The 45588-nt window shown below is 64.8% G+C and carries 46 protein-coding genes, 2 tRNA genes and 1 pseudogene; 27 read left to right on the top strand and 22 right to left on the bottom strand.

Features of this window, described 5'->3' with window-relative positions:
• Window positions 1-502: 502 nt before the first annotated feature.
• The gene (locus tag XH84_RS38130; RefSeq protein WP_164936264.1) at window positions 503-2965 is read left to right on the top strand and encodes a putative bifunctional diguanylate cyclase/phosphodiesterase; all 2463 of its coding nucleotides are present in this window, start codon (window positions 503-505) and stop codon (window positions 2963-2965) included.
• Here XH84_RS38130 and XH84_RS38125 read toward each other — a convergent pair.
• The 3 genes from XH84_RS38125 to thrS all read right to left on the bottom strand — a co-directional run bounded on the left by XH84_RS38125 (window position 2951) and on the right by thrS (window position 6982).
• On the bottom strand, window positions 2951-4219 hold the full coding sequence (locus XH84_RS38125; RefSeq protein WP_128919506.1) for a serine hydrolase domain-containing protein: 1269 nt from the start codon (window positions 4217-4219) through the stop codon (window positions 2951-2953). The two genes, XH84_RS38130 and XH84_RS38125, sit on opposite strands and share 15 nt — an antisense overlap.
• Window positions 4220-4282: 63 nt before the next feature.
• Complete coding sequence (locus XH84_RS38120) at window positions 4283-4846, bottom strand: nitroreductase family protein (protein ID WP_164936265.1); 564 nt, start codon at window positions 4844-4846, stop codon at window positions 4283-4285.
• A gap of 93 nt (window positions 4847-4939) precedes the next feature.
• Complete coding sequence (gene thrS / locus XH84_RS38115) at window positions 4940-6982, bottom strand: threonine--tRNA ligase (protein WP_164936266.1); 2043 nt, start codon at window positions 6980-6982, stop codon at window positions 4940-4942.
• A 185-nt stretch (window positions 6983-7167) separates the two neighbouring features.
• Here thrS and XH84_RS38110 point away from each other — a divergent pair, with 185 nt between their 5' ends.
• Both XH84_RS38110 and XH84_RS38105 read left to right on the top strand, forming a co-directional pair.
• Window positions 7168-8340 (top strand): MFS transporter, encoded by a 1173-nt coding sequence (locus XH84_RS38110; protein WP_128919508.1) that lies wholly within the window; start codon window positions 7168-7170, stop codon window positions 8338-8340.
• Window positions 8341-8430: 90 nt separating this feature from the next.
• Complete coding sequence (locus XH84_RS38105) at window positions 8431-8808, top strand: hypothetical protein (RefSeq protein ID WP_128919509.1); 378 nt, start codon at window positions 8431-8433, stop codon at window positions 8806-8808.
• Window positions 8809-8859: 51 nt separating this feature from the next.
• Here the strand turns inward: XH84_RS38105 and XH84_RS38100 are convergent, their stop codons facing one another.
• Window positions 8860-10176, bottom strand: a complete 1317-nt coding sequence (locus XH84_RS38100; protein ID WP_128919510.1) for an alpha/beta hydrolase — start codon at window positions 10174-10176, stop codon at window positions 8860-8862.
• 321 nt (window positions 10177-10497) lie between these two features.
• Here XH84_RS38100 and XH84_RS38095 point away from each other — a divergent pair, with 321 nt between their 5' ends.
• Window positions 10498-11859 carry an APC family permease gene (locus XH84_RS38095; protein WP_128919511.1) on the top strand — a complete coding sequence of 454 codons (1362 nt, stop codon included), beginning with the start codon at window positions 10498-10500 and terminating at the stop codon, window positions 11857-11859.
• Between the two features lie 2 nt (window positions 11860-11861).
• Window positions 11862-13076 (top strand): hypothetical protein, encoded by a 1215-nt coding sequence (locus XH84_RS38090; RefSeq protein ID WP_128919512.1) that lies wholly within the window; start codon window positions 11862-11864, stop codon window positions 13074-13076.
• On the opposite strand, the gene XH84_RS38085 is transcribed toward XH84_RS38090, so the two are convergent.
• Window positions 13077-13283, bottom strand: coding sequence for a hypothetical protein (locus XH84_RS38085; protein ID WP_128919513.1), 207 nt, complete (start codon window positions 13281-13283; stop codon window positions 13077-13079).
• Between the two features lie 90 nt (window positions 13284-13373).
• Window positions 13374-13712 carry a membrane protein insertion efficiency factor YidD gene (yidD, locus tag XH84_RS38080; protein WP_128919514.1) on the bottom strand — a complete coding sequence of 113 codons (339 nt, stop codon included), beginning with the start codon at window positions 13710-13712 and terminating at the stop codon, window positions 13374-13376.
• 246 nt (window positions 13713-13958) lie between these two features.
• Here yidD and XH84_RS38075 point away from each other — a divergent pair, with 246 nt between their 5' ends.
• A complete protein-coding gene (locus XH84_RS38075) occupies window positions 13959-14852 on the top strand; it encodes a COG3904 family protein (protein WP_164936267.1) in 894 nt (297 codons plus the stop codon).
• Window positions 14853-14989: 137 nt separating this feature from the next.
• Here the strand turns inward: XH84_RS38075 and XH84_RS38070 are convergent, their stop codons facing one another.
• Window positions 14990-15445 (bottom strand): iron-sulfur cluster assembly scaffold protein, encoded by a 456-nt coding sequence (locus XH84_RS38070; RefSeq protein WP_128919515.1) that lies wholly within the window; start codon window positions 15443-15445, stop codon window positions 14990-14992.
• Between the two features lie 244 nt (window positions 15446-15689).
• Here XH84_RS38070 and folE point away from each other — a divergent pair, with 244 nt between their 5' ends.
• The 4 genes from folE (at window position 15690) to XH84_RS38050 (ending at window position 19535) form a co-directional block, all read left to right on the top strand.
• Complete coding sequence (gene folE / locus XH84_RS38065; protein ID WP_128919516.1) at window positions 15690-16379, top strand: GTP cyclohydrolase I FolE; 690 nt, start codon at window positions 15690-15692, stop codon at window positions 16377-16379.
• Between the two features lie 28 nt (window positions 16380-16407).
• A complete protein-coding gene (gene hisI, locus XH84_RS38060) occupies window positions 16408-16830 on the top strand; it encodes a phosphoribosyl-AMP cyclohydrolase (RefSeq protein WP_128919517.1) in 423 nt (140 codons plus the stop codon).
• Window positions 16831-17002: 172 nt separating this feature from the next.
• A complete protein-coding gene (locus tag XH84_RS38055) occupies window positions 17003-18064 on the top strand; it encodes a lytic transglycosylase domain-containing protein (protein ID WP_128919518.1) in 1062 nt (353 codons plus the stop codon).
• Between the two features lie 295 nt (window positions 18065-18359).
• A complete protein-coding gene (locus tag XH84_RS38050) occupies window positions 18360-19535 on the top strand; it encodes a DUF2336 domain-containing protein (RefSeq protein ID WP_128919519.1) in 1176 nt (391 codons plus the stop codon).
• A 260-nt stretch (window positions 19536-19795) separates the two neighbouring features.
• Here XH84_RS38050 and XH84_RS38045 read toward each other — a convergent pair whose 3' ends face one another.
• From XH84_RS38045 to XH84_RS38035, 3 genes are all read right to left on the bottom strand, one after another.
• Window positions 19796-20374, bottom strand: coding sequence for an Hpt domain-containing protein (locus XH84_RS38045; protein ID WP_128919520.1), 579 nt, complete (start codon window positions 20372-20374; stop codon window positions 19796-19798).
• Window positions 20375-20403: 29 nt separating this feature from the next.
• Entirely contained in the window at window positions 20404-20949 is a 546-nt protein-coding gene (locus XH84_RS38040) for a response regulator (RefSeq protein ID WP_008549760.1), read from the bottom strand.
• A gap of 98 nt (window positions 20950-21047) precedes the next feature.
• Window positions 21048-21827: an NAD kinase gene (locus tag XH84_RS38035; RefSeq protein WP_128919521.1), complete on the bottom strand. Its 780-nt coding sequence runs from the start codon at window positions 21825-21827 to the stop codon at window positions 21048-21050.
• 240 nt (window positions 21828-22067) lie between these two features.
• Between XH84_RS38035 and XH84_RS38030 the strand changes: the two genes are divergently transcribed.
• Window positions 22068-23636, top strand: a complete 1569-nt coding sequence (locus tag XH84_RS38030; protein ID WP_128919522.1) for a S10 family peptidase — start codon at window positions 22068-22070, stop codon at window positions 23634-23636.
• Here the strand turns inward: XH84_RS38030 and XH84_RS38025 are convergent.
• Together XH84_RS38025 and XH84_RS38020 are read right to left on the bottom strand one after the other, a co-directional pair.
• Window positions 23626-25011: a serine hydrolase domain-containing protein gene (locus XH84_RS38025; RefSeq protein WP_128919523.1), complete on the bottom strand. Its 1386-nt coding sequence runs from the start codon at window positions 25009-25011 to the stop codon at window positions 23626-23628. The two genes, XH84_RS38030 and XH84_RS38025, sit on opposite strands and share 11 nt — an antisense overlap.
• 107 nt (window positions 25012-25118) lie before the next feature.
• Window positions 25119-25661 (bottom strand): tetratricopeptide repeat protein, encoded by a 543-nt coding sequence (locus XH84_RS38020; RefSeq protein WP_128919524.1) that lies wholly within the window; start codon window positions 25659-25661, stop codon window positions 25119-25121.
• Between the two features lie 250 nt (window positions 25662-25911).
• Between XH84_RS38020 and XH84_RS38015 the strand changes: the two genes are divergently transcribed.
• The 4 genes from XH84_RS38015 (at window position 25912) to XH84_RS41740 (ending at window position 28409) form a co-directional block, all read left to right on the top strand.
• Window positions 25912-26268: a His-rich protein BRANT gene (locus tag XH84_RS38015; protein ID WP_128919525.1), complete on the top strand. Its 357-nt coding sequence runs from the start codon at window positions 25912-25914 to the stop codon at window positions 26266-26268.
• 212 nt (window positions 26269-26480) lie between these two features.
• Window positions 26481-26915: a hypothetical protein gene (locus XH84_RS38010; RefSeq protein WP_181769321.1), complete on the top strand. Its 435-nt coding sequence runs from the start codon at window positions 26481-26483 to the stop codon at window positions 26913-26915.
• Between the two features lie 287 nt (window positions 26916-27202).
• Window positions 27203-27910 carry an outer membrane protein gene (locus XH84_RS38005; protein ID WP_164936268.1) on the top strand — a complete coding sequence of 236 codons (708 nt, stop codon included), beginning with the start codon at window positions 27203-27205 and terminating at the stop codon, window positions 27908-27910.
• A 256-nt stretch (window positions 27911-28166) separates the two neighbouring features.
• Window positions 28167-28409, top strand: a complete 243-nt coding sequence (locus tag XH84_RS41740; protein ID WP_128919527.1) for a DUF6719 family protein — start codon at window positions 28167-28169, stop codon at window positions 28407-28409.
• 28 nt (window positions 28410-28437) lie between these two features.
• Here the strand turns inward: XH84_RS41740 and XH84_RS37995 are convergent, their stop codons facing one another.
• Both XH84_RS37995 and XH84_RS41735 read right to left on the bottom strand, forming a co-directional pair.
• A complete protein-coding gene (locus XH84_RS37995; protein WP_128919528.1) occupies window positions 28438-28692 on the bottom strand; it encodes a hypothetical protein in 255 nt (84 codons plus the stop codon).
• Between the two features lie 330 nt (window positions 28693-29022).
• Window positions 29023-29247 (bottom strand): hypothetical protein, encoded by a 225-nt coding sequence (locus XH84_RS41735; protein ID WP_347338751.1) that lies wholly within the window; start codon window positions 29245-29247, stop codon window positions 29023-29025.
• Window positions 29248-29490: 243 nt separating this feature from the next.
• Between XH84_RS41735 and XH84_RS40270 the strand changes: the two genes are divergently transcribed.
• Window positions 29491-29655 carry a hypothetical protein gene (locus tag XH84_RS40270; protein ID WP_164936269.1) on the top strand — a complete coding sequence of 55 codons (165 nt, stop codon included), beginning with the start codon at window positions 29491-29493 and terminating at the stop codon, window positions 29653-29655.
• Between the two features lie 3 nt (window positions 29656-29658).
• Here XH84_RS40270 and XH84_RS37985 read toward each other — a convergent pair whose 3' ends face one another.
• The gene (locus tag XH84_RS37985; protein ID WP_181769323.1) at window positions 29659-29859 is read right to left on the bottom strand and encodes a hypothetical protein; all 201 of its coding nucleotides are present in this window, start codon (window positions 29857-29859) and stop codon (window positions 29659-29661) included.
• Between the two features lie 220 nt (window positions 29860-30079).
• Between XH84_RS37985 and XH84_RS37980 the strand changes: the two genes are divergently transcribed.
• The 3 genes from XH84_RS37980 (at window position 30080) to XH84_RS37970 (ending at window position 33350) form a co-directional block, all read left to right on the top strand.
• Window positions 30080-30793, top strand: coding sequence for a class I SAM-dependent methyltransferase (locus tag XH84_RS37980; protein ID WP_128919531.1), 714 nt, complete (start codon window positions 30080-30082; stop codon window positions 30791-30793).
• A gap of 100 nt (window positions 30794-30893) precedes the next feature.
• A complete protein-coding gene (locus XH84_RS37975; protein WP_128919532.1) occupies window positions 30894-32726 on the top strand; it encodes an outer membrane protein assembly factor BamB family protein in 1833 nt (610 codons plus the stop codon).
• 210 nt (window positions 32727-32936) lie between these two features.
• Window positions 32937-33350, top strand: a complete 414-nt coding sequence (locus XH84_RS37970; RefSeq protein WP_128919677.1) for a GFA family protein — start codon at window positions 32937-32939, stop codon at window positions 33348-33350.
• A gap of 13 nt (window positions 33351-33363) precedes the next feature.
• On the opposite strand, the gene XH84_RS37965 is transcribed toward XH84_RS37970, so the two are convergent.
• Both XH84_RS37965 and XH84_RS37960 read right to left on the bottom strand, forming a co-directional pair.
• A tRNA-Thr gene (locus XH84_RS37965) sits at window positions 33364-33438 on the bottom strand.
• 167 nt (window positions 33439-33605) lie between these two features.
• Entirely contained in the window at window positions 33606-34070 is a 465-nt protein-coding gene (locus XH84_RS37960) for a hypothetical protein (protein WP_128919533.1), read from the bottom strand.
• A gap of 283 nt (window positions 34071-34353) precedes the next feature.
• On the opposite strand from XH84_RS37960, the gene XH84_RS37955 reads away from it, so the two are divergent.
• Together XH84_RS37955 and XH84_RS37950 are read left to right on the top strand one after the other, a co-directional pair.
• Window positions 34354-34836, top strand: coding sequence for a hypothetical protein (locus XH84_RS37955; protein ID WP_128919534.1), 483 nt, complete (start codon window positions 34354-34356; stop codon window positions 34834-34836).
• A 43-nt stretch (window positions 34837-34879) separates the two neighbouring features.
• The gene (locus tag XH84_RS37950) at window positions 34880-35362 is read left to right on the top strand and encodes a hypothetical protein (protein WP_128919535.1); all 483 of its coding nucleotides are present in this window, start codon (window positions 34880-34882) and stop codon (window positions 35360-35362) included.
• Window positions 35363-35440: 78 nt separating this feature from the next.
• On the opposite strand, the gene rlmB is transcribed toward XH84_RS37950, so the two are convergent.
• Window positions 35441-36271, bottom strand: coding sequence for a 23S rRNA (guanosine(2251)-2'-O)-methyltransferase RlmB (gene rlmB / locus XH84_RS37945; protein WP_164936270.1), 831 nt, complete (start codon window positions 36269-36271; stop codon window positions 35441-35443).
• Window positions 36272-36478: 207 nt separating this feature from the next.
• On the opposite strand from rlmB, the gene XH84_RS37940 reads away from it, so the two are divergent.
• Both XH84_RS37940 and XH84_RS41285 read left to right on the top strand, forming a co-directional pair.
• A tRNA-Tyr gene (locus XH84_RS37940) sits at window positions 36479-36564 on the top strand.
• Between the two features lie 71 nt (window positions 36565-36635).
• Window positions 36636-36832 (top strand): annotated as a pseudogene (locus XH84_RS41285) (GIY-YIG nuclease family protein); the annotation flags it as partial.
• A 14-nt stretch (window positions 36833-36846) separates the two neighbouring features.
• Here XH84_RS41285 and XH84_RS42010 read toward each other — a convergent pair.
• Both XH84_RS42010 and XH84_RS37925 read right to left on the bottom strand, forming a co-directional pair.
• A complete protein-coding gene (locus XH84_RS42010; RefSeq protein WP_430642022.1) occupies window positions 36847-37278 on the bottom strand; it encodes a T6SS effector amidase Tae4 family protein in 432 nt (143 codons plus the stop codon).
• 576 nt (window positions 37279-37854) lie between these two features.
• Window positions 37855-38784: a LysR family transcriptional regulator gene (locus tag XH84_RS37925; RefSeq protein ID WP_283811998.1), complete on the bottom strand. Its 930-nt coding sequence runs from the start codon at window positions 38782-38784 to the stop codon at window positions 37855-37857.
• Between the two features lie 100 nt (window positions 38785-38884).
• Between XH84_RS37925 and XH84_RS37920 the strand changes: the two genes are divergently transcribed.
• Genes XH84_RS37920 through XH84_RS37910 form a run of 3 tightly spaced genes read left to right on the top strand, consistent with a single transcriptional unit; the run spans window position 38885 to window position 42002 of the window.
• Window positions 38885-40243 carry an MFS transporter gene (locus tag XH84_RS37920; RefSeq protein WP_128919538.1) on the top strand — a complete coding sequence of 453 codons (1359 nt, stop codon included), beginning with the start codon at window positions 38885-38887 and terminating at the stop codon, window positions 40241-40243.
• Window positions 40240-40737 carry a GAF domain-containing protein gene (locus XH84_RS37915; RefSeq protein ID WP_128919539.1) on the top strand — a complete coding sequence of 166 codons (498 nt, stop codon included), beginning with the start codon at window positions 40240-40242 and terminating at the stop codon, window positions 40735-40737. The genes XH84_RS37920 and XH84_RS37915 overlap by 4 nt, the downstream gene beginning before the upstream one ends.
• Before the next feature lie 17 nt (window positions 40738-40754).
• The gene (locus XH84_RS37910; RefSeq protein ID WP_128919540.1) at window positions 40755-42002 is read left to right on the top strand and encodes a metal-dependent hydrolase family protein; all 1248 of its coding nucleotides are present in this window, start codon (window positions 40755-40757) and stop codon (window positions 42000-42002) included.
• 245 nt (window positions 42003-42247) lie between these two features.
• Here the strand turns inward: XH84_RS37910 and XH84_RS37905 are convergent, their stop codons facing one another.
• Window positions 42248-44305, bottom strand: a complete 2058-nt coding sequence (locus tag XH84_RS37905; RefSeq protein ID WP_128919541.1) for an ATP-dependent helicase — start codon at window positions 44303-44305, stop codon at window positions 42248-42250.
• Between the two features lie 120 nt (window positions 44306-44425).
• Here XH84_RS37905 and XH84_RS37900 point away from each other — a divergent pair, with 120 nt between their 5' ends.
• On the top strand, window positions 44426-45016 hold the full coding sequence (locus tag XH84_RS37900) for a TMEM175 family protein (protein ID WP_128919542.1): 591 nt from the start codon (window positions 44426-44428) through the stop codon (window positions 45014-45016).
• A gap of 9 nt (window positions 45017-45025) precedes the next feature.
• On the opposite strand, the gene XH84_RS37895 is transcribed toward XH84_RS37900, so the two are convergent.
• Complete coding sequence (locus tag XH84_RS37895) at window positions 45026-45406, bottom strand: YciI family protein (protein WP_128919543.1); 381 nt, start codon at window positions 45404-45406, stop codon at window positions 45026-45028.
• Between the last annotated feature and the right edge of the window lie 182 nt (window positions 45407-45588).

The raw sequence follows: 45588 nt of genomic DNA, 5'->3' as shown, positions 1-45588 counted from the left end.
CACCGCAGACACTCGGCTATCGGCTATATCAGCCCGGTCGAGATGGAGCTAAAATCGGCTTGAACCCTGTCCACTTTTTTGGGGGAAGATCAAAGGTGTGCCTGCAATCGAGATGTCAGCCGTAGTGCGAATTCGATTCCGCTTGCTCCGTCATTGCGAGCGCAGCGAAGCAATCCAGAGTCTTTCCGAGGAGGGATTCTGGATTGCTTCGCTGCGCTCGCAATGACGATGTTGAGGCAGCTGCGCGTCCAACTCCGCTCTCGTGCCCTGGACGCGGAGCAGCGCCCGCTTCGACTCTGCGGAGCAACGCGAAGGGCGTTGCAGCGCGTCCGGGACACGCGCGCATCGCCTTCGCACCACCGTCATAGTCTCTAACACGCACTAACCAACGCCTGACTTAAAACTGTCATAATCGCCGAACGGAACCCGCGCCTGCGCGCTCTTTACATGTCGTTAAGTGCGCCTGCATTGGATGCGCCCTGAAAGTGCGTTGGGGACTGCCATGAATGCTGCCAAGAAAGTGTCGGGAAAACCGGCCGCCGAAATGTTCGACGACATCCCGGTGCTCCAGCGCAAATGGCGTGCCGCGTTGAAGCCGGGCGAGCGGCTGCCGCGCTACGAGGACGTCATGCTCGGCAGTCTTGGACGGCTCGCCGATCACATCGCGCTGCTGAAGAACGACGGAGTGCTCGAACTGTCGCGCAGCGGACGTTACGTGCAGAAATGGCTCGGCGAGGAGCGCTGGGACATTCCCGTCGCCGAATTGTCGCCGGATTGCGCCACTGCGCTGTCGGAAGCGGCGACGAGCGCGCTGGCCAACGGAAGGCCGCATCAGGCCAGCGCGCATTGCGTGCGCGACGGCATGGTGCGGACCTACGACGTGCTGGCCCTGCCGACGGCCTCGCGCTGGGGCGCCACGCTGGTCGGCGCTTATATCAACGAGCGCGGCGCGCAGTACAATCTGCTGGACGCGATCTTCGCCTCGACCGACGATGCGGTGATCTCGCTGGCCACCTTGCGCGACGCCGGCGGCAACCCGTTCGATCTCCAGATCGTGCATCACAACAATAGCGCGGGGGTGCTCCTGAAGGTCGCGACCGGAAGCCTGCTGTGGCGCCGAATTGGCGAGGGGACCACGCTGCTGGCCTTGCGCGAGATCATGGACTTTCTGCTCAGGGCCGTCGCGGGCGGCCGCGGCGAGCAGCTCGAGATCGAGAGCGAGGGCCGGCACCTCCGTCTCAGTGCCACGGCGTTCGCCGACGTGGTTTCGCTGACGATCTCCGATGTCACCGCGCTGAAGCGGCGCGACGCCTCTTTCCGCCTGCTGTTCGACAACAACCCGATGCCGATGTGGGTGTTCGACGCGCAGACCAAGCAATTCCTTGGCGTCAACGATGCCGCCGTCCAGCATTACGGCTACAGCCGCGCCACCTTCCTGCGCATGAAGCTGCACGAGATCTGGCCGGAGGACGAGTGGGACAGCCACGCCGAGGCGCTGGAGCGGGTCGGCGACGCCTACCATTCCTCGCGCAACTGGCGGCACCTGCGCGCCGACGGCAGCGAGATCGAAGTGCTCACCTTCGGCCGCCGCGTCGCCTTCGACGACCGCGACGGTTATCTGGTCGCGGTGGTCGACATCACCGAGCGGCGCAAGGCCGAGGCGCGCATCGCGCACATGGCTCACCATGACGGGCTCACCGACCTGCCGAACCGCGCATATTTCCGGGAGCGCCTGAAGCAGGCCCTGGATCAGGCCGGGGACAGGCGCGTCGGCGTGCTCTACATCGATCTCGACCTGTTCAAGAACATCAACGATTCCTTCGGTCATCCCGTGGGCGACCGCCTGCTCAAGGAAGTCGCCGAACGCCTGACCAATGCGGTTCGCGGCACCAACCTGGCGGCCCGGCTCGGCGGCGACGAATTCGCGGTAATCCTCGGCGCCGACGTCTCGCCGAACGAGGCCAGCGCTTGCGCAGGCCTGCTGATCGACATGCTGAAGGCGCCTTATGATCTCGACGGTCAGGAGATGGTGATCGGCGCCAGCATCGGCATCGCGCTGTCGCCCGGCGACGGCACGACTCCGGAGGAACTGATGCGCAATGCCGACATGGCGCTGTACCGGGCGAAGTCCGACGGCGGCGGCGTGCACCATTTCTTCGAGCGTGAGATGGACCTGCAGGCGCAGAAGCGCCGCGACATGGAGCTCGATCTGCGCCGGGCGTTCGCCAATGGCGAGTTCGAGCTGCACTACCAGCCGCTGGTGACGATCGCATCCGACCGCATCTCCGGCTTCGAGTCGCTGCTGCGCTGGCGCCATCCGGACAAGGGCATGATCTCGCCGGCGGAGTTCATTCCCGTCGCCGAGGACATCGGCCTCATCACCCAGTTAGGGGAGTGGGTGCTGCGCGAAGCCTGCGCCGAGGCCGTCAAATGGCCTGCCGACGTCAAGGTCGCGGTCAATCTGTCGCCGGCGCAATTCCGCAGCCGTAACCTGGTGCAGGTTGTGATCTCGGCTCTGGCGCAGTCCGGTTTGTCGCCGAGGCGGCTCGAGCTCGAAATCACCGAATCGATCTTCCTGGCCGAGACCGATGCCAATCTCGCCATCCTGCATCAGTTGCGCGAGCTCGGCGTCGGCATCTCCATGGACGATTTCGGCACCGGCTATTCCAGCCTCAGCTATTTGCGGAGCTTCCCGTTCGACAAGATCAAGATCGACCGCTCGTTCGTGAAGGATCTGGCAGAGCGTCCCGATTGTGGCGCGATCGTGCGTGCGATCTCCGGTCTTGGCCGCAGCCTCAACATCACCACGACTGCGGAGGGCGTCGAGACTGAGGACCAGCTCGACTGGCTGCGCGCCGAAGGCTGCAACGAGGTGCAGGGCTTTCTGTTCAGCGCCGCGCGGCCCGCGGCGGAGATCGCAAAGTTGCTCGCGGATTTCGGCCAGCGCGCCTCACGGGCGGCGTAGCTCCTCAGGGTAGCAATCATAGACCAGCGCCTTGAAGGCGGGCGTGATGCGGCCGCGCTCGGTCTGGGTCTGCTGCATCATGAGGTAGGCCATGTCGAGCTTGGGATCGACACCGAAATAGGTGCCGCTCCCTGAGTCCCATTTCAATTCGCCGAGCGAGCCCGGCGGCGGCGGTTTTGCGTTGCCGGGATCGGTCCGTACCGCAAGGCCGTAGCCATATCCGAAGCCGTCACCGGGAAAATAGAAGTAGTCGCGTCCAACGCCAGAGCCGGGCCCGATATGATCCGTCGTCATCGCTTTGAAAGCCGCGGGGCTCAGATAGCGCCGGCCCGCGAACGAGCCGCCATTGAGCAGCATCTGCGAGAAGCGCTGATAGTCGGTGATGGTCGAGAGCAGGCCGCCGCCGCCGGATTGCCATTCGGGATGGTCGAGACGCTCGCGCTCGCCGGCGAGCAGGATGAAGTCGTTCGGCAGCGGCCGCGCCATCCGCGCCAGTTCATCCTCGGTCGCGAGCGCGAACTTGGTGCTGTTCATGCCGAGCGGATCGAAGATGCGTGCTTTCAGGAACTGGTACAGCGTCTGGCCCGAGATGATCTCGATGACGCTGCCGAGCACGTCGGTGGAATGGCCGTAACGCCACAGGGTTCCCGGCTGCCGCGCCAGAGGCAGCTTGGCAATGCGATCGGCGAATTCCCTGTTGTTGAATTGCCCTTCGAAGATGTCGGCGGCCTGATAGGCCTGCTCGACCCATTTGCCGCCGATATAGTCATAGCTGATGCCCGAAGTGTGCCGCAGCAGGTCCTCGATGTTGACGGGACGGACCGGCGGCACGAGGTCGAGTTCCAGCTTGCCGTCCGGCTCGGTGACCTCGAGGCCGACCTTGGTGCGGGCAAAGAGCGGTATGTATTTCGACACGGGGTCGGTGAGGGCGAGCTTGCCCTCGTCGATCAGCATCATCGCGCCAAGGCACGTGATCGGCTTGGTCATGGAATGGATGGCGAAGATCGTGTCGGGCGTCATCGCAAGCCCGGTCCGGGTGTCGCGCACGCCGAAGGTCTTGAGGTAGACCGGCTTGCCGTGCTGCTGCACCAAAATCACGGCGCCCGGCAGCCGGCCGCTTCCCACCTCGTTGTCGAAGAAAGCAGTGATGCGGTCGAGCCCGTCCGGCGACGGGGCAGGGATGTCGGCGGCCCGGCTTCGTGCCATCGAGCTGGCGAGCAGCGCGGCCCCGACCAGAAAATCACGACGCTTCATCCGACCTTCCTCCCTCGGCGGGATCAAAGCCGCAAGACGTCAGAGGCGTCAACACGACATCGATCAAAAACGCGTCACGATTTCCGAAAGGAACGGTCGCGGACGGTCTTCGCTCGGCTTGGTCGGCGTGCCCACGTGAATGAAGCCGGCGAGTTTCTCATCCGGCTTGAGGCCGAGGCCATCGAGCACGTCGCGATCGAACGAGAACCAGCCGGTCAGCCAGCAGGCGCCGTAGCCGAGCGCGGTCGCGGCGGTGACGGTGTTCATGGCGCTGGCGCCCGCCGACAATTCCTGCTCGAACGCCGGCACCTTCGGATGGGGCCGCGTGAAGCTGACGATGCCGATCACCAGCGGCGCATCCATCAGGCGCTTGCGCTCGGTCTCGACGTCGGCGGCCGGCGCGCCGGGATTCTTCCGCGCAAAGACTTTTGCGATCACCTCGCCGGCGCGCAGGCGCGCGTCGCCCTCGAAGATGATGAAGCGCCAGGGGGCCAGCTTGCCGTGATCGGGTACGCGCGCGCCGATGGTGAGAATGGTCTCGAGTTCGGCCGCCGAAGGGCCGGGCCCGGTCATCTCGCGCGGCTTGACCGAGCGGCGGGTTTTCAGGAGTTCAATGGCGTCGGGCACTGCGATATCCTCTTCAACTGGTCGTCGGGCGTGCCATACCGAGTTAAGCATGCACGCCCGCAACCGGAAGCGAATTTAGATCGATTTCAGGGATCAGACCGCTTCCCGCGCCCGCCGGACATCCGGCGGGGTGGCCTCGTCGACCAGCGCGGCGATCGCCTCGGCGGTCGTCATCACCTTCTGGCCGTCGCTGCCGAGCCGGCGGACCGAGACCGAATGCGTCTCGGCCTCCTTCTTGCCGACCACGAGCAGCGCCGGGATCTTGGCCAGCGAGTGCTCGCGGACCTTGTAGTTGATCTTTTCGTTGCGCAGGTCGATCTCGACCCGAAGCCCTGCGCGCCGTGCCTGTTCCAGCACTTGCTTGGCGTACTCGTCGCCTTCCGAGGTGATGGTGGTGACCACCGCCTGCACCGGAGCCAGCCAGAGCGGGAAGTTGCCGGCATAGTGCTCGATCAGGATGCCGATATAGCGCTCCATCGAGCCGCAGATCGCACGGTGCACCATCACCGGCGGCTTCTTGCCGCCGTCATGGTCGATGTAGAACGCGCCGAACCGCTCCGGCAGGTTGAAGTCGACCTGCGTGGTGCCGCATTGCCAGTCGCGGCCGATGGCGTCGCGCAGTACGTATTCGAACTTCGGCCCGTAGAAGGCGCCTTCGCCAGGGTTGATCTCGGTCTTGATGTGGTTGCTCTGCGACTGGATCTCGCGCAGCACCGTCGCCATCACGCGTTCGGCGTGATCCCACATCTCGTCCGTGCCGACGCGTTTCTCCGGCCGGGTCGACAGCTTCACGGTGAGATCGCCGGTGAAGCCGAAATCGGCATAGGTCGACAGGATCAGATCGTTGATCTTCAGGCATTCCTCGGCGAGCTGATCCTCGGTGCAGAAGATGTGCGCATCGTCCTGGGTGAAGCCGCGCACCCGCATCAGCCCGTGCATGGCGCCGGACGGCTCGTAGCGATGCACCACGCCGAACTCGGCGAGGCGCAGCGGCAGGTCGCGGTAGCTCTTCAGGCCGTGCTTGAAGATCTGAACGTGACCCGGGCAGTTCATCGGCTTCAGCGCAAACCAGCGCTTGTCCTCGGCCTCGTCGCCGGCCGACTGCGCCGCGAACATGTTCTCGCGATACCAGCCCCAATGGCCCGAGGTCTCCCACAAGACCTTGTCGAGGATCTGCGGTGCATTGACCTCACTGTAATCGCCGGTCAGGCGGCGGCGCATATAGGCGATCAGCTGCTGGAAGATGGTCCAGCCCTTCGGGTGCCAGAACACGACGCCCGGACCTTCCTCCTGGAAGTGGAAGAGGTCGAGCTCGCGGCCAAGCTTGCGGTGATCGCGCTTTTCCGCTTCCTCGATCTGCTTGAGATAAGCGTCGAGGTCCTCCTGCTTGGCGAAGGCCGTGCCGTAGATGCGGGTCAGCATCGGATTGTTGCTGTCGCCCCGCCAATAGGCGCCGGCCACCTTCATCAATTTGAAGGCATTTCCGACCTTGCCGGTCGAGGTCATATGCGGGCCGCGGCACAGGTCGAACCAGTCGCCCTGATAGTAGATCTTGATAGGCTCGGTGCCGGGAATGGCATCGACCAGCTCGACCTTGAACGCCTCGCCCTTGTCGCGGAACACCTGTTTTGTCTTCTCGCGGTCCCAGACTTCCTTGGTGAAAGGCTTGTCGCGCGCGATGAGCTCACGCATCTTTTTCTCGATGGCGGCAAAGTCTTCCGGCGTGAACGGCTCGTTGCGGAAGAAGTCGTAATAGAAGCCGTTCTCGATCACGGGCCCGATGGTGACCTGGGTGCCCGGCCACAGCGTCTGCACGGCTTCGGCGAGCACGTGCGCGCAATCGTGGCGGATCAATTCGAGCGCTTCCGGCTCGTCGCGGGTGATCAGCTTGATCTTGGCGTCGGCGTCAATGGGATCGTTGAGGTCGGTGAGCACGCCGTCGAGCGCCATCGCGACCGTGCGCTTGGCCAGCGACGGCGAGATGCCCTTGGCGATATCGAGGCCGGTGATGCCCTGGTCGAACTGGCGCTGGGCGCCGTCGGGGAAGGTGAGGGTGACTTTGGCGGCGGGGGTCAGGGGCTTGAGATTGGAGAGGCTGTACTGGAAGCCGGACTCGGATTTGGGCTGGTCGGTCATTGCTTTTCTCCTGAGGCTCACTCCTGCGAACGAGCGCAGGTAAGCGGGAACGAGCGATATATCAGGCGATTCGGCCTGCGCAATCCGGCAATTCCAAGAAATCGGCGCGCAAAGCCGGGACCTTGCACCAACTATTTCGCGCAACGGTCTTTAACGGCTGGCGGGCGCACGCTACATGCATTTGCATGGAAAGCTCCCCCGCCGCCGGCCGTTTCGCGCCAACCGCCCTGATGCTTGGCAATCTCGTCACCGGCTGCTCCGTGCTGGCACCCGCAGGCATGCTGCCCGAGCTGGCGAGGGGCCTCGACATCAGCATTCATGCCGCCGGACTGCTGATTACCTTCGGCGCAGTGATGCTGTGCATCGGCTCGCCGCTGACGGCCTGGCTCACCAGCCGCATCGAACGGCGGACGTTGCTCACCACGACGCTCGCTGTGCTCGCTCTCGGCAATCTCGCCTCGGCCTTTGCGCCCGACTACACCAGCCTCCTCGTCATCCGTCTCGTCATGCTCGCGGTCGGTGCGCTCTATACACCGCAGGCCGCGGGCACGGCGGCGTTGATCGTGCCGGCCGAGCGGCGCGGCAGCACCATTGCGTATATCTTTCTCGGCTGGTCGCTGGCTGCCGCCGTCGGTCTTCCGCTGATCACCTTCATCGCCAGCCGCTATGGCTGGCGGGCAGCCTATGGCGAGATCGGCGCGCTCGGTTGTCTCAGCTTCCTGCTGTTGCTGCTGCGGCTACCGGCAGGACTGAAGGGCGTGCCGGTGGACCTGAAGACCTGGGCCGAGGTTGGCCGCGCCAAGACAATTCTGCTGCTGCTTGCGATCACCATGCTGCAAATGTCGGGGCAGTTCGTGGTGTTCACCTTCATGGGCCCGCTGCTCAACAAGCTGACCGGCGCCGGACCCGACGCGATCGGCATGGTGTTCGCGCTCTACGGTGTCTGCGGCTTCCTCGGCGTCGTCATCGCCACCCGCATCGTCGACACCTCCGGTCCCTATCGGACCTCGCTGCTGTTCACCTGCCTGCTGCTGGCAGGGATCACGGGCTGGGCGCTCGGTGCCGGTACGCTTGCTGTCATGACGTGCGGGGTCGCGATCTGGGGGCTCGGCTTTGCCTCGACCAATTCGATGCAGCAGGTACGGCTTGTCGCCGCCGCGCCGTCGCTGGCATCGGCGACCGTCGCGCTCAACACCTCCGTCCTCTATATCGGCCAGGCGGTCGGCTCCGCCATCGGCGGAGTATTGTTCGCCCGCGAGCTCCTGCATGCGCTCGGCTTCGTCGCGGTCGGTTTCGTCGTGCTGGCGCTGATCCTGGTGGTCCTGACCCGGCCCCATCCGGCCGCCGTCACGGCCTGACTCCCGCGTTTGGTGTGCGCAAGGTGCTTGGCAAACAGCGCGCGGGAGCGCTAGAAGGCCGGTCATGGGGACCAAAGAGAGTTGACTGAAATGAGGATGATTCTGGCGGTTGCCGCGGTGCTCTATTCAGCCTCCGCGTTCGCGCAAGCCGACAAGCCACCGATGGTCGGGGACAAGCCCTTGGTGCAGGTCAAGCCCAAAGGGACCAAGGAGGCGGCGGCGAAGCCGGCCGCGGCGCCGAAGGGCAAGCCGCAGTCGATCGCCGTGCGGCTCCAGGCCTGTCTCGAGATCGACGATGGCACAAAGGACCGCCTCAACTGCTACGACGCCGTGATACCGCCGGCCCCGAAGCCGAAGCCGGCGAAGGCCAAGGGCTACGCCGATTGCCGATTCTTCAAGGAAGAGGACGAGCGGCTGACCTGCTTCAACGGTTTTGCCGAGAGCATTCCGAAGCTGCCCAAGAGCTGATGCTGTGCCGGCATAGGCTCAGCTGCTGATCCGGCTGAGCAGCCTGCAAGCCTAGCGGCTCGAGGCAACGCGCGTCAGCGCGAGTGCGGGCGTCGCCGCCATTTTCACCAGCACGTCCTTGAGCGGATCCCGCGTCCAGGCGCGGGTGACATAGTCGCGATGGGTGATGCCGTCGGCGGTCTCGACGAACGCCACGCTGCCCGGACGGAGTGGCCCATCCATGTCCTCGGCGACGCTGATGCCCTTCTGGCGGAGCACGCTCATCAGCTCGCGGTCGCGCCGCGCGGTGTGGCGGGTGTAGGCGCTGACGAAGAAGCCGGAGCGGTGGCTTTCGATCCAGGACGCGAACTTGTCCAGTTCGCCATAGACGGCGTCGAGCAGCACGACGCCGCGGACGCGGTCGCTGATGCCGCCGACCTCCAGGCTCCAGGCCGTCGGCAGGAAGCCGCCGCTATAGCCGACGATCACGATCGGCATGTTGGCAAAGGCGCGCGCGCTGTTGGGATCGCCGGTGACGCGGGCGAGGTGGTCGGCTGATTCCGCCATGAAGCGCTTGAAGCCGCCCGGCTGCCAGAACTTGCCGGCACTGGAATCGGCGGCATCGACTGCCATTTGCGGTGCAAGCAGCACGGCATTGGCGCCGGAATCGGTGATCTGCCTCGGCACCAGCTGGCGATCGCGCACGTCGCGTTCGAGCGTTGCGCCGTTGCCGTGGAAGAACACCACGATCACGCCGGGCTTGCGCACGTCGAAATGCTCGGGCACGTGCACCAGCACGCGGCTGTCATTGTAGGTCTCGTCCTGCCAGAACACGCGACCGGAATAGCTGCGATGACCGCGGCGGTCACCCTTGGTAATGTTGAGGAACGGCGCGTCGGAGGCGGGGTTGTTGCCGAAATAGGGGAAGGCCGACGACTTCATGCTGACGAGGGTGGTCAGATCCTCGCGGGCGGGGCGCTTGTAGGGGACCTGCGGCTCGAGCGAGGCGACCTTATAGGGCGCTTGCTCCGGCGGCTGTTGCTGCACCGCGCGCTTGGGCGAGAAGTCCGACATCTGCCGTTGCAGAAGACTCTCGCTCGCCGACGGGAAGCGCTCCTTAAACTGCGGGGCCGGGAAGCGATCCTCGAACGTGTCGCCGCTCGCAACTTGCTGGTTTGTCTTCGCAACGACCTGATTGACACCCTGGACATTGGCCTGCGAGTTCGCCGCAAGCGCGGTCGGGTTCGGCGCCTTGCCGCATTGAACCAGCGTCAGCGACAGCGGCACCAAGGCTGAGATCAGGCCGGCCCGGAGCACACGACCGCGCCGACCGGACGGTGTCCGATCGGCACGACCATCAGCTCTCAGTTTCGGAACGGCCCCGACCATCCACCCATGACCCCAAAGTCACGTCCATCGGCAATCTCTAGACAATTGAGCCGACCGGCGTTTAGGCGACGTTAAGCGTCCGGAGAAACTTCCCCACATCCGGAACGCTCAAAAGGACCACGCAATCGTGTCCTGATTGTGGGGAAGGGGGACGGGACTTTCCGGGGCGTACGCAGGTTTTTCTATCGGTAACGGCAATAGCGGTGCTCAAGTACCCCGTTTCCGCTGCCTCATTTAACCCTTGTTAACCCTGCTTGAATTGACTGGGCCAAACTGCACGATGCGCCCGCGAGGCAGGACGCCTTGAGGTTAAGGACCCCGATGACGGCATCAGATGCAGGAACTGCCCCCTGGACTGGCCGGCTGGCCGGAAGCGGGGTCTCGGTCCTGGTCGCAACCGCCATCGTCGTGGCCGACATGATCGGGGTCGGCGTCTTCACCAGCCTCGGCTTCCAGGTCAAGGACATCCCGTCCGGCTTCTCGATCCTGCTGTTGTGGACCGTCGGCGGCATCGTCGCGCTGTGCGGGGTGTTCGCCTATAGCGAGCTCGGGGCGATGTTTCCGCGCTCGAGCGGCGAGTACAATTTCCTCGGCCGTGCCTATCATCCGGCTTTCGGCTTTCTCGCCGGCTGGGTGTCGGCGACGGTGGGCTTCGCAGCGCCGGTCGCGCTCGCCGCGATGGCGTTCGGCGAATACGCCAAATCGGTCGTGCCCGATCTGCCGCCGATCCCGCTCGCCATCGCCGTGGTGTGGCTGGTCTCGCTCGTACAACTGACCGGCGTCAGGCACTCCTCGACCTTCCAACTGATCTCGACCATCATCAAGGTCGCGCTGATCGTCGCCTTCCTGGTCGCCGGCTTCGTCATCGGCGTGCCGCAACCGATCGCCTTCACGCCGCAGCCGGGCGATCTCGCCCACATCGTCAGCGGGCCGTTCGCGATCGGGCTCGTCTTCGTGATGTATTCGTTCTCGGGCTGGAATGCCGCGACCTACATCATCGGCGAGATGAACACGCCGCAGCAGAGCCTGCCGCGCGCACTGCTGACGGGCACGCTGATCGTGCTCGTGCTGTATGTCGCGCTGAACGCGGTATTCCTCTATTCCACGCCGGTCGGTGCGCTCGCCGGCCAGCTCGATGTTGCGAGTGTCGCCGGCAGCGCGATCTTCGGCAGTCTCGGCGGCCGCATCGTCGGTGCGATGATCTGCGTCGGCCTGATCTCCTCGATCTCTGCGATGATGTGGATCGGCCCGCGCGTGATGATGACGATGGGGGAGGACATTCCGGCCTTGCGCGTGTTTTCGAAGCGATCGGCGAGCGGCGCGCCGGCCTATGCCGTCCTGTTCCAGCTCGCCGTCGCCAACCTGCTGCTGTTCACGCGCAGCTTCGAGGCGGTGCTCGACTTCATCCAGTTCGCGCTGCTGTTCTGCTCGTTCTTCACGGTCGCCGGCGTCATTAAGCTGCGCATCACCGCCCCCGATTTGCCGAGACCCTATCGCGCCTGGGGATACCCTTTCACGCCGCTGGTTTTCCTGCTCGTGACCGCGTTCATGATGTACTACCTGTTGACCGAGCGGCCGGTGCAGTCGCTCTCGGGGATGCTCGTCATGCTCTCGGGCCTGTTGATTTACGCCGTTTTCCGCAAGCGGCCGGTCGCCGCCGGCAATTCACACCATCGCGAATAGATATGTTTCGACCTCTCCGAATTGCCGCCGTCGCTGTTGCCCTGCTGGCTGCGGCCGTCTCGTCCGCCCGCGCCGCCGACGTCACTTTCGATGACACCGCGCGCTTCCTTGCGGGCATGCAGCCTTCGGCGGACTCGCCGCTGCTGCCGCTCACGAAGGAGCCGGGCTGGCAGCGCCATGCCCAATTCTTCGACGGCGCCTTCACCCAGCTCGAACAGCGCCAGCTCTCGAAGATCCGCGATTGGGCCGACGTCAATCTCGCCGCGCCGCGGCCGACCATGTTCTACATGTTCAGCGGCCCCGATTTCCTCTATGCCAACGCCTTCTATTCCAAAGCCAGCACCTACGTGCTCGGTGCGCTGGAGCCGGTCGGCGCTGTGCCCGATCTGACGCGGCTGCCGCACGGTTCGGTCGGGGCCGCGCTCTACAATGTCGAGCGTTCGCTCGGCTCGATCCTGAGCTTTTCCTTCTTCATCACCAAGCAGATGAAGGTCGACCTGCATGCCAACCAGGTCAACGGCACCTTGCCGATCCTCTATGTGTTCCTGGCGCGCTCGGGCAAGACCATCCGCAACGTCGAGATGGTCGCGCTCGATGACAAGGGAGGGCTGCATCTCGGCGAGGACAATCCGGGACGTAACGCGACGCGCGGCGTTCGCATTACCTTCGCCGGCAGCGATGGCGAAGCGCGCACGCTGTATTACTTCTCGACCGACCTCTCCAACGCCGGCGCGCGCAACACCGGATTCCTGAAATTCTGCGAGACGCTGGGGCCCGGCAACAGCCTGCTCAAGAGCGCATCCTATCTGCTGCACAAGAGCGACTTCGCGGTGGTCCGCGACTGGCTGCTCGCCAACAGCGCCACCATCATCCAGGACGATTCCGGCATTCCGCTTGCGAACTACGGCGCACGGCAGTGGCGGTTCTTCCCGTTCGGCCGCTATCTCGGGCCGATCGACGAATTCCCCGGCCGCTACCAGGAGCGCTACGCCGAGTTGTTCACACGGGCCCAGCCGATCGATTTTGGCGTCGGCTACCGCTGGCGGATGCACGAGTCGAATTTGCTGCTGGCGGTGAGGGTGCCGGGCACTGAAACGCCGCCGGGCGGGGAGGCGACCTCGTCGGCCGATCCGATGCCAAAGCCGCCGCGTCCGAAACGACTGCGACCGCCGGAGCCGATCCCGCCGCCGCCCGGGCGCTTCTACTGGTTCCGGTAATTACCAGTGCACGTTCTGGCCCGGCACGATGAACGCCGTCGTGCTCGTCGGCGTCGCCAGACTCGTTGCCAGATACCAACCGGAGCCGAGCACGAGCGCCAGCAAGGCGACGATCGCGAGCAGGTCCATGGTTCGGGGGTCGTGGTGCCGCCTGGAGCCGGGGGCGGGCCCAAGCTTGTGAAAATGAGGGCTGATTTTCCAGCGCATTGTTGTTTCCTCCCGGGGGGAGCATCAAAACAACGCGCAAGTAAAGTCCAAGGTTCCACTCAGGCTCCCGCCGCGCAAAGCATCGCAAGCTCAGGGTGCATTGACGCCGCGCCAGCGGCCATAGCGCCATGGCAGATACCAGCGCGCGCCTTGCGGCGTGGTGAGCGGCACGTTGTCGATGCCTGACGTGCCGAAGGGATTGCAGCGCAGCAGTCTTGCTAGCGTCATCCAGCCGCCGGCCCACAGCCCGAACCGTTCAATTGCCTCGTCGCCATAGACGGAGCAAGTCGGCAGATGCCGGCAATTGTAACCAACCAGCGGCGACAGCGTGTGGCGGTAGAGCCAGATCAGCACCCGGCCGAAGCGGCGAGGGAGCCGCAGCGCCGCCTCAACCGGACCGGAACAATGCCCGCAGGCTGAATGCTTCATGTGCACAATGATGTCATGGTGAGCGAGGTATTGCATGGTTCCGGCGCATGGAACTGTAAGCTGTTGTTTATGCGCCATATTTTGTATGCTTTTTGGGAGCAGTGCAGCAAGTACCTGTGGACGATCTGTATTCCCACGGATACCATTTTTGTGACGTCCACGTGTAGAACATACGCCTGTATGATGGACTCAGAGGGCGCTACCAAGGATTGTTAGGGACCTTAGGGGCTTGGGGAAGGAACCAGATTGAGACTTCTGAACTCCCTTAATCTTCGCGGCTGGTTGCTGGTGGGAACCGCCGTCTGTGGAGTCGTGCTGGCTGGCGCCGTCGCGACGTTCGGATCATCTGCCCGTGCCGGCGCTGCGCTGGAAGAGCGCAAGCTGCCGATGAAATTCAACTGGATCGCCTGCGAGCCGAATTGCCGCGGCTGGGTCAGCGCGGTCGGCATCATCACCGCCGATACCCCGAAGGATTTCGAGGAGTTTTCTCGCGGACGCCAGCTCGGCGGCGCCACAGTAGTACTCGATTCCAGCGGCGGTTCCGTCAATGACGCAATCACCCTTGGCCGACGCTTCCGCAATCTCGGACTCCTGACCACCGTCGGCGTAAGCCTGCGCGGCGGGCAGTCGGCCCGCCCGGCGGTCGCGCCCGAGGCCTATTGCGAATCCATGTGCGTGTTCCTGCTGCTGGCCGGCAAGAAGCGCTACGTGCCAGAAGCTGCCCATGTCCGCGTCCACCAGATCTGGATGGGCGACCGCGCCGATGATGCCAAGGCGGCGAGCTACAACGCGCAGGATCTGATGATCGTGGAGCGGGACATCGGCCGTCTCGCCAAATACACGTTCGACATGGGCGGAGCGGGCGATCTGCTGTCGCTCGCGCTCAGTGTTCCGCCCTGGGAAGATCTGCATGAGCTGGACGCCGGCGAGCTCAAGCTCACCAATCTCGTGACGACTGATCTCGTTGCCGACGTGCTGCCGCATGTGGACATTTCCGCGCCGGCGATGGCGGAGCTTGCCCCGAAGACGCAGGCAAGGTTCGGCGTGGAACCCGAGCAGCCGGCCAAGTCGACCAAGACAGCGGAAGCCGTGGTGCGGACGGGCGGCGCGGCTGCGCCAGTTGCGGCGCCTTCGAAGTAAGCTCTTACGTCCTGGTTGTCATTCCGGGGCGCGGTAGCGCGAACCAGGGTGCGCAATTGCGCACCTGAGAATCTCGACCGGCGATCTCTGGATTCCAGGTTCGATGCTGCGCATCGCCCCGGAATGACGAGGAGGGCTCAGCCCTGCGCCGCAGCCGGCTGCTTGGCTTTGGCCTCGATCTGGCCGATGGCGTCAACCACGGCATCGAAGGTCAGCAGCGTCGAGGCATGGCGCGCCTTGTAGTCGCGGACAGGCTCGAGGAATTTGATCTCCTCCCATTTGCCTTGAGGAGGCGCGCCGTTCTCCTTCAGCATCTTGCGAACGGTTTCGCGTAACTCACGGAGTTCGCTCGCAGTCGAGCCGACAACCCGACTTGCCATGATGGATGAAGAGGCTTGTCCGAGCGCGCACGCCTTCACGTCATGGGCGAAGTCGGTGACGGTGTCCCCGGTCATCTTGAGATCGACCTTGACGGTCGAGCCGCACAGCTTGGAGTGGGCGGTGGCGGACGCGTCGGGGTCCGGCAGCCGTCCGAGGCGCGGAATATTTCCGGCCAGTTCGATGATCCGCTTGTTGTAGATGTCGTTCAGCATGTGATGGAGTCCAGCACTTCCGCGCCCGATCGGCCTTGGCGGGCGGCGTCCACGGTCCTATATAGGGGCGGAACTGGTGGAAAAACAGTCCAGCAGCACGCCGGCGGCGATTTCGAACTGCGCGGCCGGCATTGCAGCCTGCAGACTTTTTGCGCCCAAAACTGTTCTCTTCAGGCGTCCGGCGGCTTGCCCGTCCCGTCTGCCGGTGACACTCCGGCCGTCAAGGCCGTCGAACGGAGTCGATATGGACGCTACAATCAAATCCATCCGCCCGGGCAAGCCCTCGGACCGGCAGCTCGAGAGCCGTCCGGCCGAGCTTGATCCCGCTGAATTCCTCGCGGCCGCCGTCCGCGCCGACCAGCCACGCCCGGCGCGCGCTGAAGCAGAAGCGGCGGTGAAGACGCTGCTCGCCTATATCGGCGAGAACACCGGGCGTGAGGGCTTGCTCGACACGCCGCGCCGGGTCGTCGAGGCCTTCGACGAGCTGTATCAGGGCTATCACCAATGTCCGGCCGAGGTGCTCGACCGCACTTTCGGCGAGACCGCCGGCTATGACGATTTCGTCCTGGTGCGCGACATCGAGTTCACCTCGCAATGCGAGCATCACATGATGCCGTTCTACGGCAAGGCGCACATCGCCTATACTCCGGTGGAGCGCGTCGTCGGCCTGTCGAAGCTCGCCCGCCTCACCGACATCTTCGCCCGCCGACTCCAGACCCAGGAGCACCTGACGGCGCAGATTGCAGCGGCCATCGACGAGGTCCTCAAGCCCCGCGGCGTTGCGGTGCTGATCGAGGCCGAGCATACCTGCATGTCGGTGCGGGGTGTCGCCAAGCACGGCGCCTCCACCTTCACCAGCCGCTTCACCGGAATGTTCCGCGACAATCCGGCGGAGCAGGCCCGTTTCCTGTCCCTGGTGCGAGGCACGCGCTGACCTCGCGAATAGATCGGCGAGGTCGCCCGTGTCCGCTCACTCCCATGAGATCGAGGAAGGCCTGTCCTTCCAGCCGCGGTTCGACGCGGCAGGGCTCGTGACCTGCGTCGCGACCGACGTCGCCACCGGCGAGGTGCTCATGGTCGCGCACATGAACGACGAGGCGCTGCGCAAGACGATCGCGACCGGCGAGGCCTGGTACTTCAGCCGCTCGCGCAATGCCTTATGGCGAAAAGGTGAGACCTCCGGTCAAACCCAGCGCGTGATCGAGATGCGCACCGATTGCGACCAGGATGCCGTCTGGATCCGTGTCGAGCAAATCGGGGCGGCCTGCCACACCGGGCGAAGGTCGTGCTTCTATCGCAAGGTCGAGGCTGAGGGCGGCGGGGCGAGATTGGTCTTCACCGATGCCGAGCGGCTGTTCGATCCCAGCGACGTCTATAAGAAATAGCTCGCTGTCATTCCGGGGCGGCTCGAAGAGCCGAACTATGGTGCGCAATTGCGCACCTGAGAATCTCGAGATTCCGGGCTCATCGCTTCGCGATGCCCCGCAATGACCGAGAGGGCGGAATTAACCCCGCATTAACCATACCTGTCCCACGGTGAGACGATAGGCGTCCGAATTGCCGGCGCTGCTCAACGCCGCGTGGGGCGGGCACTTCATCATGTCGGTCGACAATTCCAGTGCCACGCAGACGGCCGGTCTCGATCCGTCGCGGGCGCGCGTCGCCGGTGCGATCAAGCAGGCCTCGAATATCACCGGCGTCAGCTTCCAATACATGCTGACGACCGCCAAGATGGAATCGGATTTCGATCCCACGGCAGGGGCCACCACCTCGTCCGCGCATGGGCTCTACCAGTTCATCGACCAGACCTGGCTCGGCACCGTGAAGGAGGCCGGCACCCAGCTCGGCTACGGCAACTATTCCGACGCCATCACCAGGACGTCGTCGGGCGGCTACACCGTCGATGATCCCGCGATGAAGCGGTCGATCATGAAGCTGCGCGACGATCCGGAAGCCGCTTCCAGCATGGCGGCGGCGCTGACGCAGTCGAACAGCTTCAAGCTCACCGGCCTGCTCGGACGCAGGCCGAGCGACAGCGAACTCTACATGGCGCATTTCATGGGCGTTGGCGGAGCCGCAAAACTGATCGCCAATGCCGAGGACAATCCGCAAGCGGTCGGTGCGCGGCTGTTTCCCAACGCGGCGTCCGCCAATCGTTCGATCTTCTACGCCAAGGATGGCCGCGCCCGCAGCGTCTCCGAAGTCTATTCGGTGCTGGACGCGCGCTATGCCAGCGCAGCCAATTCGAAAGTGACCCGCAGCGCGATGGCGATGTATGGCGGCACGCCGTCGACCACCGAGGTCGCGAGCGCAAACGGCGTGCAGCCCAGCGCGCCTGTCATCGACAACGCCGCCTATCTCCAGACCTTCCCGAATACACGCGCGGTGACGCCCGTCAGTGCGACATCGCCAACTTCGGTCGCGGACAATGCGCCGACCGCGCCGGCATTCCGCTCGATCTATCAGCCCGGCGATGCCACGCAGCCGGTCTCGACCACCGTGCAGAAATTATGGGGCAACAATGCCTCGCTCACATCGGTCGCGTCAGCGGCGCCGGACGTGCGTCCGCCGCAGCCGCTCGATCTCTTCAGCGATCGCAGCGGCACGTTCTCGAGCTAGAAACTCACTCTCGTGTCCCGGACCGGGCGGCAGCGCGTCAGCGATGCGCCGCAGAGCCGGGACCCAGGCCGCACCCACTGCTGTCGAAGATTCTAGGCCCCGGCTCTGCAGCGCATCGCTGAAGGAGCGCTGCGCTGCGTCCGGGGCACGCGAGCGCAGTGGCCTCCCGGCCCTTAATAAATCATCAATAAAACCAGCCAGTTATGGTGAACGCTTTGTTAAGCGTCGTGGTTTATTTTGTGTTGCAGGTGACGAGCCGTCACCATTTTCGTTTGTTGTGTAAGCCGGAAGCAGCATGATTGTTCGGCAGTTCATTAATTGGATCAGGACGGCACCCGCCGGCGAGCGGGCCGAGGCAACACGGGCGTTGGCCCGGGCCTGGCTGATCTCAGACCTTTCGACAGACGACCGCATTGCCGCCGAAGGCGCGCTGTTGATGCAGCTCGACGATCCCTCGCCCTTGGTGCGGCAGGCGATGGCCGAGGCCTTTGCGCGCAGTCTTGACGCGCCGGCATCGATCGTGCGGGCGCTGTCGGCGGACCAGCCGACCGTCGCACTGCCGGTGCTCGAACATTCTCCGCTCTTGATCGACGCCGATCTCGTCGACATCGTGGCCACCGGCAATGACGAGGTGCAATGCGCAATTGCCCGCCGCATCGCGCTGCCGGTCTCGGTGTGCGCCGCCATCGCCGAAGTCGGCTGCGCGGCGGCCGCGCTCGAGCTGATCGAAAATCCCCATGCCGAGCTTGCACCGTTCTCGTGGAATCGCATCGTCGAGCGCCACGGCCATCTCGCCGCGATCCGCGAGGCGATGCTGGTGCTGGATGACCTGCCGTCCGCAACCCGCGCCGCGCTGGTGGCGAAACTCTCCGAGACGCTGGCGCAATTCGTCGTGGCGCGGAACTGGCTGAGCGCCGATCGTGCCGACCGCATCACGATCGAGGCGCGCGACCGTTCCACCATCAACATCGCGGCGCGCTCGCGCGGCGAGGACATGCAGGGCCTGGTGCATCATTTGCGCGTCACGGGCCAGCTGACCGCCGGCCTGATCCTGCGCGCGCTGCTGTCGAGCAATCTCGATCTGTTCGACGCGGCGCTGGCCGAGCTTGCCGATCTGCCGCTGGCGCGCGTCTCCGGGCTGCTGCATGACCGCGGCGGCAACAGCCTGTACGCGCTGCTCCGGCGCGCCGGGCTTCCCGAAGCGACGTTTGCGGCGTTCCAGGTCGCGCTCGATGCCTGCCACGAGCAGGGCTTCGTCGACAGCGACGACGGCGCGGCACGGCTGCGCCGCCGCATGGTCGAGCGCGTGCTCACCCATTGCGAGACCGACCGCGGCGCCACCGAGCCGCTGATGGTCCTGCTGCGCCGCTTCGCCACGGAATCGGCACGGGAAGAGGCGCGGCTTTTCTGCGACGAGTTGGTCGTGGATGATGCAGTCGATCCCGTGTATGACGATCTGATTGCGGCGTAGCGAGATGCCGTAGGGTGGGTTAGCCGAACGGCTGCGCAAAGCGCAATCCGTCGGCGTAACCCACCAATTCTGTCTCTGCGGACATTGAAGAGGTGGATTACGCTACGCTAATCCACCCTACGAGACCGATCGTGGGGATAGAGCAGCCCTCACATTCCGTCATTGCGAGCGCAGCGAAGCAATCCAGAATCTCTCCGCGGAAAGATTCTGGATTGCTTCGTCGCAAGTGCTCCTCGCAATGACGAGGAGAGAGCTGAACCTTACTCCGCCGGCGCGATGCTCGGCGCCAGGATCACCTCGAGATGTTCGGGGCGGTCGCGGTTGACGTGCGCGAGATAGTCGTCCGCGATCTTGCGCAGGCGGCGGCTGAGCTCGGCGGAGACGCTGATGCTGTCGAGCCTGGTATTCTCATGCACGATGGCGAGAATGGCGTTGATGTGGTGCGTGAACAGTTCGGCCGGGACCTTTTCCAGATCAGGCGCGTGCTCGATGACGCGGCACAGGCTCTCGGCTACTCCCGCCGCGGCCGGAAAGCCGAACGTGGCAGCGTCGCCCTTGATGTCGTGGGTGGCGTGAAACAGCTCGTCGCGCCTTTCCTTGGTGAAGCCGTCATTGCGGATGGCGACGTAGGCGGCCGACAGACGGTTGACCTCGGTCGTCATCCAGTTCTTGAACTCGCTGGAGAGGCCCGCGAGCGCCTGCTCGGCGCGGGCGACCGGATCGTCCAGGTCCTTTTCCTCGACGCGGCGCAGCACCTTGCGCAGCGGGTTGGGCTGCGTGATGATTTGATGCGTGGCGAAGGCCTTGACCTCGATGTCCTTTGCGCTGTTCTTCGCCATGATGCCTGCCTCGGTCTGAAGACGTTGCGCTAGATGGAGGAGCGGGCCTTGTCGAGCAGCGAGGGCTGTTGCAGCACCTCGTGCTTTTCGCCGACGCGGCGCTCGGGACCCATATAGGCGGAGTTGGTGTTGCGGCGCCGGTCGGGCCCGAAATAGGTCTTGGTCTTGATGAAGGGGCGGGGATTGGCGACCACGTTGAGGATGCGCTGATAGAGCCCCTTGGCCGAGATCGGCTTGGCCAGGAATTCGGTGACGCCGGCATCGCGCGCGACGGTGACACGGCGCTTCTCGGAATGGCCGGTCAGCATGATGATCGGCGCGTAGGGGTTGCCCTTGGATTCCGGCTGCCGGATCATTTGCGCGAGTTCGAGTCCGTCGAAGATCGGCATCGCCCAATCGGTGATGACGATGTCGGGCACGTAATGGCTGTACATTTCGAGCGCCGTGGCGCCGTCCTCGGCTTCATAGACTTCGCGCGCGCCGAAGGAATGCAACAGCGTGCGCAGGATGCGGCGCATGTGCGGGTTGTCGTCGCAGACGAGGAAGCGCAGCTTGTTGAAGTCGATACGGAACATGACGCCCGGGCCAATACGGTCAACCTTCGTTAACCATATCGTGGCGGGGGTTAACGAAGGGTTGCGACCGAAGCCGCGGCGGCGGGCCGGGGGCGGTTCTAGTAGCCGAACTGCTCGCGCAGGATGCGCTCTTCCAGGCTGTGACCGGGGTCGAACAGCATGCGCATCGAGATGGTCTTGTCGGACAAGACCTCGACACGGCGAACGTCGCGCACTTCGTCGTGGTCGGCGACCGCTGCCACCGGTCGCTTGTCGCCCTCCAGCACCTCGATGACGACATAGGCCGTGTTGGGCAGCAGGGCGCCGCGCCAGCGCCGCGGGCGGAAGGCGCTGATCGGGGTGAGCGCCAGCAGCGCCGCGTTGATCGGCAGGATCGGTCCCTGCGCGGACAGATTGTAGGCGGTGGAGCCGGCCGGCGTTGCCACCATGATGCCGTCGGCGATCAGCTCGGGCATGCGCTCACGCTCGTCGATCATGATCCGCAGGCGCGCCGCCTGGTAGGTCTGCCGGAACAGGGCGACCTCGTTGATGGCGTGGTGCAGGTGGACGCGGTCGTTGACGTCGGTCGCGCGCATCAGAAGCGGATTGATCTCGGATTCATGTGCCGCCTCGAGCCGCGCGCGCAGATCGTGCGTCGAGTATTCGTTCATCAGGAAGCCGACGGTGCCGCGATGCATGCCGTAGATCGGCTTTCCGGAGTGCATGTTCTGGTGCAGCGTCTGCAGCATCAGTCCGTCGCCGCCGAGGGCGACCACGATATCGGCCTCCTTGGGGTCGCAATTGCCATAGTCCCTGGTGAGCTGGCCGAAGGCGGCCTGCGCCTCACTGCTCGGGCTGGCGACGAAGGCGATCCGGTCGTATCGCTTGGGCTTGGTCATGGCTTGTCGGGCACGGCCTGGCTGGAGGAAGTTCCGCCGGGCTCGTCTATACGAGGTAGACCTCCATTGTCGAGGATGACCGCCTCCCAAGGCAAACGGGTGATGGTCGATCCGGAGAACAAAACGGGTTGATTTGAGCTCGGCGGGGATTGCGCCATCGCCGGTGGTCCCGCAAACCGTCGCAATTCCGCGCTAGCTTCGGTGCGTTTCGGCTATGACAGCCGGGCAGGGAGAACGATCATGGTCATGATCTTGCCGACGCTGCGACGAACCGGGCTCGTGCTGGCCGTGTCTGCGGTCGCGCTGGCGAGCGTTGCGCGCGCGGACGATCCGCCGCAGCCGCGCTCCGAGGCGGCAGCGCCGGCGGGACAGAAGGGCGGACGCGCCGGCAATGCGCAAGGTGCGACGCCGGCTTCTCCGTCGGCGTCCGAGCCGCACCGTCTCCCGCCGGATACGACCACGAAGCAGACGCTGGAGTTGCCCGGCCGCACCCTCAACTTCGCTGCGACGGCCGGCTCCATTCGCGTCTTCGACGGCAAGGGCGAGCCGCTGGCCGACATCGCCTATACGTCCTATCAGCTCGACGGCGCCGACCGCGCCACGCGCCCGGTCACGTTCCTATTCAACGGCGGACCCGGCGCGTCCTCGGCGTGGCTCCAGTTCGGCGCGGCCGGTCCATGGCGACTGCCGCTCGATGGGGATGCGCTGTCGCCGTCGGCCCCGCCCGAGGTGAAGCCGAACGCCGAGACCTGGCTCGACTTCACCGATCTCGTCTTCATCGATCCCGTCAGCACCGGCTACAGCCGCTTCGTCGCGAGCGGCGAAGACGCGCGCAAGTCGTTCTATTCCGTCGACGGCGACGTCAACGCGATCGCGCTCGTGATCCGCCGCTGGCTGGAAAAGCACGACCGGCTGACCTCGCCGAAATACGTTGCGGGCGAGAGCTATGGCGGCATCCGCGGGCCGAAGGTGGTGCGGCAGTTGCAGATCCAGCACGGCGTCGGCGTCAGGGGCTTGATCCTGGTGTCGCCGCTCTTGGACTTCCGCGAGTTCGCCGGCACCAGCCTCCTGCAATATGTCGCGACGCTGCCGAGCTATGTGGCGGTGGCGCGCGAAGCCAAAGGGCCGGTCAAGCGCGCCGATCTCGCCGACGTCGAGGCCTATGCGCGCGGCGAATTTCTGGCCGACCTCGTCAAGGGCGAGGCGGACAAGGAGGCGACCAATCGTCTTGCCGACAAGGTCGCCGCGCTCACCGGCATCGACCAGGCGGTGAGCCGCCGCCTCGCTGGGCGCTTCGACGTCGGTGAGTTCCGCCGCGAGCTCGACCGCAAGAACGGCAAGGTGACGGGACGCTACGACGGCTCCGTGCGCGGCTTCGATCCCTACCCGGATTCGAGCAGCTCGCGGTTCGGCGACCCCTCGGGCGATGCGCTCCAGGCGCCGCTGACGAGCGCCGCGGTCGACGTGCTCTCGCGCAAGCTCAACTGGAAGCCCGACGGCTCCTACGAGGTCCTGAACGGCACTGTGGAAGGTCACTGGGATTTCGGCCATGGCATCAACCCGCCGCAATCGGTCTCCGAGCTGCGCCAGATCCTTGCCACCGACGCCAAGCTGAACGTGCTGGTCGCGCACGGCCTGTTCGACCTTGCCACGCCCTATTTCGGATCGAAGCGGGTGCTCGACCAGATGCCGGCCTTCGCGACGCAGCGAGTCAAGTTCGTCGTCTATCCCGGCGGCCACATGTTCTATTCGCAAGGTAGTTCGCGGCAGGCGTTTCGCAGCGAGGTCGAGGCGCTGATCAGGGAGTAGGCCTCCGTTTGCGCGGCGGATAGCGACGTGCGATCTCCTTGGCCACCACGCTCGCAGGCTTGACGTTGGCGCCGGCGATCCAGATGTCACCGACCTTGCCGCGCTTGTCGCGGATCCGGCGCACCGGCTCGCCATGGCTGGAATAGCCGGCCGCCCAGACGAGCTTGCCGGTGTCGCGGCCGGTAACCTCGATCTCGGCGGCATCCATGAACGGATTGTTGAACTGCGGATTGGCGACCAGCACGCGGTTGCCCGCTGGGACGAGGTCGGTCGCGCCCCAGATCGTCCACCAGCGGCCGGCCCAGTCGCGCAGGCGATGGTCGGGTGCGCCGCGGGTCTTGAAGACGCGCAGGATCTGCATCGCGCCGTCCATCCAGAACGGTGCCCCACCGTCGATCGAGTTGCTGAGGATGCTGATCGAAAGCTCGCAGTCCGGGATCGCGCAGGTTCGCGAGATATAGCCCTGGAAGCCGCCACCATGGCCGAACCAGTCCCAGCCGTCGGTCCTGCCGGCGTTGACGCCGAGGCCGTAATAGCCCTCGAAGCTCTGCGGGATGCGCCAATGGTGGCGCGTCATCTCGCGGCGACTTGCGGCCGACAGCAGGCTCTTCTTCGCATTGGGCGCGAGCTGCGCGAAAAAGCGGGCGGTGTCGGCGGCAGTGGCGGCGAAGCCCGTCGCGGACGCCATCGCGTTGGTGGGATTGTCGCCGGGGATCACGCAGCGCTCGCCCAGCGGCACTTTGCGCGTGTGGCCGCGCGCGAACGGCGCGCCTTTCGGAAGCGGCGCGTCCGGCTCGGTCTCGCGAAGCCCTGCGGGCTCGATGATTTCGTGCTTGATCCAGACGGAGTAGGGCTCCTTCGCAATCGCCTCGATCACGAGGCCGAGCAGGCCAAAGCCGTGATTGGAATATTTGAAGCGGGTGCCGGGCTCGATCGCGGTCGGCAGCTTCAATTCCGCGAGCAGTTCCTTCGCGGCGAGATAGGGGCGGCGGTCGATGAACTGGCCGGAATCGACGCCGTCGCGCGTCAGCCCCGCGCTGTGCGACAGCGCTTGTGCGATCGTGGTCTCGGCGACGCGCGGATGCAGGCCGCTGACATATTGGCCGACCGTGTCGTCGAGCCGGAGCTTGCGCTGCTCGCGCAGCTTCATGATGCCGGTCGAGGTGAAGCTCTTGGAATGGGAGGCGATCCGGCAGCGGTGGCGCGGGGTGAGCTTCTCGCCGGTGTCGAGATTGGCGAGGCCGAACGCATGCTCGGCGACGATCTCGCCGCGATGGGCGAACGCAACGACGACGCCTGGCTGCTGGATTGTCGTCAGTTGGAATTCAATCCAGGGTCCGATGTAGTCGATCGCGGATCGCAGCCATTTATCCATTGCACACCGATTTGCGGGGAAGGTTGGTGCGAGAGGCTAGCCGAGAAAGCGGAACGGGCACAACCCGAAGGTTATGCCCGTTGACTCTGTTCGAAGTTGCGATGGCTTCAGTAGACCAGCGTCGCGCCGGTCGGCTTGTCGAGCGCGGCCGCAAGCGAGCGATATTCGGAGCTGTCGGTGCCGGCGAGCGAGGCGATCTTGTTCAGATGATACTGCGCCTGTTCGCGGTTGCCCTGCTCGAGCTGCCAGAAGCCGTAATACTGCCAAGTGCGAACGTGGTTCGGATCGTCCTTCAGCGCCAGCTCGTAATAGACCTTCGACGATTGGTAGTCGCCGAGCTTGCGATAGGAGTAGCCGATCAGATTGGCGACGTCGGCGACGTCGTCGCGCGCCAGCGACTTCAACTGACCGATCGCGCCGGCATAGTCGTGGTTGTCGTAGATCGCAGTGTAAGCGGTGCGATAGGCGGCGAGGAATTTGGGATCGCTGACGGAAGAGCTCTTCTTCTTGCCCTTCTTGGTCGAGGAGTCCGACTTCGGCGGCGACGAGGGCTCGTCACCGCCGGCGGCATAGGCGCTGGACAGCACCGGTGCGGCCGCCAGCGACATGGCAACCAGTCCCGGCATGACAAGCATTGCGAGTTTGCGCATCTAAATTCTCCCGTATGGAACGTGGCGATCCTACACGATTGCCCGAAGACCGGAACACCCGTCTCGCCAAAACATTCCCGCATCGCACGATCCATTCGCCCTGGCGCAGATGACAAACTTGTCATCGAGATGAACGGAAGCCTGCAAGGGGCTTCAGATTGGGTTCAGTGCGCCGCCGCTAGGCTCCGACCTACGATCGAAGGGTAGGCGAGAGGGCGCCGCCTCGAGATCCTTCCAAGAGGAGACCACCATGCTGAAGACCATTTCCGCAGCCTTGCTCGCAGCTTCCGTGATCGCAGCCCCGGCCTTCGCCGCCGAGGCCGGCAAGACCACCACGACCGCCCCTGTCATCAAGGCGGACCAGAGCCAGACCAAGGCGTCCACCACCGCCGCAAAACCGGACGCCGCCGTCAAGCCGGCCGACGTCAAGGCCAACGCCAAGGTGGATACCAAGTCGAAGGCGATGAATGCGAACGCGGCGGTCACGCCGGACGAGCACAAGGCCGTGCGCACGCATCGCCATCACCACAAGCATCTGTCGTCGAAGAAGTCGCTGAAGGCGCAGCCGGACCTGACCAAGCCGGCGACCACCGAGAAGCGCAGCTAACGACTGATCCTGCGCGCGGCGGCATCCCAAGCATTGCCCCGCCGCCGCGCCAGGACTTCAGGGCCATCCCGCCGTCTCGGCGCCTTGCGCGAAAGCGCTAGACGCCGGCGGCGGGACGGTGCGTTCTTCGCAAGGCCCCGCGGACGGAATTCCCTTTGCACAACCTAGCGGCTAGAACGTCTCCGAGTCTGATCGAGCGGAGAGCGTGACCTGTGGGGCGATTGGCGAAACATACTGTGCGTCCGGCATTGATCCTGGCCTTGCCGCTGGCGCTTGCGGCCTGTTTCGGCAGCGATGGTGACCGTCCAACCTTCATCGGCGGGACCCAGGCTGGAGGGCCGCAACCGTTTCCCGACAATTTCCGCAGCGACACGCTGGCCCTGATGCGCACCTATCTGAACAATCCGGTCGGCGTGCGCGAGGCCAGCATGGCCGAGCCGGTCCAGCGCGAAGTCGGCGGTCGGCAAATGTATGTGAGCTGTCTGCACTTCACCCCGCGCGAGACCGATGGCAGCTACAAGGCCATGCGGGAACGCGCTGTGATCTTCGTCAACGGACGAGCGGACCGCGTCGTCGACCGGACCAGCGAGCTCTGTGCCGGCGCGGTTTACGTATCCTTTCCGGAACTCGAAAAGATGACGCGATAGCGCAAAGCCCGCCTTCATGGCGTGGTGCTAGAACGATGATCGCCGGAGCGGTTGGATCACATTTCGGCGAGCTTTGAACGGGGCGGTTTTGTCTTGCGACCAATTGCTACGGCAGGCCCTGCGCAGGCGACAAAAACAGTCAGGCGCGGGGCGGCGGATGGAACAAAATCGCGATGTTGCCACCCCGTCACAGTAACGAACGATCAGCGTTCCGGCATCGCCGCGAAGCAACCCAATTCACGCCACGTTGTTTCCTGAGTGTCGTTAATGAAAGAACGGGGATGATCATGAAATCGATTTTGCTGGCTGCAGCCGCTTTGCTTGCGCTGGCCGCGCCGGCTGCAGCCGCGGACATGCAGCCGCGCACCTACACCAAGGCGCCGGCCTATACGCCGCCGCAGGTGATCTATAACTGGACCGGTTTCTACATCGGCGGTCATGTCGGCGGCGCGTTTGCCGGCGACAGCAGCTTCCAGTCCAGCGACGCCCGCTTCATGGGCGGCGTGCAGGGCGGCTTCGACTATCAGTTCGCCCCCAATTGGGTGGTGGGTATCGAGGCCCAGTATTCCTGGCTGCCGACCAACAACAACGGTGTCACGTTCCCGCTGGGCACGCAGGTGACCTCCAACACCGATCAGATCGGATCGGTGACCGGCCGGATCGGCTACACCTGGGGACCGACGCTGCTTTACGCCAAGGGCGGTTACGCCTGGCGTAACAACAATCTCGGCGTCAACATCGCCGGCGTGCCGCAGGCCTTCACCGCGACCGGTAACAGCAAGGACGGCTACACCGTCGGCGCCGGCCTCGAATACATGTTCGCGCCGAACTGGTCCGCCAAGGCCGAGTACCAGTATTATAATTTCGGCAGCACCACCTTCACCTCCGGTCCCGCCGACGTCGTCGGCGTTCGCGGCCGGGAGGACGAGCATACCGTCAAGGTCGGTGTGAACTACCGCTTCGGCTGGGGCGGTCCGGCGGCCTCGCGCTACTGACCCTTCCATCGCGATCACGCTTCTAGCAAAGGCCGGCTCCGCCGGCCTTTCGTTTGTCCCCCGGCGCCCGGTCGGGCAGCCCGGCATTTGCAATGCGTGAACCATCTGGCGCGTCATTTGCAAACGAACATTCCGGCGCGCGCCTTCTCACGCGCGTCATGGGTCTCGGGTAAAGCAAAAATAATTTTTGCCGCTTACGGAACTCGCGCTCCGGAACGCGTTATATGAGAATTACCGGGCTGGTGGGACGACGGACATGCGTATCTTGGTGTCGGCAGTGGTGCTCTCGTGCTTTTTCTGCCTGCCGTGCTCTGCACAGACAATCCTCAAAACCGAGCCTCTGATGCTGGCACCTTACGAGGTGGCTTTCGTCAAGGACGCGTCCTGTCCGTCGGGCAAGGTGCTGAAGGTCACCGGCGCGATCCGCGGGCTGCATCGCCGCAAAGCCTGCGTGGCACTGGCTGGTGAGCAGGCCTCGCTGGCAACCGCAACGCCCTGATCACTCTGCGGCTTCCACCGGCAGCCCCTCAGGAATTCAGCTCGAGCTCAATCCTGGACTGGCGCTCGGCCTCGGCCTTGTTCTTGGCAGGGTCCTCGCCCTGGGCGGCCCGGCAGGGCTTGATCTCGTAATCATTGTCGAGCACCCGGCGCGGCCCTGGACGGTCCTCGTCGGCGCTGACGTCCACGACCAGGCCGCTCCGCTGCGCGAGCTGCCAGATGTCGGATTCGCTCGGGTATGCCTTGCTGATCTGGGCATCGTTGCAAAACAAGGCGTAGGGCATCTCTTCCCGCTCCCGGAAAGCCCGTTAACGACCTTATATGCCGACGGGTTCCAGGTGAGTGGCGATCACGGGACCGTGATCGAGGCTGCCGGGGCCTGAGTCCTTAACGAGTCCTGAATCGCGAAAAAAAGAATCCCTGGGACTCATTCGGCGGAATCAGCGGATGTTTTCCGCCATGACGAGCGACCTGAAGACCTCCTGCGGGCACATGCTCCTGCCGCTGACGCTGGCGCTATTCGGCGCCTGCGCGGCTAATCTTTGGCTGGTTTGGTCTTGGCTGTAGGTCTTGGCTGTAGGTCTTGGCTGTAGGCCCTCTGACGGGAGGCGGTCTTACTTTTTGGCCAGTGGGCCGGGGGCGTCGCGGAGGGCGGCGCGCAATTTGGTCAGGGTTTCGGCACAATATTCCTCGCGCTCGCGCTCGAACCGCTCTTGATGCTTGCGGAAATTGGCGATGCGGGCTTGCATCTCGGTGCGGAAGTCACCGATCGCCCGCTGCGGCGAAAGCTGGATGAGCTGAGGCTGCGGAGGGGGCTGTGGCGGCTTGATCTCGACCATGACGGCCTCGACCGCGACGGTTGCCGCCGAAGAATCCGACGGCGCGTCCGGCCCAAGGAGGTCATCCTTCCTGCCGGTCACCGATTGAACGAAGGCCATCGTCTGCGCGATTAGTGCGTCGCGCTCCCTGATCCACTTCATGGTCCACCTCAGCGGTGCCCCATTCCAGCAAAGCGGCTGCGCCGAATCAAGGTCGTCAGCAAGGGGATTGCATATTTTTCCCGGTCGCCCGACATTAGGCGCATGGATTCCAGAAAAGAACGGTCGGACGAAGTGGCGGGCCTGAGGCTCATCCGTGCGTTCCTGTCGCTACCGCCCGACAAGCGGGCGGAGGTGATCGCGTTCGCGGAGGAATTGGCGCGTGCCCATGGCCGGCCCGAGGAGGGCACGGAGGCATCGCCGCGCTAAGCGCTATCGCTGGCGCGGGTTGACGTTGGGCTCGAACGGCGCGCCCACCACCCGGACCGGTGTCTGATCCGATATCCGGGTCACGTCGATCACCGCCCGCTCGGCGACCAGCCGGTCGGAGGCCGGCTGAAATACCGGCTCGAGCAGCGTCAATGTGCCGGCCACGGCGCCGCAGCACAGCGTCACCGTCGCCAGCAGAAACATGTTTCGGTTTTCTTCCCGGATCCGCATGGATCGAGAACGAACGACGCACGCCCTTGGTTCCGATGCGGTCCTGTATTCGGGTCGCTCATGCCGTCTATAGCGCCAGCAGAAATGCCGATGCGATGACGGACGACAGGGCCGTCATCACGATGGCCGTAACGGCACCGGCGGAGTTCGCTGTATAATGTCCCGCGTCGGAATTTGGACTCGCGCCCATCACATGATCGCCAATCGTCCCCCCGTGCTGGCCCACGAACGCTTCGTCGCCGATCGCGACAATTTCGCGGGCCTCGATCTCACTGCGCGGTTCGAGCGGATCGAGCGGACCAATCTCTGGGGCGCCGCCGGCTCGGTGTCGGGCCTCGGCTCGGAGGATCCGGCCACCGCCGCGATCCGGGACGCGCTGCCGCCGCTGTCGCAACGGCTCGGCGCGCGCTCGCTGCTCGATGCGCCCTGCGGCGATGCCGGCTGGATCGGCCGCATCAAGCTCGATCTCGACTATATCGGCATCGACATCGTGCCGTCGCTGATCGCGGCCAACAACCGGCGTGTGGCGAGGGGCGAACTGGCCGGCCGATTCCTGGCTGCCGATATCACGCGCGATGCCCTGCCGCGCGCCGATCTGATCCTGTGCCGGGACTGTCTGGTGCATCTGAGTTTTCAGAACATCGCCCGCGTCACCGCCCGTTTTCGCGAAAGCGGCGCGCAATTCCTGCTCGCCACGACGTTTCCGGAAGTCGAGAACAATTACGATTGCGAGGACGGCGACTGGCGCGCGCTCAACATGACGAAGGCGCCGTTCGACTGGCCCGCGCCGCGGGAGTTGATCAACGAGCGGTGCGAGGAGGGTGACGGCGGCTGGCGCGACAAGAGCCTCGGACTGTGGCGGCTGGACGAGTTGCCGGATCGCGACCGCATGGCCACGGATGAGTGACAGAAGCGGGGTGCAACGCCCATTGCCTCCGCAATCTCCCCGGCGATAGACTTTGGGTTGTGTCGCGATCTCGTATCGCGGTGACCTGCCGGAGCCCACCATGAGCGTACGTGCTGTCCTGGCCGCGCTGTTGATCTGGTGCAGCGCGCCGGCGCTGGCGCAGCAGGACGGGGCCGCGCTGTATGCAACGCATTGCGCGCAATGCCACGACGGCGATGCGCAGGCCCGCGTGCCGGGTCGCGTCGCACTGCAGGCGATGTCGTTCGACCATGTGCTGGGGGCGTTGACCTCCGGCAGCATGGCGGCGATGGCAAAGGACCGCAGCGACGCCGAACGCCGCGCGATAGCGTCTTTCGTCACCGGCAAGATCGCGGCTGACGGTGTTGCAGCCGACGCGGACGGCCGCTGCGCGCAGCAGGTGAGCGGCTTTCCGCAAGCCCTCGACGGTCCGCGCTGGAACGGATGGGGCGTCGATGCCGGCAACAGCCGCTTCCAGCCGGCCGACATGGCCGGGCTGACCGCGGCGCAGGTGCCGCATTTGCGGTTGAAATGGGCTTATGCGTTTCCGGGGAGCTCGGTGTCCTTTGCGCCGCCGACCATTGTCGGCGGCTTGCTGTTCATCGGCGGTCCCGATCGCACGGTGCACGCGCTCGACGCGCGAAGCGGCTGCACGCTGTGGACGTTGGCGCTTGACGCGGCGGTGCGTGCCGCGGTCAGCTTTGCACCGCTTCCGGGCTCCGATCAGTTCGCGATCTTCTTCGGAGATTTGCGTGCCAACGCCTATGCCGTGAACGCGCTGACCGGCGCGTTGATCTGGAAGACGAAGGTGGAGGAACATGCGGCCGCGCGCATCACCGGCGCGCCGACGCTGCATGCCGGCGTGCTCTACGTGCCGGTGTCCTCGATCGAGGAGGCCGCGGGCTCGCAAGCCAGTTACGAATGCTGCACCTTCCGCGGCAGCGTGGTGGCGCTGGACGCCGCGACCGGCAAGACGATCTGGCAGGCCTATACGATTCCGGAAGTGCCGCATCCGACCGGCAAGAATGCCAGGGGCACGCAGCTGTTCGGTCCGTCCGGCGCCGCGATCTGGTCGGCGCCGACGATCGATGCCAAGCGCAACGCGGTCTATGTCGCGACGAGCAATTCCTATTCGAATCCGCCGGCCGCGACCGCCGATGCAATCCTGGCGTTCGAGCTCGCGACCGGCAAGCTGCTCTGGAAACAGCAGGCCACGCCCAAGGACGCCTTCGTCGTCGCCTGCTTCACTGCCGACAAGACCAATTGTCCCGAGGAGCACGGGCCCGATCACGATTTCGGCCAGTCGCCGATCCTAGCAACCTTGCGCGACGGCAGGCGCGTGCTCGCCATCGCGCAGAAGTCCGGCGTCGTGCACGCGCTCGATCCGGACGACGGCGGCAAGATCCTGTGGCAGACCCGGATCGGCAAGGGCGGTTCGCTCGGCGGCAGCGAATGGGGCTCGGCCGCGGACGGGGAGCGCATCTATGTCGCCAACTCCGACGTGCGCTTCAAGCGCGACGGCACGCGGCAACTCGATTCCACACAAGGCGGCGGCCTGTTCGGCCTCGATCTCGCCAGCGGGAAAGTCGTGATGGAGGTGCCGCCGGTCGCCTGCGGCGACCGCCCGCAATGTAGCCCAGCGCTCTCGGCGGCGGTGAGCCTGATCCCGGGCGTCGTATTCTCCGGTGGCGTCAGCGGCTTCCTGCGCGCCTACGCCACCGACGGCAAGCTCTTGTGGGAGTTCGACACCGCACAGGATTTCAAGGCGGTGAACAGCGTCCCCGCCCATGGCGGTGCGATCGACGGCCCCGGGCCCGTCATCGCCGGCGGCATGCTCTACACCAATTCCGGCTACGGCCAATGGAGCGGCGTCGCCGGCAACGTGCTGCTGGCGTTCGAGGCCGGGACGGAGTGAGCCGTCGTGTCCCGGACGCGCAGCGACGCGTTTGGAGATGAGACGAGGCCGCCTCCTCAAGCGCGTCATTGCGAGCGCAGCGAAGCAATCCAGAGTCTTTCCGCGGAGGCAGTCTGGATTGCTTCGTCGCAAGCGCTCCTCGCAATGACGGAGGGTGAGCGATGGCGCCGCCTTTTCAATTCGCATCCGTCCAGAGGGGAGAGCAAATCGATGATCGATGCCAGATGCAGCTGCGGTGCGCTTTCGTTGTCGCTTCCGGGACCATCGCAGCTGGTCGTCGCCTGTCATTGCCTCGACTGCCAGCGACGGACCGGCGCGCCGTTCGGTGTCGGTGTTTTCTACGCCGCAGAGACCGTCACGATTTCTGGAGCGTCAAAGCTTTACGTTCGGACCGCCGCAAGCGGCGGCAAGGTCCGCAGCTATTTCTGTCCTGACTGCGGCTCAACGGTCTATTGGCAAGCCGATCATCTGCCTGGGATGATCGCTGTTGCCGTTGGCGCGATCGCGGATCCGGACTTCCCGGCGCCGGTCAGATCGGTATTCGAGCAGTCGAAACATGGCTGGGTGGAGATCACAGGTGCCGAGCACTTCCAGCAAGGCAGCGCTGCGAAGCGCTCGAGCTGATGGCGTCAGAAGGTGGTGCCGGCTGAGGGGATTGAACCCCCGACCTTCGGTTTACAAAACCGCTGCTCTACCGCTGAGCTAAGCCGGCGACGCCTGAAAGACGCGGGCAGGGCCGGCATGGGCCGGGGCTGTCCACCCGTGCGCGCCGCAATACCAGACTTGATCGGAAAGTGCCAGAACCCGAAGGTCGTCGCCGCCGACATGAATCAGGCGGCCCTCGGGGCCGCCTGATCTCTCGCATCGATTTAGATTGCCTTACTGGCAGATGTGCCGGCGTCCATCTTCGCCCTTGAACCAGGTGCCGGGCGTACAGACGAAGCCGTTACGCTGGGCGTAGGTGCGGGTGTCCCAGCCACGGCTGTCCCACGAATTGTCGTAGGCATAGGAATTGTCCCAGGCGCGGAACGGCGCTGAGGCAATCGCGCCAGCGGTGCCGATTGCGGCGCCGGCTACGCCGGCCGCGACGTCAGTCGGCCAGAAACCGGTGCGGCTCCTGTTCCAGTCGTTATTCCAATCGCCATTGGTCTGGCGGTAAGACACGCGGCGATGGTGGCGATAGCCGCGATCGGTGTACGGGTTTCCAGGGCCGAGATTCTGGCAGTTGGCGTTGGGGAATTGCGCCGAGCAGCGGCCGGGATTGGTGACGACGGCCTGCGCCATGGCAGAGCCTGCCAGCATGGTCGCCGCAATCGCCGTCGCTCCAAGAAGTTTGATGTTCATGGTTGTTGGCTCCCATTTTGTTGACGGGGGCTAAACGCTTGCGGCGCCGGACGTTCCGATGAAACCGGTGGATTTTCGCAAGGTGAAGGTCAAACGGATGTGAGCGCACGGCGCGGTTCCGTGCGGCGGCGCGATGCGCCGTTAACACTTCGCTAGCCGGCTTTGCAGCATTTGAGCGGCGCGCGATCCTTACGCATTAGGCTTACCGGAAGTTGGTGAGCGGACCTTAACCCTCTCTGCGCCGCGATCGGATAGGTTGCGGCCGCATAACCGGGGTCTCCTCATGCGTGCTGTGGCGCTCGCCGCTTTTCTGATCGGACTGCCTGCGACGGCTTCTGCCGGCGGCTTCGATGTCGTCGTTCCCGGCCGGCCCGGCGTGCCGATCATCATCAACAATATCGACGCGTCCTATGCCGTCGTCGAGGGCGTCTGGGGCCTGGGCAAGAACCAGCAGGTACAGCCCACGATCTATGGCGGACGCTATATCGCCGAGCGGCAGCCCGACGATGTCGGCCATTATTATCCGACACTGGGCCTGCGGCCTGGCTATGGCCGGCTCGAGGTCGAGCCGCCCGCGAACCGCAAATTGCCCAAGCCCGCCGAGAGCTACCACCAGAGCTGGGGCGCGCAATCGGCGCCGCTGCCGCCGCAGATGGATGTGCCCGTCGATCCGCCGCCGGTGATCCTCGCGCCCGAGATCAACGATCGTCCGCGGCCTCCGCGACCGCGGCCGCATGTCCAAGTCCCCGGCAAGCCGCCGGGTTAAGAAACGTCAAAATCCAACAAACAGAAATTAACAGGAGAGAGTAATGCGTCAGATGATTTCGGGACTGGTCGCGGCGGCTGCCGTGATGTTCGTCGGAGCAGCGCCGGCCGCGGCCTGCGGCTTCGATCCGTGCCAGCCGGTCGCGCCGGTCTATTCCGGCTGCAACACCGGCTGCGGCGGCTATGGCTACGGCTATGGCGCCGCCTATGAGCGTCTCGCTGAGCCGACCACGCAGTATTACTACGTCAACCAGGGCCCGACCTACACCGGCCCGGGTGCCTTCGCGCCGTATCCGACCTACCGTGAAGACGCGGTCGTCGCGCCCGCCAATTACGGTTACGGCTATCGCGCCGCCGTGGCTCCCTATCACCGCCCGTACTATCGTCCGTACCGCTACGGCTACGGCCCGCGCTACGGCTATCTGCCGCGCGTGCACTATGGCCACGCTCCGCGCTACGGCTACGCCCACCGTTACGCGCCGGCGCCGTACTACGGCGGTCGCCGCGTGCTGCGCCGCTATTACTGATCTCTGATCGGTTGAGCTACGAAACGCCCGTCCGCGCGATGCGGCCGGGCGTTTTGCTTTCCGATGTAACGCGACGCACTACCGCTTCATCAGCCCCAGCCGGCTTGCGCCGACATAGAGCGAGAGCACGGCGGCATTCGACACGTTGAGGCTCTTGATCTCGCCGGGCATGTCGAGCCGCGCCACGACGCTGCAGGTCTCGCGGGTTAATTGCCGCAAACCTTTTCCTTCGGCCCCTAACACGAGCGCGAGCGGCTCGCGCAACGCGACGTCCGAGAGGTCCTCGCTGCCTTCGCTGTCGAGGCCGACGGTCTGGAAGCCGCGCTCGTTCAGCGCGGTGAGCGCGCGGGCGAGGTTTTGCACGGTGACCATTGGCACCAATTCGAGCGCGCCGGAGGCGGCCTTCGCCAGCACGCCGGTCGCTTCCGGACTGTGGCGCGCGGTGGTGACGATCGCCTTGACCGCGAACGCTGCGGCCGAGCGCAGGATGGCGCCGACATTGTGGGGGTCGGTGATCTGGTCGAGCACCAGCACCATGCCCTCCTGCTTCAGGGTCTCGATATCGGGCGAGGGCAGGGGATCGGCCTCGGCGAGCAGGCCCTGGTGCACGGCGTCGGGTGACAGCAGACGGTCGATCTCCTGAGGCCGAACGATCTCGGGCGTGACTGGGGTCGCGATGTTCTCGTCCGCAAGCCGCTTCGCTGCGTTCTCGGTCAGTGTCAGCTTGCGGATCCGGCGCTGAGGATTGGCCAGCGCCATGGTGACGGTGTGCCAGCCATAGAGGATGACGGGCCCGTCGGAGTGCGAATCGCGGTCCCGCCAAGCCGGCCGGCCGGCCGATTTCCCGGGCCTGTTGAAGGGCTTAGCCCCGCCGCGGGGACCCCTAGGTGCGAATTTTCGATCCTTCATGGGCTCGCTTGTGTCACGGGTCCCGGAATATGGCAATTTGAGTGCCCGCGAGGGCGATTTTAGCTGTTCGCCTCGGTTGACTTTGCCCCACCGCATCGCCCATAAACGCGCCCGGTCGCGCCCCCATCCGGGCTGTCGCGGCCTTCACGTTCCATGGCCGTCTTCGGTCCGCCGGCAAGGTCCGGCCCGATTGTGCTGCCGTCGAGCGGGGGAGTGTCCCGAGTGGCAAAGGGAGCTGACTGTAAATCAGCCGCCTCATGGCTTCGCAGGTTCGAGTCCTGCCTCCCCCACCAGCCTTCGCTCGCTTCGCGAGCTACGGCCAGGCAAGCCAGCATCAGTGCAGGTGACGTGAAGTGAGCGAAGGCTGTCACGCTATCACGTCGGCCTGACGTCCGATCTTCGTGCTCGCCTCAAAAAGCACAATGCTGGTGACGTTGCTCCACGTCAAAATTCACTCGGTGGGAGCTCAAGACTTATGTTGCGTTCTCGGATGAGCAGCAGGCCGTTGCCTTTGAGAAATATTTGAAGTCAGCCTCCGGCCGGGCATTCGCCAAGAAGCGTCAGTCGTCACTGCGTTACGAATTGAGGTCCCAAAAAAAGACCCTGTCGTTTGTCACTGCCGAATACCAACTGCCAAAGTACAAGTCAGCATCGTGTATCTGCCCGTCTACCCAGATGTCAGTATGACCGATGGTGCTGGTGTCTGTCGGTTCAAAGATGATCACCCCCTTTCGGCTCCCTATTTTGGATGTGTTCGAAAACATCTGTCCGGAACCATACCTGTTATTGAGGTACTGCCGAAGATCGAGCGTCGAAAAAATATACTCCCAACCGTCGTTGTCCATAAGACACCGAACTTTTTTGACGAGCACGCCACCTTTTCCATAGTCGCCATCGCAATTGATATAGTGACCGTCGACATGGTTGAATGCCCAGCTGATTTTCGAAGCGCACGTATTCTTGTGCCCTGGTTCGTCGTGGAATTTCTTTATGGAGCCGTTGATCATTGTCTTGAAATCGTCGGTCATGCTTGGATGGTTAGCCAGCAAGGTGCTGTAGCCTATGTTGATAAAGCCCATGATCTCCCCTTGCCGTTGAACCCTTAGCGCGGTGTTCGATGAGAAGGTTATGCGTGCGCACACTGTGGGTTTGGTTATCTTGCCTTAGCCATTGGACGGGTCAATAGCTTTTGCCGAAGTAGCGTGACACATCGTATCGCGCGAACCAAACCGGCCGCTGTCGCGTTCGCAAGCATCTGGAGCACCGGGATGCAGACACGGCCTGACTTCGGCTTCCAGCACCTAGGTCTGCGCTCCTCTGAGGCGCAGACACCATCCGGCTTACACGATGTCCGAACCCGCCATCCTGTTTCGCTGTCTTCCAAGAGTGGCGGGAATGGCAGAGCCGATCCAGGTTGCTCGCATCGTCGGCACGCCTGCGGTCTCTGTGGGCGCAGCTTGCGCCTGTCCACTGTGGGAGGGGATCGTTTGCGGTGGAGCTAGGCCGCGGTGGCTGGTGCAACAATGCGGCTTCGAGAAACCCACCGCTTCCTTTTTGGATCGTGTCGGGCTCGGGGCCGCGTTTCAGTCGGATTTGGCGAACAGCCCCACCAAGGTCTCGCGCAGCCAGCGCTGCGCCGGCACGGTGTCGTTGCGCTGGTGCCAGAACAGGCTGACGATGCGCGGCGGCGCGCGAAGCGGAAGCGGCATGGCGTGCAAGAACGGCGCGTGGCGCGATTGCGAGCGCAGGTCGCTCGGCAGCACGGCGATCAGGTCGGACTGGCGCACGACCTCGTAGGCGGCGCTGTAGTGATTGACGGTCGCGACCAAGTTGCGCGACAGGCCGCGCGAGGCGAGGAAGAGGTCGTAGGACGGCAAGGTCTTGCCGGCGAGGCTGACATCGACATGTCCTGCGCCGAGGAAGCTGCGCGTGCTCAGCCGCTTTTGTGCCGCGAGCGGATGGCCGCGCCGCATGAAACAGGCGTAGTCGACCGTCCACAGCGAGCGCGAGCGGATGGCGGCCGGCTGTTGCGCCTCGTTGACGTACACGCTGAGCACGCAATCGACGCGATTGTCTTCGAGCTGATCTGCGATCTCCAAAATGGTGTTGGGAACGGTGTGGACGCGCGCCTTGGGCGCGACCTTGCCGAAATGATTGAGGAGATTTGGCATCACCAGCGAGGCGACGTAGTCCGACATCGACAGGCTGAATTCGGTCTGCGCGCGGCGCGGATCGAACACCTGCTCGTCGAGCGCGCCGCGGACGCTTTCGAGCGCCTCGCCGATCGGCTCCCATAGCACCACGGCGCGCTGGGTCGGACGGATGCCTGTGCCGGACCTGACGAACAGGGGATCGCCGAGCGCGGCGCGCAGGCGCGCGAGCGCGTTGCTGACGGCGGGCTGCGTCATCGTCAGCGCGCTCGCGGCGCGCGTGACGCTGCCCTCGGTCATCAGCGCCTCGAAGACTTTCAGCAGGTTGAGGTCGAGCGATCGGAACGACAGGACATTCACCACAGTGATGTAACAGATCAAAATTATAAATTATGACGATAATATCTCATTGTCTATGGTTCCCCACCGCGGAGTGCCGGGCCGCCAGCAGAGGGGGACTTTCATGTCGATGATCTCGGCGCGCATCGAGCGCCTGCCATACGCGCGCTTCCACACGCATCTGTTGTTGATGGGCGGGCTCGGCTACATGTTCGACGCGATGGACGCGGCCGTGCTGGCGTTCATCCTGCCGGTGCTGCGCACCGCCTGGAATCTGACGAGCGTGCAGATCGGTGTGCTCGGCAGCAGCACCTATATCGGCTTCCTGTTTGGCGCGCTGCTGGCGGGCACGCTCGGCGACCTGATCGGCCGCCGCGCGGTCATGATGTCGGCGCTGGCGCTCTATTGTGTCGCATCGATCGTCAGCGCGGCGGTGGACAGCTGGCCGTCCTTCTTTGCCGCCCGTGTCGTTGCCGGCATGGGCACCGGCGCGGAGAGCGCGATCATCGCGCCCTATCTCGCCGAGTTCGTGGCGCGGCGCTTCCGTGGCAGCTTTACCGGTGCACTGGCCGGCTTCTTCTCCTTCGGCTTCGTCGCCGCCGCCTTGCTCGGCTACTTCATCGTTCCCGCCTATGAGAACGGCTGGCGCATCGTGCTGGTGATCACGGCCGTGCCGGTCGTGATGCTGCTGTGGTGGCGCAGGGCGCTGCCGGAATCGCCGCGCTGGCTCGAAAGCCGGGGCAGGGCGAAAGAAGCCGAAGCGGTGCTCGACAGGATCGAATCCGGCTTCGCACGCGAGGGGCGCGTGCTGCCGCAGCCGGTCGTCGATGCGGTCAGTCCTCCCGCAGCCGGAGGAACGCTGCTTGCTAATTTCGCCGCGCTGCTCGCCGGCCGCCAGGCGCGCATCACCATCATGACCTGGATCATGTGGCTCGCGATCACCTTCAGCTATTATTCCTTCTTCGTCTGGATCCCCGGCCTGCTGGTTCAGAACGGCATGAGCATCACCAAGAGCTTCGCCTATTCGATCGCGATCTATTGCGCGCAGATTCCGGGCTATTTCAGCGCCGCCTGGTTCAACGAGCGGATCGGCCGGCAGGCGACCATTGCGTGCTACATGGTGCTCGGCGGCGCCAGCGCGCTCGGGCTCGCCTTTGCGCAGAGCGACCAGCACATCATGGTGGCGGGTATCTTGCTGTCCTTCTTCATGAACGGCACCTATGCGGGCGTCTATGCCTATACGGCGGAGGTGTTTCCGACGCCGGTGCGAACCACCGGCGCCGGCCTTGCCTCGGCGATCGGCCGCATCGGCGCGATCATTTCGCCGATCCTGGTCGGCTACCTCTATCCCAATTTCGGCTTTGCCGGCGTGTTCGGCATTACCACCAGCGTCCTGCTGATCGGCGCGCTGACCGTCGTGGTGATGGGCGTGCCGACGCGCGGCCGTTCACTGGAAGACATTGCCGCGGGCGAAGTGGCATGAGGGAGACGACACGCCGAGCCGATCCGCTGCTCTGCGCTGTAGCGGCGGCGCAGGGCAGGGTGGATCAGCCGAATGCCCTGTTCGCGGCGCTGGATGACGCCTTGAAATCGGCGATCGGGCACAAGTTGTTCACGATCCTGACCTATGACGACGACACCGGGGAAGCGGCGCGGATCTATTCCAATCTTCCCGGACCTTACCCGACGGGCGGGCGCAAGCGCCTCGCGCCGGGTCCGTGGACCGAGGCGGTGCTCGACCGCGGCGAGGCCTATATCGGCCGCACCCGGGATGATCTGCGCAACGTGTTCGCTGATCATGAGTTGATCGCGTCGCTCGGCTGCGAGAGCGTGCTCAACATGCCCGTGCGCTGGCGCGGGCGCACGCTCGGCTCGCTCAACCTGCTGCATGGGGCGGGCTGGTACGGCGCGGACGATGTCGCTGCGTGTCTCCCATTCGCCCAATTCGCTTTGCCCGCGCTGCTCACACAGTCCTGACCGGACAGGAAACCGCCATGCCCAGCATCCTCTTCACGAATGCCGCTCTGCTCGATCCGCTTCAGCCGGATTTGCTCGAAGGACATCACGTGCTGGTCGAGGACAATGTGATCAAGGAGGTCTCCGACCGGCCGCTTCAGGTCACCGCCGATCGCACCATCGATCTGAACGGCAAGACGCTGATGCCCGGTCTGATCGACCTGCATGTGCATGCGGTGGCGGTCGAGCTCAACCTGTCGCAGCAGGTGCACATGCCGAACGTGCTGGTAACGCTGCGCTCGACGCTGCTGCTGCGCGGCATGCTGCGGCGTGGCTTCACCACCGTCCGCGACGCCGGCGGCGCCGGCCATGCGATGAAGCAGGCGATCGAGACCGGCCTCACCGACGGTCCGCGGCTGTTCGTCTCCGGCCGCGCACTGAGCCAGACCGGCGGGCATGGCGACATGCGGGCGCGTTCGGATTATCTCGCCAGCGACGCGCCGTGTCCCTGCTGCGTGCGTGTCGGCGCGCTGGCGCGCGTTGCCGACGGTGTCGATGGCGTGCGCCGGGCGGCGCGCGAAGAACTGCAGATGGGCGCCGACCAGATCAAGATCATGGCGTCCGGCGGCGTTGCGTCACCGACCGACCCGGTCGGTGCCTTCGGCTACTCCGAGGACGAGATCCGCGCCATCGTCGAGGAGGCGCGCGGGCGCCAGACCTATGTGCTCGCCCATGCCTACACCGCCGCCGCCATCGAGCGCGCGGTGCGCTGCGGCGTGCGCACCATCGAGCACGGCAATCTGGTCGATGCCAAGACCGCGCGCCTGATGGCCGAGAAGGGCGCCTATGTGGTGCCGACGCTCGTCACCTACGAGGCGCTCGCCAATGAGGGCGCCCAATACGGCCTGCCGCCCGAGAGCGTTGCCAAGATCGCCGATGTCCACGACGCGGGCCTTCGTTCGCTCGCGATCTATCGCGACGCCGGCGTCAAGATGGGATTTGGCAGCGACCTGCTCGGTCCGTCCCAGCGTCTCCAGAGCGACGAATTCCGGATCCGCGCCGAGATTCTCGGTCCGCGCGCCGTCATCGCCAGCGCGACGGTGATCGGCGCCGAGGTGCTCGGCATGGAGGGCAAGCTCGGCCGGATCGCGCCCGAAGCGATCGCCGACTTGCTGGTGGTCGACGGCAATCCGCTGCGCGACGTCGCCTGCCTGCTGGGCCAGGGCGAGCACATCCCGCTGGTGATGAAGGCGGGGAAGGTCCAATTCGACCGGTTGGATGCCTAAATCGGAATCGTTTTGGGTTGAATCGAGCGGTCGCGGAGAGGTTCACCTCTCCCGCAAGCTTGCGGGAGAGGTCGGCGCGTCCCGGGCGATGCGGAGCATCGTCCCGCGCGCCGGGTGAGGGTTGTCTCCTCTGGGGGGTGTCCCGTTGCGGAGACACCCTCTCCCCAACCCTCCCCCGCAAGCGGGGGAGGGAGCGCACCTCCGTCGTTGCTGCAATCGAGGCTGATCTCATCTCGCTCCAGCCACTACCGCCACATCCCGCGCATCCGTGCCCCGATGTCGATCTTCGGGCCCTGCGCCGCGGATCGCGCCGCCCCCGCCGAGGCCTTCGGCCAGGCGGTGCGCTCGAACAGATGGACCAGCTGCTCCGGGATGAAGCGGGTGCGCGAGGCGTAGACGTGGCGGTCGCCCTTGGCGGCCTGGCCGTGGGTGAAGAAGCGCTGGGGAACGACGAGGTGCAGATCGTCCTTGGCGCGCGTCATCGCGACATAGAGCAGCCGGCGCTCCTCTTCCAGTTCGGCGCTGGTGCCAGCGCCGAGATCGGACGGCATGCAGCCGTCGACGACGTTGAGCACGAACACCGACTTCCACTCCTGGCCCTTGGCGGAGTGGATGGTGGAGAGGATCAGATAATCCTCGTCGCGCAAGGGCGGCCCGGATTTGTCGCTGGTCGCATCCGGCGGATCGAGCGTGAGCTCGGTCAGGAATTTTTCGCGGCTGGCATAGCCGCTCGCGATCTGCTCGAGCTGCATCAGGTCGGCGCGGCGCGTCTCCGAATCCTCGTGGATGCGGTCGAGATGCGGTTCGTACCAGAGCCGCACGCGTTCGAGATCGACCGGCCATTCCGAATAGCGCAGGTTCTCCACGGTGCGGACGAAGTCGGTCCAGTCCGCGCCGGTGCGTGCGGGCACCGGGAGCTGGCCGAGCGTGTGAAGCGGATCGGTGCTCTCCGCCATCTGGTCGAGCACGCGCTGCGCGGTGGCAGGCCCGATGCCTGGCAAGAGATGCATGATGCGGAAACCGGCGACGCGGTCGCGCGGATTCTCGGCAAAGCGCAGCAGCGCCAGCACGTCCTTGACGTGAGCTGCGTCGAGGAATTTCAGCCCGCCGAACTTGACGAAAGGAATGTTGCGGCGAGTGAGTTCGATCTCCAGCGGGCCGGAATGCGAGGACGTCCGGAACAGCACCGCCTGGTGCTTGAGCAGCGCGCCTTGCTCGCGGTTCGCCAGCACCTCCTCGACGATATAGCGCGCCTGGTCGGCCTCGTCGTGGACGGTGACGAGCTGCGGCTTGTGCGAGGCGGTGCGGTCGGTCCAGAGGTTTTTGGTGAACCGCTCGCGCGCAAGCCCGATGACGCCGTTGGCCGCCGCCAGCACGGTTTGCGTCGAGCGGTAGTTGCGGTCGAGCGTGATGAGCTCGGCGCGCGGCGAGAAGCTTTGCGGGAAGTCCAGGATGTTGCGCACGGTGGCGGCGCGGAACGAATAGATCGACTGCGCGTCGTCGCCGACCACGGTGAGTCCGCGTCCGTCGGGCTTCAGCGCCAAGAGGATCGAGGATTGCAGGCGGTTGGTGTCCTGGTATTCGTCGACCAGCACGTGATCGAAGCGGCCGCCGATTTCTTCCGAGATCGGCGCATCGCTCATCATCTGCGACCAGTACAGCAGGAGGTCGTCGTAATCGAGCACGTGCTGGGCCTGCTTGGCCTCGACGTAGGCCGCGAACAGGCCCTTCAACTCCGCGGCCCAGCCCGCGCACCAGGGATAGTGTTGGCCGAGCACCTTCTCGATCTCCATCTCGGCATTGACGCAGCGCGAGTAGATTGACAGGCAGGTGCCCTTGGCCGGAAAGCGGCTCTCCGTCTTCGACAGACCGCGCTCGTGCCGGACCAGATTCATCAGGTCGGCGGAATCCTCGCGGTCGTGGATGGTGAACGAAGGATCGACGCCGATCCGTTCGGCATATTCGCGCAACAGACGCGCGCCAATGCCGTGGAAGGTGCCGGCCCAGGTCAGCGCATCGCGCATGATCGCGGCGTTGTTCTCGCCCAGCACCTTGCGGGCGATGCGCTCGACGCGGCCGGCCATCTCGGCCGCGGCCCGGCGGGAGAACGTCATCAGGAGGATGCGGCGGGGATCGGCGCCCGCGACGATCAGATGCGCAACGCGGTGGGCCAGCGTGTTGGTCTTGCCGGAGCCGGCGCCGGCAATGACGAGCAGGGGAGCGCCCACGGTCGCGCCATCGGCCACGCCATGCTCCACGGCGCGGCGCTGCTCCGCATTGAGCGTGTCCAGATATGTCGCCACGAATCGCCCCGGTGAAAGGGCGAGAGTCGGCGATCTCGGGGCGAATCGCAATGCGGCTGGACGGAACCGGAATTAGGATTTAGGGGAAGACGGCCCGAAGTTCCAGCAGCGCATGCCGACATGACCGAGCTCAAGCCCGACCAGTTCGAGATGCGGCGGCTGGAATCGCTGAGCAACACCATCTTTGGTGTCGCCATGACGCTGCTGGCCTATGACCTGCCCAAGGCGGCGGTGTTCACCAGCCCGCCCGGCTGGGGCGATCTCGCCCACGTCTATTCCGGCAAGCTCGCCGGCTTTGCGCTCAGCTTCATCATCGCGGGCGTGTTCTGGATCAGCCATCACCGCCGGTTGGCGCGTCAGCCCGTCGGCAGCCGCGGCGGGGTGATCCTGAATTTGTTCTTCCTGCTCTCGATCGTGCTGCTGCCGGTGACCAACGGCCTCTACACCAATTACGGCATGAGCAGCGCGGTCGCGGTGCTCTACGGCCTGCACCTGACCGCGATCGCCGGCCTCAACGCCTGGCTGTGGTGGACCATCCTCGGCGGCTGGCGACAGGAGATGATGGCCTCGCTGTTTCCGCTGCTGGTGTTCATTCCGGGCACGATCGTGGCGGCGTTCGCGCCCCGCGTCGCGCCTTTCGTTTGGTTCATCGCCTTCGGCGGGCTCGTGATCCAGCGCTTCTACGGTGCGCGGACCGGGCCGAGCGCGTGAGGCTGGGCCTCACCCGGACGTCGCGCCGAACCCATCGGCCGGCACGTAAAGCTTGACCGGGCGGATTTCGTAGACCGCGGTCGGATTAACCGCACGCAGCTTCCGCGCCGCCGCGATCGCCTCCTCCTCGGTGGAGCATTCCATCAGGTGGAAGCCCAGAAGCTGCTCCTTGGTCTCGGCAAACGGGCCGTCAAGCACCATGCCCGCGCCCGGGCCACGCAAGGTGCGGGCCTTTCGGGTCTCATCCAGGCGGGCGGCCGGCCCAAACTGTCCGCTTGCCCGCAAGGGTGCCTGGACTTCGATGACCTTGGCCACGACCGCAGCGTCCTGCTCCGGCGTCCAGGACAAGAGCTCGTCTTCCACATGGTAGGCCAGGATGGCGTACAGCATCGTCACCTCGTTGTTTTCCTGCACAGATCCCAAGGACGTAGCACCGCAGGTGGTGCCGACAATCCCGAAGCAAAATATTGCGTGGCCCGCAAGCGACGAAACCGTCCCGAAACCCGATTGCGCCCTTGCCGCGTGAACGCCGCCGGAAGCGGTCGCGACTGATGACCACAAACAACAAGATT

The sequence above is a fragment of the Bradyrhizobium nanningense genome, from assembly GCF_004114535.1.
GTDB lineage: Bacteria > Pseudomonadota > Alphaproteobacteria > Rhizobiales > Xanthobacteraceae > Bradyrhizobium > Bradyrhizobium nanningense.
The sequence above is the reverse complement of the archived record's forward strand: the minus strand, read 5'-3'. Positions and strand labels throughout refer to the sequence as shown.

Coding starts and splice junctions, on each gene's coding strand:
- XH84_RS38130 (WP_164936264.1), top strand. CDS start 503: ATGAATGCTGCCAAGAAAGTGTCGGGAAAACCGGCCGCCGAAATGTTC.
- XH84_RS38125 (WP_128919506.1), bottom strand. CDS start 4,219: ATGAAGCGTCGTGATTTTCTGGTCGGGGCCGCGCTGCTCGCCAGCTCG.
- thrS (WP_164936266.1), bottom strand. CDS start 6,982: ATGACCGACCAGCCCAAATCCGAGTCCGGCTTCCAGTACAGCCTCTCC.
- XH84_RS38110 (WP_128919508.1), top strand. CDS start 7,168: ATGGAAAGCTCCCCCGCCGCCGGCCGTTTCGCGCCAACCGCCCTGATG.
- XH84_RS38105 (WP_128919509.1), top strand. CDS start 8,431: ATGAGGATGATTCTGGCGGTTGCCGCGGTGCTCTATTCAGCCTCCGCG.
- XH84_RS38100 (WP_128919510.1), bottom strand. CDS start 10,176: ATGGTCGGGGCCGTTCCGAAACTGAGAGCTGATGGTCGTGCCGATCGG.
- XH84_RS38095 (WP_128919511.1), top strand. CDS start 10,498: ATGACGGCATCAGATGCAGGAACTGCCCCCTGGACTGGCCGGCTGGCC.
- XH84_RS38090 (WP_128919512.1), top strand. CDS start 11,862: ATGTTTCGACCTCTCCGAATTGCCGCCGTCGCTGTTGCCCTGCTGGCT.
- XH84_RS38085 (WP_128919513.1), bottom strand. CDS start 13,283: ATGCGCTGGAAAATCAGCCCTCATTTTCACAAGCTTGGGCCCGCCCCC.
- yidD (WP_128919514.1), bottom strand. CDS start 13,712: ATGAAGCATTCAGCCTGCGGGCATTGTTCCGGTCCGGTTGAGGCGGCG.
- XH84_RS38070 (WP_128919515.1), bottom strand. CDS start 15,445: ATGCTGAACGACATCTACAACAAGCGGATCATCGAACTGGCCGGAAAT.
- folE (WP_128919516.1), top strand. CDS start 15,690: ATGGACGCTACAATCAAATCCATCCGCCCGGGCAAGCCCTCGGACCGG.
- XH84_RS38050 (WP_128919519.1), top strand. CDS start 18,360: ATGATTGTTCGGCAGTTCATTAATTGGATCAGGACGGCACCCGCCGGC.
- XH84_RS38045 (WP_128919520.1), bottom strand. CDS start 20,374: ATGGCGAAGAACAGCGCAAAGGACATCGAGGTCAAGGCCTTCGCCACG.
- XH84_RS38040 (WP_008549760.1), bottom strand. CDS start 20,949: ATGTTCCGTATCGACTTCAACAAGCTGCGCTTCCTCGTCTGCGACGAC.
- XH84_RS38035 (WP_128919521.1), bottom strand. CDS start 21,827: ATGACCAAGCCCAAGCGATACGACCGGATCGCCTTCGTCGCCAGCCCG.
- XH84_RS38030 (WP_128919522.1), top strand. CDS start 22,068: ATGGTCATGATCTTGCCGACGCTGCGACGAACCGGGCTCGTGCTGGCC.
- XH84_RS38025 (WP_128919523.1), bottom strand. CDS start 25,011: ATGGATAAATGGCTGCGATCCGCGATCGACTACATCGGACCCTGGATT.
- XH84_RS38020 (WP_128919524.1), bottom strand. CDS start 25,661: ATGCGCAAACTCGCAATGCTTGTCATGCCGGGACTGGTTGCCATGTCG.
- XH84_RS38015 (WP_128919525.1), top strand. CDS start 25,912: ATGCTGAAGACCATTTCCGCAGCCTTGCTCGCAGCTTCCGTGATCGCA.
- XH84_RS38005 (WP_164936268.1), top strand. CDS start 27,203: ATGAAATCGATTTTGCTGGCTGCAGCCGCTTTGCTTGCGCTGGCCGCG.
- XH84_RS41740 (WP_128919527.1), top strand. CDS start 28,167: ATGCGTATCTTGGTGTCGGCAGTGGTGCTCTCGTGCTTTTTCTGCCTG.
- XH84_RS37995 (WP_128919528.1), bottom strand. CDS start 28,692: ATGCCCTACGCCTTGTTTTGCAACGATGCCCAGATCAGCAAGGCATAC.
- XH84_RS41735 (WP_347338751.1), bottom strand. CDS start 29,247: ATGGTCGAGATCAAGCCGCCACAGCCCCCTCCGCAGCCTCAGCTCATC.
- XH84_RS40270 (WP_164936269.1), top strand. CDS start 29,491: ATGGATTCCAGAAAAGAACGGTCGGACGAAGTGGCGGGCCTGAGGCTC.
- XH84_RS37985 (WP_181769323.1), bottom strand. CDS start 29,859: ATGTTTCTGCTGGCGACGGTGACGCTGTGCTGCGGCGCCGTGGCCGGC.
- XH84_RS37980 (WP_128919531.1), top strand. CDS start 30,080: ATGATCGCCAATCGTCCCCCCGTGCTGGCCCACGAACGCTTCGTCGCC.
- XH84_RS37975 (WP_128919532.1), top strand. CDS start 30,894: ATGAGCGTACGTGCTGTCCTGGCCGCGCTGTTGATCTGGTGCAGCGCG.
- XH84_RS37970 (WP_128919677.1), top strand. CDS start 32,937: ATGATCGATGCCAGATGCAGCTGCGGTGCGCTTTCGTTGTCGCTTCCG.
- XH84_RS37960 (WP_128919533.1), bottom strand. CDS start 34,070: ATGAACATCAAACTTCTTGGAGCGACGGCGATTGCGGCGACCATGCTG.
- XH84_RS37955 (WP_128919534.1), top strand. CDS start 34,354: ATGCGTGCTGTGGCGCTCGCCGCTTTTCTGATCGGACTGCCTGCGACG.
- XH84_RS37950 (WP_128919535.1), top strand. CDS start 34,880: ATGCGTCAGATGATTTCGGGACTGGTCGCGGCGGCTGCCGTGATGTTC.
- rlmB (WP_164936270.1), bottom strand. CDS start 36,271: ATGAAGGATCGAAAATTCGCACCTAGGGGTCCCCGCGGCGGGGCTAAG.
- XH84_RS42010 (WP_430642022.1), bottom strand. CDS start 37,278: ATGATCAACGGCTCCATAAAGAAATTCCACGACGAACCAGGGCACAAG.
- XH84_RS37920 (WP_128919538.1), top strand. CDS start 38,885: ATGTCGATGATCTCGGCGCGCATCGAGCGCCTGCCATACGCGCGCTTC.
- XH84_RS37915 (WP_128919539.1), top strand. CDS start 40,240: ATGAGGGAGACGACACGCCGAGCCGATCCGCTGCTCTGCGCTGTAGCG.
- XH84_RS37910 (WP_128919540.1), top strand. CDS start 40,755: ATGCCCAGCATCCTCTTCACGAATGCCGCTCTGCTCGATCCGCTTCAG.
- XH84_RS37900 (WP_128919542.1), top strand. CDS start 44,426: ATGACCGAGCTCAAGCCCGACCAGTTCGAGATGCGGCGGCTGGAATCG.
- XH84_RS37895 (WP_128919543.1), bottom strand. CDS start 45,406: ATGCTGTACGCCATCCTGGCCTACCATGTGGAAGACGAGCTCTTGTCC.